Below are 41389 nucleotides of genomic sequence, written 5' to 3' on the forward strand. Positions count from 1 at the left end.
GAAGAAAAAAAAATATCGCCTCTTGCGGCATCTCCTACATCTTTTCTCCTACTCCTGTAGGACCCCCCCCAGGCTGCGATCTTTTTTGCGGATCAACCCTCTTCGAGCCACCAACGCAGCGGCTTGCCTTCGGCTGGCCAGAAGCGGATCTGCTCGATCGGGGAGACGTCCCAGCGCTGGACGTTTTCCAGGGCCTGCAGGAAGCGTTTTTCCTGCTCCATCAGCGCCGGCGCACACAGTTTGCGGGTGCTGCCGATTTTGCCGAAGGTCAGTTTGTCGCCATCGAGGGTGTACGGCGCGAACCAGTGGTTGCAGCCGCCATTGCCGTAGGCCCGGCCATCTTCACCGAGCGTGATGGTCAGGTGGCTGTAGTCCATCAGTGGCCGCTCGCCGATCCACTCCAGGATGTAGCTGCGATTGTGTTCAAGCTGCACCTGCTCGGTGGCGCAGCCCAGCAGGCTGGCACCGGCCATCGCGCTCAGAGCGAGGCGTTTCATCACGCAGGCTCCTGGCATTTCGGGCACAGGTGTTTCTCGCCGACGGTGGTCCAGCCCAGCTCGGCAATTCGCGCGGTGGCAGCAGGTTTTTCGGCCTTGTTGCCCAGCTTGGCGTCGACGGCGAACTCGAAGTTCAGCGCTTTGGCGCAGCTGTCGCAGTTCACTTGCCAGGTATGGATCGCCAGTTCGCCGAACACCGGGCCGCTGGCCACCGCGACCCATTGGCCGGGCGGATTGATCAGGTGGCGAACCGTTTCAACGGTCAGGCGCATGGACAAGTCCTTGGCGCCCTTGAGGGTCACGACCAGCACGTCGTTGTTGCGAATCGAGCCACCGTTGCCGGTGACCTGATAACGCCCCGGCACCAGGGCGCGGCATTCGGTGAGGGTGTGTTGCGGGTTCATCAGGCTGTAGCGGAAATCGTGTTCGACCATGGGTCCTCCAAATATGCGCGATATGCTAGCACGGGCTTGCATGCCGCATCGCGCGGGCCGATGACCTTCGATCCGTTTCAGTCGCCCGTGACCAGGTTTTCCGGTGTGCCCGCCACCCAGGCGGCGATGTTGCGCAATGTGGTGGCGGCAATCGCGTCCAGCGCTTCGTGGGTCAGAAAGGCCTGGTGCGCGGTGACGATCACGTTAGGAAAGGTCAGCAATCGAGCCAGCACATCGTCTTGCAACGGCAGGTCGGAACGGTCCTCGAAGAACAGTTGCGCCTCCTCCTCATACACGTCCAGCCCCAGATAGCCTAGGCGACCGTCTTTCAACGCGTCGATCAGCGCCGGGGTGTCCACCAGGCCGCCACGTCCGGTATTGATCAGCATCGCGCCCGGCTGCATGTGCGCAAGTGATTCACGGTTGATCAAGTGCTTGCTCTGTTCGTTGAGCGGGCAGTGCAGGCTGATGATCTGCGATTCGGTCAGCAGTTGCGGCAGGCTCAGGTAGCGCGCGCCCAAGGCTTCGACCTGCGGGTTGGGGAAGGGGTCATAGGCCAGTAACCGGCAGCCAAAACCGTTCATGATTTTGGCGAAGGTGGCGCCGATCTGCCCGGTGCCGACCACGCCGACCGTCTTGCCCACCAGGTCGAAACCGGTCAGCCCCTGCAGCCTGAAATCCCCTTCGCGGGTGCGGTTGTAGGCGCGGGTCAAGCGGCGGTTGAGTGCGAGGATCAGCGCTACTGCGTGTTCGGCCACGGCGTGGGGCGAATAGGCCGGGACGCGCACGATGGCCAGTCCCAGACGTTTTGCCGTTGGCAGGTCGACGTGGTTGTAACCCGCCGAGCGCAGGGCGATCAGGCGAGTGCCTCCAGCGGCCAGGCGCTCGAGCACTGCCGCGCCAAGGTCATCATTGATGAACGCGCAGACCGCTTCATACCCTTGGGCGAGCGCTACCGTGTCGAGGCTCAGGCGCGCAGGCTGAAATTGCAGCTCGATGCCGGCCGGTTGCCCGGCCGCGAGAAAGCTGTCGATGTCGTAGTTCTGGCTGCTGAAAAGAATCGTACGCATGATTTCCTCTTTGCCTCGTTCCTGTAGGCGCTGGCAAGCCAGCTCCCACAGAGTAGGTGGTGAGCTTACGCCGATATTTGATTCCCACGATTGCGCTGCATCAAGCGTTCATTCGCGCATGGGCTGCCAGGCGATTGATCGCCCGGTCGAGCTCGTCCAGTGCCACGCTGGCTTTCGGGTCCTGTTGCTTGAGCAGGGTTTCGCTGCGTTGGCAGGCCGCACGCAATTGCGGTACGCCGCAGTAGCGTGTCGCGCCATGCAGGCGATGGACCCGTTCGACCAGGGCGTTGTGGTCATTGCTCTGCTGAGCAAGACGAATGGCTTCGCGGTCTGCTTCCAGGGAGGCGAGCAGCATCGCCAGCATGTCTGCGGCCAGATCCGCCTTGCCGGCGGCCAGGCGCAGTCCTTCCTCGTGGTCGAGCACCAACAGGTCATGGGCGCCGCCGTGCCCGTCGCCGGAGCGCTCCGGGCTGTGATTGCGCAACGCCAGGCCGCTCCACTTCAGCACCACCTGGGCCAACTGTCGTTCGCTGATCGGTTTGGTCAGGTAGTCGTCCATGCCGCTTTGCAACAGTGCGCGTTTTTCGTTGGCCATGGCGTGGGCGGTGAGGGCCACGATCGGCAACGGCGTGCAATGCCGTTCGCTTTCCCACTGGCGAATCGCCTCGGTGCTCTGGCGGCCGTCCATGCCGGGCATCTGCACGTCCATCAACACCAGATCAAATGTCTCGTTCTGTACCGCCTTGACGGCGGCATAACCGCTTTCCACCGCGAGCACCTTGGCGCCCATGTCTTCGAGCAGGGTCTGCACCAGCATCAGGTTGGCCGGATTGTCATCGACGCACAGCACCTTCGGTGCACGGCTGGACACCGGTTCGCCCGGCTCGCTACGCATCGGGCGCGGGCTGACCAGGTCAGACAGGGAGCGTCGCAGCTTGCGGGTACAGGCCGGTTTCGCCTGGAGCTGGCTGTGGGGGTTGGGCACGGAAAGGTGGAACAGCGTCTGTTCCGTGGTCGGGCACAGCACCAGCACTTTGCAGCCAAGGTGTTCGAGGTCCCAGATGTGCTGATTGAGGCGTTCCGGCGGCATGTCGTTGCTGGTGATGCCGAGCACGGCGAGGTCGATCGCCTGATCGGTCTGGTGGGCGGCGGTGACGCCATTGGTCAGGCTTTCCAGGGTATTGAACGGCGTGGTGCTCAGGCCGCAGTCTTCCAGTTGATGCTGCAACGCCTGCCGGGCCAGTTCGTGGTTTTCCAGGACCGCCACCCGACGCCCGAGCAAGGGCGCGGCAGGCAGGTCTTCGGCATCGTCGCGGGCTTTCGGCAGGCTCAGGCTGATCCAGAATTCCGAGCCTTCCCCGGGTGTGCTGTCGACGCCGATCTCGCCGCCCATCTGTTCGATCAGGCGCTTGGAAATCACCAGGCCCAGGCCCGTGCCGCCAGGTTGCCGCGACAGCGAGTTGTCGGCCTGGCTGAAGGCCTGGAACAGGGCGCGCACGTCCTGGTTCGACAGGCCGATGCCGGTGTCCTGGATGCTGATGCGCAGTTGCACGGTGTCTTCGTGCTCTTCTTCGAGCATGGCGCGGGCGACGATGGTGCCTTCGCGGGTGAACTTGATGGCATTGCTCACCAGGTTCGTCAGGATCTGCTTGAGTCGCAGCGGGTCGCCGACCAGGGACAGCGGCGTGTCCCGGTACACCAGGCTCACCAGTTCCAGCTGCTTGGCGTGGGCGGCGGGGGCAAGAATGGTCAGGGTGTCCTGCAGCAGGTCGCGCAGGTTGAACGGAATATGGTCGAGCACCAGTTTGCCGGCCTCGATTTTCGAGAAGTCGAGAATCTCGTTGATGATGCCCAGGAGGCTGTCGGCGGATTTTTCGATGGTACCCAGGTAGTCGAGCTGGCGTGGGGTGAGCTCGCTTTTTTGCAACAGGTGGGTGAAACCGAGAATGCCGTTGAGCGGCGTGCGGATTTCATGGCTCATGTTGGCCAGGAATTCGGACTTGATCCGGCTCGCTTCCAGGGCTTCCTTGCGCGCCAGGTCCAGCTCGATGTTCTGGATCTCGATGGTTTCCAGGTTCTGGCGCACGTCTTCGGTGGCTTGGTCGATGCTGTGCTGCAATTCTTCCTGGGCGTTTTGCAGGGTGCCGGCCATGCGATTGATGCCGGAGGCCAGTTCGTCCAGCTCCTGGCTGCCGAGGGGCGGCAAGCGGGTTTCCAGATGGCCGTCCTTGAGTTGGGCCACGGCCTGCTTGATCTGGCTCAGTGGCCGGTTGATCGTGCGCCCCATGCGCAGGGCCAGCAGCGCCGCACCGATCAGCCCGGCTGCGATCAGCATCAGGCTGGCGAACAGGCTGCGGTAACCGCGCAACAGCATGCTGTTATGGGACAGCTCCAGTTCGACCCAGCCCAGCAGGCGGTCGGCTTCTTCGGGAATCACGTCTCCGGCCAGGTTGCGGTGTTTGCCGAACACCGGCAGCAGATAGCGGGTCGCATCGTTGCCACTGCGGCGCAGCAGCTGTGTGCCACTGCCGGAAGGCGTCTGGTTGAGCATGGTCGGTCCGGCGTGGGCCAGCAACGAGCGGTCGGGAGCCAGGAAGGTCACGGCCCGTACGTCGGTTTGTTCCAGGGCCTGGGTGGCGATGCGTTCGAGCAGTTCGTTGTCCTGATGGCCCATCGCTGGCGCCGCCAGGGGAGCCAACTGCTCGGCGATCATTTCGCCGCGCTGCATGAGTTGGGTTTGCAGGTCAGCCTGTTGCATCCAGGTAAAATACCCCCCCAGCACCAACGCCATCAGGCTGGTCGGCAACAGGGTCAGCAACAGCACGCGGCCTTTGATTCCCAGTTTCTTGAGCACGCATCTCTCCTGCATCCCGCTATTCATAGACCTGCACGAATATCCGCCATGCAGCACTTGCGCAGTGTAGCGATTTGCTCGCGGGCAATCTTCGTAAAAATGCTGCTGCCATTCGTCGGCCCGAGCAGCTCATTGGCGCTCCAGCCAAGCGGTGGGTTGCCCCTGGCGAGGCAATCTTGAATAATCACTCAACTGAGAATTGTTTGCAGATAGTCATGACTCCCATCAATGCCGGCCTCCCCCGAATCCTGTCCATCGAAGACGACCTTGTGCTCGGCGCCTACGTGCATGAGCATCTGGACCGCAGCGGCTTCCAGGTGACCTGGTGCCAGAACGGCCGGGAAGGCCTGGACATGGCCCGGCGGCAATCTTTCGACGTGGTGCTGATGGATATTCTGCTGCCGGGCATGGACGGTCTGGCGGTCCTGACCCAATTGCGCCAGAGCCATGCCACCCCGGTGTTACTGATGTCGGCCCTCGGTGCCGAATCCGACCGCATCAGCGGCTTTCGCCTGGGGGCCGACGATTACCTGCCAAAGCCCTTCAGCATGGTGGAATTGCGGGTGCGCATCGAAGCCATCCTGCGGCGGGTGGCCCTCGACCGCCGCCCCGTCCCCGCGGTGCCAGCCCCTTCGATGGACAGCCTGCGTTTCGACGATGAAGGCTTCGAAGTGTTTTATGGCGAACAGGCCGGCGGCCTGACCCGCAGCGAGTATCGATTGCTGGAGACACTGCACCGCAGCGCCGACGAAGTCTTGAGCAAAGCCTTCCTTTATCAGCAGGTGCTGCAGCGCGGTTACGCGGCCCATGACCGCAGCCTGGACATGCACATCAGCCAGATCCGCCGCAAGCTCAAGGCCATTGGCTACACCGAGCGCGAAGTGCGCACGGTATGGGGCAAGGGTTACATCCTGAGCGCCGCCGATGAAATGTAACTTGCCGGGCAGGCATTCGCTGTTCTGGAAACTGGCCTGTCTATTGGTCGCGTTCTGTCTGCTGATGATTTGGTTGAGTTGGTCCTGGGGCCGTTACATGGAGCAGCGCAACCAGTTCCTCTCCGATGAGGCCCGCGGCACCCTGACGCGCTACGCCGCCGAAGTCGAGCAGGCTTGGCAGCAGCGCCAGAGCGCCGGTGTTGATGACTGGCTGCAAGGCATGTATCAGCGGGAAAAAGGCTGGGTGGGTGTCATCGGCGCGGATTTGCAGTCCTTGAGCAACCAATCGCTGACGGATAAGGAAGTCGAACGCCTGACTTTTTTGCGCGGCCTGGACTGGCCCATCCACAAGAAGGGCCGGCCCTGGATGCGTGTGCCGTTTCCCGATGACCCTTCCGCCGGCAGCCTGGTGATCGAGTTGCCCGAGCGCTTCGTTCCCGGGCACTACCGGCTGTTCTGGCGGGTGATCACCAACGGCGTGATTCCGGGATTGTTCACCCTGTTGCTGTGCGTCGGGCTGTACCGCCTGCTGGTGCTGCCGCTCAATCACTTGCGCGCGCAGGCCAATGCCTGGCGCGCCGATCAACTGAACGTACGGCTCTCGAGCCGGACCACCAAGCGTTCGGATGAACTGGGCGAGCTGGGCAGGGCGTTCGATCACATGTCTGAACGCCTGCAAAGCACCGTGGCCTTGCAGCAGCAACTGCTGCGCGACCTGTCCCACGAATTGCGCACGCCCCTGAGCCGCTTGCGGGTGGCCAGTGAAAGTGAGCAGGGGCTGGAGCTATTGCGCGAACGCATCGGCCGGGAGGTCGATGGCATGCAGCGCCTGGTGGAAGACACGCTGCAGCTGGCCTGGCTGGACACCGAGCGCACCCGCTTGCCCGACGAAGCGATCCAGATCCAGGCACTGTGGGAGATGCTCACGGAGAATGCCTGCTATGAAAGCGGATGGCCTGATACTCGGCTGCAATGCACGGTGGATGCATCCTGCTGGGTGCGCGGTCATCTCAACACCCTGGCCCAGGCACTGGAAAACATTCTGCGCAATGCGATTCGGCATTCGCCCGAGGGCGGCATGGTCCACCTTGGCGGACAGAGCGAGGGCAAATACTGGCATCTGTGGCTGGAGGATCAGGGCGGCGGTGTGGCGGAAGCTGATCTGGAGCGGATCTTCCTGCCGTTTACCCGACTCGACGGTTCGAGGCCGGGGGATGGCGGCTTTGGGTTGGGGTTGAGCATTGCCCGGAACGCTGTGCAGCGGCAGGGCGGACAGCTTTGGGCGCAAAACACCGGGACCGGTTTGCGTTTGAATATGCGGCTGTTGGCGGATGTCAGTAGCGCCAGTGCCGACGCCTTCGCGGGCAAGCCCGCTCCCACACTGACCGTGTTTCAATCGCCAAACCTGTGATCACCCCAGCCCCCTGTGGGAGCGGGCTTGCCCGCGAAGAGGCCCTCACTCCCACCATAACAACCTCTGTTTTTCATGTTCCGAGTGGCACCGCCACTTGCCGCTTGCAGCTCAAAGCTTGCCGCTTATTCCCATAAACCATAAGCACCACACTTTGCGTGATATGGCCTTCCGAGGTTTGCCGGTATGATAGTCGCCCCCGCAGTCTGGATTGCGAATACGCCATGACCTTGCAGTACCCAACCATCGCCGATTGCGTCGGCAACACTCCGCTGGTCCGTTTGCAGCGCCTGCCCGGCGCCACCAGCAACACCCTTTTGCTCAAGCTCGAAGGGAACAACCCGGCGGGTTCGGTCAAGGACCGTCCGGCGCTGTCGATGATCACCCGCGCCGAACTGCGCGGGCAGATCCATGCCGGCGATACGCTGATCGAAGCGACCTCGGGCAACACCGGGATCGCCCTGGCCATGGCCGCGGCGATCAAGGGTTACAAGATGATCCTGATCATGCCGGACAACTCCAGCGCCGAACGCAAGGCGGCCATGACCGCCTATGGCGCCGAGCTGATCCTGGTCAGCCAGGAACAGGGCATGGAAGGCGCCCGTGACCTCGCGCAGAAGATGGAAGCCGAAGGTCGCGGCAAGGTGCTGGATCAGTTCGCCAACGGTGACAACCCCGAAGCGCACTACACCACCACCGGCCCGGAAATCTGGCGCCAGACCGAGGGCACCATCACCCATTTCGTCAGCTCCATGGGCACCACCGGGACCATCATGGGCGTGTCGCGCTACTTGAAAGAGCAGAACGACAACGTGCAGATCATCGGCCTGCAACCGATGGAAGGCTCGGCGATCCCGGGCATCCGCCGCTGGCCCCAGGAATACCTGCCGAAGATCTACCAGGCTGACCGCGTGGACCGGATCGTCGACATGGCCCAAAGCGAAGCCGAAGACGTGACCCGTCGGCTGGCCCGCGAAGAGGGTATTTTCTGTGGCGTGTCCTCGGGCGGTGCCGTGGCGGCAATGCTGCGCCTGTCCAAAGAAGTTGAAAACGCGGTGATCGTCGCGATCATCTGCGACCGTGGCGACCGTTACCTGTCGACCGGCATTTTCGACGCGCCCAACTGATGGCCAAACATGAAAGAGGCCTGCGCTTCCAGCCCACCGGTGGCAGCAAGGCCCCGCAAATCCCGACCGGCAAAAAGCAGCGCCTGACCATCGAGCGCCTGGCCAATGACGGTCGCGGCATCGCGTTTTTCGAAGGTCGCACCTGGTTCGTCATCGGCGCGTTGGCCGGTGAGGAGATTGAAGCGCGTGTGCTCGGCGCCCACGGCAAAGTGGTCGAGGCGCGCACCGAGCGGGTGTTCAAGGCCAGCGAATTGCGCCGCCCGGCACCGTGCGCCCATGCCGGCCGTTGCGGCGGTTGCAGCGTGCAGCATCTGCCTCATATCGAACAACTTGCCCTGAAACAGCGCATGCTCGCCGAGCAGTTGTCGAAGGTCGCGGGTGTCGAACCCGAAGAGTGGGCACCGCCTTTGAGCGGTGCGGAGTTCGCTTACCGACGCCGCGCCCGCGTGGCGGTGCGCTGGGACATGAAGGCGAAAAAGCTCGAAGTCGGTTTCCGTGCCGCCGGCAGCCAGGACATCGTTGGCATCGATGATTGCCCGGTGCTGGTACAGCCCTTGCAACCGATCATGACCCGTTTGCCGGAAATGCTGCGGCGCTTGAGCAAACCTCAGGCACTGGGGCACGTGGAGTTGTTCAGCGGCTCGACGCTGGCGGTTTTGCTGCGACACATGGCGCCGTTGTCTGAAAGTGACATGACCATCCTCAAGGATTTCTGCGCGTTCCATGAGGCCCAGTTGTGGCTGCATGGCGACGGTGAACCGCAACCGGTCGAGGCTGACCAGTCGTTGGGCTATCGTCTTGAACAGTGGGATCTGGAACTGGCTTACCGACCTGGGGATTTCATCCAGGTCAACGCTGGCGTCAACGAAGCGATGGTCGCCCAGGCGCTGGACTGGTTGAAGCCGACGGCGGATGAGCGCGTACTCGATCTGTTCTGCGGCCTGGGCAACTTTGCCTTGCCGCTGGCCAAGGCTGCTCGCGAAGTGGTGGCCGTGGAAGGTGTGCAGGTGATGGTCGACCGGGCGGCGGCGAATGCGGCTAGCAACAATCTGCATAACGCGAAGTTTTTTCAGGCCGATTTATCCCAGCCTTTGACGGACGCCGAATGGGCCGCCGAAGGCTTTTGTGCGGTACTCTTGGACCCACCGCGTGACGGCGCTTTCGAGGTTGTGCGCAAGCTCAAGACCCTGGGCGCCGAGCGGTTGGTGTATGTGTCATGCAACCCGGCAACGCTGGCGCGCGACACGGTCGAATTGATCAAGCAGGGCTACCGGTTAAAACGTGCCGGGATTCTCGATATGTTTCCTCAAACGGCACATGTCGAGGCCATGGCGTTATTTGAAGCGAGCTAGGATGCTCGTCTGGTCCGACTGGCCCGCCCGTGCAGCCGCGCACCGAGCCCGACGTGGGCGCACAGGCAACGAAGGTCAGCGATTTGACGCATTGAATCTGCGTCGTAGGGAAGGTAAGCAAGATGGTACAGGTGAGAGCACACCAGCCGATCAACACCGACGGCAGTATCAATCTCGAGGCTTGGCTCGATCACGCGGTGAGTGTCGATCTGGCACTGGATCGCGAAGCCTTGAAGGAAGCCTGCGAGTACGCTCGCGAGGCCGAACAACAAGCCAATGCGGCACAGAATCTGTGGTCGGAAGGTAACTCGACTTTCCGTACCGGACTTGAGATCGCCGAGATCCTCGCCGATCTCAAACTCGACCAGGACTCTTTGGTCGCCGCGATCCTGTATCGAGGCGTACGCGAAGGCCAGATCAAGTTGCCGGCGGTCAGCCAGCGCTTCGGTCCGGTGGTGGCCAAACTCATCGATGGCGTGCAGCGCATGGCCGCGATCAGCGACAGCCTGAGCCCGCGTAAATCCCTGGTGCTGGGCACCCAGGGCCAGGTGGAAAACCTGCGCAAGATGCTGGTGGCCATGGTCGATGACGTTCGCGTCGCCCTGATCAAGCTGGCCGAACGCACGTGCGCCATCCGTGCGGTGAAAACCGCCGATGACGAAAAGCGCAACCGCGTGGCCCGTGAAGTCTTCGACATTTATGCGCCACTGGCCCACCGCCTGGGTATCGGCCACATCAAGTGGGAACTGGAAGACTTGTCCTTCCGTTACCTGGAGCCGGACCAGTACAAGCAGATCGCCAAGTTGCTCCATGAGCGGCGACTGGATCGCGAGCGCTTCATCAGCGACGTGATGAGCCAGCTGAAAAACGAATTGCAGGCCACCGGCGTCGATGCCGATATCAGCGGCCGGGCCAAGCACATCTATTCGATCTGGCGCAAAATGCAGCGCAAGGGTCTGGAGTTCAGCCAGATCTACGACGTGCGCGCCGTTCGCGTGCTGGTGCCGGAAATGCGCGACTGCTACACCGCGCTCGGCATCGTCCATACCCTGTGGCGGCACATCCCGAAAGAGTTCGACGACTACATCGCCAACCCCAAGGAAAACGGCTATCGCTCGCTGCACACGGCGGTGATCGGGCCTGAGGGCAAGGTGCTGGAAGTGCAGATCCGCACCCATGCGATGCATGAGGAAGCCGAGCTCGGCGTGTGCGCGCACTGGCGCTACAAGGGCACCGACGTCAAGTCCGGTTCCAATCACTACGAAGAGAAAATCTCCTGGCTGCGTCAGGTGCTGGAGTGGCACGAAGAGCTGGGCGACATCGGTGGCCTGGCCGAGCAGCTGCGGGTCGATATCGAGCCCGACCGGGTCTATATCTTCACTCCGGACGGTCACGCCATCGACTTGCCGAAGGGCGCGACGCCGCTGGACTTCGCCTACCGCGTACACACTGAAATCGGTCATAACTGCCGTGGCGCCAAGATCAACGGGCGCATCGTGCCGCTCAACTACAGCCTGCAAACCGGTGAACAGGTCGAGATCATCACCAGCAAGCACGGCACCCCGAGCCGTGACTGGCTGAACCCGAACCTGGGTTACGTCACCACGTCGCGGGCACGGGCGAAGATCGTTCACTGGTTCAAGCTGCAGGCTCGCGACCAGAACGTCGCGGCCGGTAAAACCCTGCTTGAGCGCGAGCTCAATCGCCTCGGCTTGCCAGCGGTGGATTTCGACAAGCTGGCCGACAAGGCCAACATGAAAACCGCCGAAGACCTGTTCGCCGCCCTCGGTGCCGGCGACTTGCGTCTGGCGCAACTGGTCAACCTGGCGCAGCAACTGGTCGAGCCGGAGCGCGGCAATGAACAGCTGGAGTTGATTCCACGCAAGGCCACGGGCTACAAACCGGGCAAGCGCGGTGATATCCAGATCCAGGGTGTCGGCAACCTGATGACCCAGATGGCTGGTTGCTGCCAGCCATTGCCGGGCGATGCCATCGTCGGCTACATCACCCAGGGGCGTGGCGTGAGCATTCACCGCCAGGACTGCGCTTCGGTGCTGCAGCTGGCCGGGCGCGAGCCCGAGCGGATCATCCAGGTCAGTTGGGGCCCGGTACCGGTGCTCACCTATCCGGTGGACATCGTCATCCGCGCCTACGACCGTTCCGGTTTACTGCGTGATGTGTCGCAAGTGCTGCTCAACGAGCGGATCAACGTGCTGGCGGTCAACACCCGCTCGAACAAGGAGGACAACACCGCGCTGATGTCTCTGACCATCGAGATTCCGGGGCTGGATGCATTGGGGCGCTTGCTGGGGCGGATTTCCCAGTTGCCGAACATCATCGAAACGCGGCGTAACCGTACACCTTGATGCATGTTCGGCGCCGATCCACTGTGGGAGCGAGCTTGCTCGCGATGACGGCTTAACATTCAGCACATGTGTTGTCTGACAGACCGCTATCGCGAGCAAGCTCGCTCCCACAGGTTCTCGCAGAGTTTAATAAATGTATTCACTTGAAGACCTGCTGCACCTGATGAACCGCCTGCGCGACCCGCAGTACGGTTGCCCATGGGACATCAAGCAAACCTACGCCACCATCGTCCCGCACACCCTTGAGGAAGCCTACGAAGTCGCCGACGCCATCGAGCGCGGTGACTTCGATCACTTGCAGGGTGAGCTGGGCGATCTGCTGTTCCAGGTGGTGTATTACAGCCAGTTGGCTCGCGAAGAAGGGCGCTTCGAGTTCGCCGGCGTAGTCGACAGCATCACCCGCAAGCTGATCCGCCGTCATCCCCACGTGTTCCCCACCGGTGACTTGTATGCGCCTCTGGATGTCCCGCGCCTGAGTGAAGAGCAGGTCAAGCAGCGCTGGGAAGAGATCAAGGCCGAAGAGCGCGCGGAGAAATCTTCGGCACCCGAGCAGTTGTCGTTGCTCGATGACGTCCCCGCTGCATTGCCGGCGCTGTCGCGCTCGGCAAAATTGCAGAAGCGCGCGGGGCAGGTCGGTTTCGACTGGCCGGACGCCTTGCCGGTGCTCGATAAAGTGCGCGAGGAGCTCGATGAAGTGCTCGAAGCCATGTCGGAAAACGATCCAGAAGCCGTGGCCGACGAGATCGGCGACCTGCTGTTTTCCGTGGTCAATCTGGCGCGGCATCTCAAGGTTGATCCGGAAACCGCACTGCGTGGCGCCAACGGCAAGTTTGAAAGACGCTTTCGTTTTATCGAACAGGCATTGCGCGATACCCGTCGTCCCATAGAAGATTGCACCCTCGAAGAGTTGGACGCCTTGTGGGGCGAAGCCAAACGTCAGGAAAAGAATTTGCCCAGCTGCGGTTGAGCCGTGGCCCAAGTGAGAAATAAGCACCATGAGCATTTCCCTTCGCGACCAGTTGCTCAAAGCAGGGCTGGTCAACCAGAAGCAGGCCAAGCAGGTCAGCAAAGACAAGCAGAAACAACAGCGCCTGGCCCACAAAGGCCAGATCGAGCTGGATGACTCCCAGCAGCGCGCGGCGCAGGAAGCCATGGCCGAGAAGGTCAAGCGTGATCAGGAGCTCAACCGTCAGCAGCAGGAAAAAGCCGAGGCCAAGGCCCGTGCCGCGCAGGTCAAGCAACTGATCGAAGTTTCGCGCCTGCCAAAGCTGACGACCGAGGACTACTACAACTTCGTCGACGACAAGAAGGTCAAGCGCATCTGCGTCAACACCCTGATGCGCAACAAGCTCAGCAGCGGATCGTTGGCCATCGTGCATCACGCCGGCGGCTACGAAGTGATTCCGCGCGAGGCGGCGCTGAAGATTCAGGAGCGCGATCCGCAGCGCATCGTGCAGCTCAATGTGCAGACCGAAGAGGTCATTGCCGAGGACGATCCGTACGCGGCCTATAAGATTCCGGATGACCTGATGTGGTAACAGATTGAATGTTCTAGCGGGCTTACATGTTTGCTAGTACTTTGCATGATTTATACATTGAGCCCGAAAGATTGTATCGATACGATCTTTCGGGTTTTCTTTTGCCGGGAAATAATATCTTTTTATAAGGGTGTTTGGGGCGGGGGAAAATAAATCGAATGAACTTTAGTATCCAAGGATGGAATAAATGTTTGTCAGTATCGCTTCGTTACGCCAACCCACGTTCAAGTCGCAGCTTTCACAGCCGCGACCGCTCGGACAATCCATTCGCGATTATCTGGATGATGAACTTGTCGCTCGCGCCGAGCTTGTACGGCGAAAAATCAAGATCGCTGCAAAAGCCGCTCGCGAGGATCATGGCGCGACCGCTTGTGTTTTTTTTACCCTGCCTGAGTTCTTCTGGAACATTCCCTGGCGCGAGGTTCGCAATGAGGAGGAACTCCATGAGCTGAACTCTGCCTATCTGGAGAGAGTGCCGGCATGCATAGCTTTATTGATGACCGAACTACCGGTGGAACGCTATGGCAAGATCGTATTGCTGGCGGGAAGCTGTGCGACGCTCATCAAAGTTGGAGATGGTGAGTCGAGTTATTACGATGTTATTAATTACTTGCTGGCGATCACCAATAAAGAATATGAAGTCGATATTCCTTTGATATCGATGTGGCCAAAGCGCCATGTATCAGGCATCGATTTTGGCAAACACCTGGCGTCGGAGGGAGACTTTTGGCTGTTCAGGATTTCCAAGGACGTCGAGGTCAGGGTGAAGAAGCTCAGTAGTGTGCGGGCTGAGCACAGTTACTTCGGGGGTTATGAAGGGAGGTTCATCAACAGCCTCGTCAATGGCTGCCCTTTTGCAATCAACCTGTGCCTGGATTACTACAGTCTGAAAGAAGGCGAGCGCGACATTCAAGTTGAGCTGACCGAGGCAAAAATCGATTTCCTGATCGCCTGTGGCATGAGTTTCGATTATGCCAAGCGTCATCCGTCATCACTGCAGTTCTCGATCCGCAATGACGGAATGGGCGATGGCGAGGTCGAGGTGGTCAGGCTTCAAGCGGGCTGGATTGTTGAAAGTGTTCCTTCGGTGAAGATCGAAGATGACCTTCATTTGACGCTGATCGAAGTTGTCTGATGTAGATGCAGCCTGCCCGGCAGGAAAGGGCAGGCTGCACCGTGGTCGAGTCTGTTTTCAACCGGTTGCGAGCTCGCGTTTACGCTCGAGCATTTCCAGTTCGGCCCTGTAGTTTTGCGCGTCGGCCTCGGAATGGAACATACCGACCAGCAGGTCCTGTTGGTGCACGTCCCAGATCCGGATACCGGCGGCTACACCCTCGTGGGATTTATGTGAATCGTCGCGTTCAGTTACTTTTACAGTCATCTGCTAGCTCCAATCTCTGTTATCTGCAGCAAGGCGTGTGCAGGCCTCTGTTATAGAGTTTGGTAGCTTGCTAAGTAAATGGCTGAGTTTGGTAACGGTTTTTTGCAAAAACGGAAACAGTCCTGCAGCCCGCTAAATGCGCGACATTCGGTCGCAGGTCATTGAGTTTCATGACAAAGGTTTCATCTTGTAGGAGCTGCCGCAGGCTGCGATCTTTTGATCTTTACAAGCAAAGATCGCAGCCTGCGGCAGCTCCTACAAAAAGCGGCAGCAAAAAAACGCCCCGAACCAGTCGGGGCGTTTTCATGTGCGGCTCAGCAGCGGGAAATTACTTGCCTTCCCAGCGCTTCAGTACCAGCGTGGCGTTGGTGCCACCGAAACCGAAGCTGTTGCTCATCACGGTGTTGATGGTGGCGTTTTCGCGGGTCTTGGTCAGCACCGGCAGGTCGGCCACTTCAGGGTCCAGCTCGTCGATGTTGGCGGAGCCGGCAATGAAGTTGCCTTCCATCATCAGCATGCAGTAGATCGCTTCGTGAACGCCGGCGGCGCCCAGGGAGTGACCCGACAGGCTCTTGGTGGAGCTGATGGCCGGAGCCTTGTCGCCGAACACTTCACGCACGCCTTTCATTTCCGCGACGTCGCCGACCGGGGTCGAGGTGCCGTGGGTGTTCAGGTAGTCGATCGGGGTGTCAACGGTGGACAGCGCCTGCTGCATGCAGCGGATCGCGCCTTCGCCGCTCGGGGCGACCATGTCGTAGCCGTCGGAAGTCGCGCCGTAGCCGACGATTTCCGCGTAGATCTTCGCACCGCGGGCCAGAGCGTGTTCCAGCTCTTCGACCACGACCATGCCGCCACCGCCGGCGATGACGAAGCCGTCACGGTCAGCGTCGTAGGCACGGGAGGCTTGTTCCGGAGTGTCGTTGCGCTTGCTGGACAGGGCGCCCATGGCGTCGAACAGGAACGACTGGCTCCAGTGCTCTTCTTCACCGCCACCGGCGAAGACGATGTCCTGCTTGCCCATCTGGATCTGTTCCATGGCGGTACCGATGCAGTGAGCACTGGTGGCGCAGGCAGAAGCGATGGAGTAGTTCAGGCCCTTGATCTTGAACGGAGTGGCCAGGCAAGCGGAAACGGTGCTGCTCATGGTCCGCGTGACGCGGTATGGGCCGACGCGCTTGACGCCTTTCTCGCGCAGGATGTCCAGCGCTTCCATCTGGTTCAGGGTCGATGCGCCACCGGAGCCGGCGATCAGGCCGGTACGCGGGTTGGAAACCTGCTCTTCGGTCAGGCCGGAGTCGGTGATGGCGTCTTTCATGGCCAGGTAGGCATAAGCTGCCGCGTGGCCGACGAAGCGATAGATCTTGCGATCGATCAGTTCTTCAAGGTTGAGGTCGATGGAGCCGGAAACCTGGCTACGCAGACCCATTTCGGCATATTCCGGGTTGAACCGGATGCCAGGGCGGCTTGCACGCAGGTTAGCGGAGACGGTCTCTTTGTCATTGCCCAGGCAAGAAACGATGCCCAGACCAGTGATAACGACGCGGCGCATGCGGATAACCCTTAGAAGTTGTCAGTGGAGGTGAACACGCCGACCCGGAGGCCTTCGGCGGTGTAGATTTCGCGACCGTCGACAGTGACCGAACCGTCGGCGATGGCCAGGTTCAGCTTGCCCTTGAGGACGCGCTTGATATGAATGTTATAGGTGACTTTCTTGGCGGTCGGCAGGACCTGGCCGAAGAATTTCACTTCGCCCGAACCCAGCGCACGGCCACGGCCCGGCAGACCTTGCCAGCCCAGGAAGAAGCCGACCAGCTGCCACATGGCGTCGAGGCCCAGGCAGCCCGGCATCACCGGATCGCCTTCGAAGTGGCAGGCGAAGAACCACAGGTCCGGATTGATATCCAGCTCGGCGACCAATTCACCTTTGCCGTACTTGCCACCTTCTTCGCTGATCAGGGTGATGCGATCAACCATCAGCATGTTCGGGGCGGGCAGTTGCGCGTTACCTGGGCCGAACAGCTCACCGCGACTGCAGCGCAGCAGGTCTTCCCGGGTAAAGGCGTTTTGTTTGGTCATGCGAGCTCCTCAATAGTCCCATGCGGCAGGTGGGGCAAATCTTCCCGGCCGATCGAAGCGTTCATGCCTCGAACCGGCAGCCTACTCATAGACTATTGCGTTGTGGTGAAAGTCACAGCACCAAGGACATGAATGTACACTTGTGCACTGAAATTATTATTCAAGCCCCTTTTCGGGCCTGTCGAGGTGCCTAAGACTGCCGCACTTTCGCCTTTCACGCCAGTCGCAGATGGTCGAAAGGCCTGTACTACTGCACCCACCGTTGCAGAATTTGTTGCAGATCAGTCCGTTTGAATGGCTTGGCCAGGTAATCGTTCATCCCGGCCGACAGACAGGCCTCGCGATCGCCCTGCAAGGCATTGGCGGTCAGGGCGATGATCGGCAGGTCGGTGCACCCGGGTAACTGGCGGATTTGCCGGGTGGCTTCGTAGCCATCGATGATTGGCAAGCGGCAGTCCATCAGGATCGCTTCGAAAATCAGGCTCTCGGCACTGCGTACCGCCTGCGCGCCATCGGCGGCGACACTGACCTTGAAACCCAGGCTGCGCAACATGGCCTCGATGACCGTCTGGTTGACCGGGTTGTCTTCGACCAGCAGCACATTGCGCCCCTCGCCGTCGCTGTCGCCGGTTTGCGCGCGGGGCGGCAGCAGCGGCTGCGTCTGCTGGTGCAGGGCCAGGGGAATTTCCAGGGTGAACACCGAACCGCGGCCTTCCTCACTTTGCGCGCGCAAGGTGCCCCCCATGCGTTCGGCGAGGGTACGGGCAATCGGCAGGCCCAGTCCGGTGCCGCCGTAGCGTCTTGAAATGGAGCTGTCGGCCTGCTGAAAAGCGTTGAACATCAATTCCAGGCTTTCGGCCGGGATGCCGATGCCGCTGTCGCGTACCGTGCAGGTGAACCACAGCAGTTCGTGATCCAGCGACTGCCATTGCGCCTCGAGGGTGACGCGGCCCCGCTCGGTGAACTTCAGCGCGTTGCCCACCAGGTTGACCAGTATCTGCCGGATACGCGTCGGGTCGCCCTTGACCTGCAAGCCACGCATGTCGTCGGGGATCATCAATTGCAGGTCGAGACCGCGTTGCGCGGCACTGTGCTGGAACGACTGGGCGCAACTGCCGATCAGGTCGGCGAGGTTGAAGGGAATGTGCTCCAGTTCCAGCTCCGAACGTTCGATGCGCGAGAAATCGAGGATGTCGTTGATCACCTTGAGCAAGTGCTCGGTGGACTCCGAGGCCAGCGCCGCGTACTCCACCTGTTCCTCGGTCATGTCGGTGGTTTCCAGCAATTGCAACATGCCCAGTACGCCATTCATCGGCGTGCGCAGTTCATGGCTCATCATGGCGAGGAAGTCGGATTTGGCGTTGTTGGCCTTTTCCGCCTCTTCGCGGGTCTGGATCAACTGCGCCATGGCCTGGTGCTGTTCGCGGCTGGCCTGCTCGAGACCGCTGGCGAGGTTGTTGATGTGTTGTGACAGCGCCCCCAGCTCGGTGTCATCGACAATCGGCAGCGGTGTTTTGTAATCGCCGGCCTGGATCGCCTTGACGGCATTGCCGATATCACGGATCGGTTGCGACAGGCTGCCCGCCAGGCGTCGGGCCACGAGGAAGGTAAACAGCAGGGCAAACAGCGCCAGAATGGCTGCCTTGAGCACGATTTCCTGCTGGCGCCGGCTGAAGGCATCGTTGGACAGCCCGACGATCACCCGGCCGAGGTAGTCCTCGGTGGGGGCGGCGGTGGCGGTTTTGCTGCTCTGGAAAAAGTCATTGTGCAAAGCGATTCGCTGGAGCCGTATGGGCGCCTGGAACACTTCGAGCTGTTGCGCGCGATTGTGGTGTTCGCTCGGTTGTTCGACGTACACCAGAACCCGGTTGGCGCTGTCCTGGATTTCCAGAAAGCTCACGTTGGGCGTGGCCAGCGTCGCCTTGAGCAAGGTTTCAAGCACTTCGCTGTTGCCCGAAATCACCCCGTACTCGGTGGCGGGGGCCAGCTGGTTGGCGATCAACTGGCCGGTGTGGGAGATTTCCTGACGCAGATCCTGGATACGCACGAAGGTGAAGAAGCTGATCAGCAACAAGGTCAGCAGCAAGGCAGGGCCGAGGCTGATGAGTTGGGTGCGGGTGTTGATGTCCCAGCGACGGCGCAGGTTCATGGACGGCGTTCTCCTTCAGCCAGCAAGGTGGCGACAGACGCTTCGTTTATCGCTTCGATACCCAGGGAGCGCGCCACCTGGGGATTGCTCGCGACCTTGAATCGATGGGGGTAGTGCGAGCGCGGCCAGGTGGCTGGTGGCCGGTCGAGCAATTCGTCGAGGACCGCCAGCCAGTCGCTCTGGTCGCTGTAGGTGCTGGCCAGGCTCCCGGCCTTGACGAAACCCGCGTTGGGGCCGATCAGTGCCATTTGCCGTGAGTAGCTGCTCAGCAGCAGGTTCTTTGCGGTTTGCGGGTTATACAGGTCGGCGTCGTCCAGTCCCAGCAACACGTCGCTGTTCTTCAGCAAGGTCTGTAACGGGCGGCTGTCGTGAATGTTGTTCCAGCGTTGGGTGACCACCTCAAGGCCCAGGGGGAGGGCGGCCTGACGCAGCTCATCCAAGAGGAATTCACTGTGGTTGTCATAGAGCACGCCGATGCGTCTGGCTTGGGGCAACAGGGTGCGGGTCAGGCGTAATTGGCGGTCCGGCGGTGGATCGCTCCAGAGCAGGCAAAGGCGCGCCGGCAGCGAGCTGTTCAAGCGTTGCCGGGCTTGCAGGCGGCTGATGCGCAGCACCAGTGTCGCCGGGCCCTGGGCGTCCTGCAGGCGCCAGTCGAGGCTGGGCAGGTCGAGGAGAATCAAACGGATGTTTTCCGGCAGTTTTTCCGGTATCGGCAAACTGGCCAGCGCCTGGAATCGCACGTTGTCGTTCGGTCGCAACTCGCTCAGAGCCTGGGTAAACGCCCGCACACCGGGGCTGTCTTCGGCACCCGTGAGCAAAATGTCGGCCGCGTTGCTCGCCAGGCTGCCCAGCATGCTGGTGAACAGCAGGCAAAGCACCGCCAGCAACCGGCCCAAGGTCGGTGTTCTCCAGGCCGGACGATACGGCATCTTAAAGTTCAAGCTCTGCGCTGAAATACATCACGTGGCGCTGGTCATAATGGTTATCGATGAAGGTGGTCGGCTGATTGTCCAGGCGTTGCTGGAGTACCCCGGCCAGCTCCAGGCTAGCCTTGCCCAAGGCGATACGTTTGGCGATGCGCACATCGGCCCGTTCGAAGCGGTAGCCGTTGAGGGCGTTGTCGCCATAATAGAAAAGCGCACTGTTCCAGCCCTGGCCCCAATCGCGCAGCCATCCGGCCGAACCACTGTTGTTTGCCGTCTGCCTGGCATCCAGCGGATTGCTGGCGTCGGCATCGACGTAGGCATAGGTCAGTCGCAGGCGATCGAAGCTGCCGACACGCCAGTCGAGCTGGGTTTCGACTCCCGAAAAGCGCTCCTTGTTGGCGTTGCTGGCGATGTACTGATTGTTGCGCAGCGGTTCACTGATCATGCCGGTGATTTCGTCGTGGAACAGCTTCACGTCGAGTGCCAGCCCCGCTACGGGGAAGTAGCCGTTGTAGCCCAGCTCCCGGGAGCGCATGTGCTCCTGATCGAGGTCGCCGGGGCCACGGGTCTTGACGAAGTAACGGGCGCTGGACTGGCCAAAGGCACCGGGCCTGAGGTTGGTGACCTGATAACTCCAGTTGACGTTGTTCTCGAACATGTCAGGCGAACGGATGGCCTCGGAGTACACCGCACGCAAGCCGTGGCGCGGGTTGATCAGGTAGTTGACCGCCACGCGGGGTGTCAGTGAGCTGCCGATCAACCGGGCATCTTCGAACATGGCGCCGCCTTGCAGCAACCAGTGTTCGCTGGCACGCCACTCGACCTGGCCGAATACCCGCCAGGTCCTGTCATCGAGAGTGCCATTGAAGTAAGTCTCGGAATCCGCCCGGTCGTAACGAAAGTTCATCCCGCTGACCAGCCGCAGGTTATCGGCAAGGCTGAGGGTGTCCTGCAGTTCAAGGTCGTAGCGCGTTTCCCGGGTGCTCTGGTCGATGTCGCCGCAAACGGTCTGGTTCGCACCGTTGCGCCATTGATCGAGTACCTGGTTGGCCAGCGCCTGCTCGGCGGGTGTGCCAGCCGGGGCTCCACGGCCGGTGAAGCGTGTGATGTTGCGGGCCAGGCGTTCGGTGTAGTTCGGGTTCAGTTGCCAGAGCTCGGTCAATTGCGGGCTGAACGAAATTTCCGCGTCGCAGGCGCGCCAGGTTTGCTGGCGATCCCAGTGTTGGGCCGAACCCTGGATATAAAGGCTGTGATCGGGATTGATGTCCAGGTTCCAGCGCAATGACCCGGCGTAGTCCTTGGCGGTGACGTCGGAGTCGTTGCCGGCGCGGGTAATGCCCGGGAACACCGGCCGGTAGGTATAGGGCCGCTGGTTGGTGCCGTCCTTGGCATTCACTTGCCAATCGAGGCTTTGCCGTTCGTCGAGACTCTGGCTGACGGCGAGGTTGAAGCGCTCGAGGCGACGACTGTCATGGTAGTCAGCGCCGGTTCGGTCGGTGTCGAAGCCGTCGTCTTGCTGGCCGGACAGGGACAGGCGCATGTCACCATCCTCCCAGCCCAAGCCCTGGCTGGCATAAAAGTCGTTGATGCCGCGCTGGCCCCGGGTGACCTTCATGCGGATACCGTGGCTGTCGGCCGGCCGCCGGGTAATGATGTTGACCACCGCCATCAGGGCGTTGGCGCCGTAGCTGACGGTATTGGGCCCGCGAAAGACTTCGATGCGCTCGATGTCTTCCATGGCCACCGGAATGTCGCTCCAGTCGACGGTGGCCAGGCCGGCGCGATACACCGAGCGCCCGTCGATCAGCACCTGCATGCGTCGCGCTTCAGTCGCATTGGTGCCGTGGTAGTTCACCGCGGCCTGGTTGCCGTTGATGTTGCCGACCATCATCCCCGGCACCAGGCGCAACAGTTCGCTGATGTCACGGGCACCGGTGGCGTGGATCAGGGCGCTGTCGATCACCGTCATGCTGCCCGGCACGGCCGCCGGCGACTGCTTCAGGCGCGTGGCGGTGAGCACTTGCGGCAGCGGTTCGCTGTCCAGGAACAGGTCGTCGGCCAGCGCCGGCGAGCTGAAAATCAGCGCCAGTACCAGAGGCGAACGCGGTGAAGGAGCACCCGGAGACACAACACATCCCTGTCAGTGATTGATGGCGCGCATGTTAACCGAGCCGAATGACTTTTCCATTCACGATGTCTGCATTTTCCTCGGTTTTATTGGTCTTCTTCCTGCGGGTGCAGGTATTTGATGTCGGGGCTGGCCGCCGATGGGCTGCCCCGTATAATGCCGACATCGCCACTGGTATGGATTAACGGATTGCATATGACTGAACAGCGCCCGATTGCGGTCCTGGGAGGCGGAAGTTTTGGAACCGCCGTGGCTAATCTGCTGGCCGAGAACGGGCATCAGGTCCTTCAGTGGATGCGTGACCCCGAACAGGCCGAGGCCATTCGGGTCAATCGCGAAAACCCGCGTTACCTCAAAGGCATCAAGATTCTGCCCGGCGTCACCCCGGTCACCGACCTGCAAGCCACCCTGGATGCCTGCGACCTGTGTTTCGTCGCGTTGCCCTCCAGCGCGCTGCGCTCGGTACTGGTGCCGCACGCCGAACGCTTGACCGGCAAAATGCTGGTGAGCCTGACCAAAGGCATCGAAGCCCACACGTTCAAGTTGATGAGCGAGATCCTTGAAGAGATCGCCCCGCAGGCACGCATTGGCGTCCTGTCCGGCCCCAACCTGGCCCGTGAAATTGCAGAACATGCGCTGACGGCCACGGTGGTCGCCAGTGAAGACGAAGAACTGTGCCAGCAGGTTCAGGCCGCGCTGCACGGCCGCACCTTTCGCGTTTATGCCAGCGCCGACCGTTTCGGCGTGGAACTGGGCGGGGCGTTGAAAAACGTCTACGCGATCATCGCCGGCATGGCGGTGGCGCTGGGCATGGGGGAAAACACCAAAAGCATGCTGATCACCCGGGCACTGGCGGAAATGACCCGCTTCGCGGTGAATCAGGGCGCCAACCCGATGACCTTCCTGGGCCTGGCCGGCGTGGGCGACTTGATCGTGACCTGTTCTTCGCCAAAGAGTCGCAACTATCAGGTCGGCTTCGCCCTCGGCCAGGGCCTGAGCCTGGACGAGGCCGTCACGCGCCTGGGTGAAGTCGCCGAAGGGGTCAACACCCTTAAAGTACTCAAGGCCAAGTCCCAGGAGGTTGGCGTGTATATGCCGCTGGTCGCCGGGCTGCACGCGATCCTGTTCGAAGGCCGCACGCTGGAGCAGGTTATCGGTCTGTTAATGCGTGGCGAGCCGAAAACCGACGTCGACTTTATTTCCACCAGTGGTTTCAATTAATCACGCTTGCCATAAAAGCAGGGAGTTGCGCATGAACGATCCAAAAGTAGAAGCCAAGTATGAATCCATCCTGCTGCGCGTGTTGTGGATGATCGTCTTCGTGCTGGTGTGGCAAGTCGCGCAGTTCATCCTCGGCACCGTCGTGCTGGTGCAGTTGATCTATCGTTTGTTCTATGGCGCCCCGAGCGCCAGCCTGATGAACTTTGGCGACAGTCTGAGCCAGTTTCTGGCGCAGATCGGTCGTTTCGGCAGCTTTCACAGCGACCAGAAGCCTTGGCCGTTCGCCGATTGGCCGACGCCGCGTACACCGGAAGGTGAAGCGCCGCATGTTGTGGCACCGGCACCGCATCCGGCTCGAGATGAGGAACCCAAGCTATGAAACTCTGGGTATTGCGTCATGGTGAAGCTGTACCGCACGGCTCCCGGCCCCACGATTCGGAGCGGGAGTTGACGGACCACGGTCGTGAGGAGGTGCTGCGCAGCGCCGCGCTATTGATCGGGCAACCGCTGACGGCGATTTACGCAAGTCCCTACCTGCGAGCGCAGCAGACGGCACAACTGGTGCGCGAAACACTGGGATTCGAGCCGGAAATCCGCACTGTCGAGTGGCTGACACCGGACACTGAGCCGGACAAGGTCGCCGAGCAAATGGTGGCGGTGAGCGATGTCCTTTTGGTCAGTCACAATCCGCTGGTGGGGAATTTTTTGAGCTACCTGCAACATGGCGCGGGACATCCACCGGAGCGGGTCAGCACCGCCGGCCTGGCCGAACTCGAGAGCAATGAGTTGTTGGTCGGGTCGATGAGGCTCAACGGCATCAAGCACCCTTAATACCGCTTTTCTGTGGGAGCGTGGCTTGCCCGCGAAGGCATCGACTCGGTCATACCTGATAAACCGCGGAGCCTGCATCGCGGGCAAGCCACGCTCCCACAGGTACGTCATAACTCGAAAAATTTTGTATGAAATAGTCAACCAAGCACTTGCTTGGTTGACTACGCTTGCTCCAGAACAAAAACACAGGAGCGAGTCATGTCTGCTGCTTTTCGTTTGCCGCTGGACGTTTTCTACGAGCGTGAGGCCCGTCACCCCCGCCAGCGCTTCCTGGTCCAGCCTGTCGGAGGCGGCCGGGTCGAGACCTTGACCTGGGCGGACGTCGGTCATCAGGCCCGTTGCGCGGCCCATTGGTTGCGAGCGCGGGAGTTGCCGCAGGGCAGCCACATAGCCCTGATCTCGAAGAACTGTGCGCACTGGATCATCGCCGACCTGGCGATCTGGATGGCCGGGCATGTGTCGGTGCCGTTGTACCCCAACCTCACCGCCGAGTCGGTTGCCCAGGTGCTCGAACACTCGGAAGCGGCGCTGGCGTTCATCGGCAAGCTCGATGATTGGCCAGGCATGTCCCGTGGCGTCAGCCCCGACCTGCCGACCATCAGCCTGCCCCTGCATCCGCCGGGTACGTTCGATTTCAGCTGGGCCGACCTGCAAGGCAGCTCGCCGATCCAGGACGATCCGAAACCTGCCGCCGATCAACTGGCGACCATCATTTACACCTCCGGCACCACGGGCATGCCCAAAGGCGTGATGCACAGCTTCGGCAATCTGGGCTTTGCCACCACACGCGGCACTGCGTTGTTTGGCCTCAACGAGTCGGACCGGTTGTTGTCCTACCTGCCGCTGTGCCACGTTGCCGAGCGGATGTTCGTCGAACTGGCGTCGATCTATACCGGCCAGACGGTATTTTTCGCCGAAAGCCTGGACACTTTTCTCACCGACCTGCAGCGTGCGCGCCCGACCGCACTGTTTGGCGTGCCGCGCATCTGGACCAAATTCCAGATGGGCGTGTACAGCAAGATCCCGGCAAAACGCCTCGACTTCCTGCTCGGCCTGCCGATCATCGGCAAACGGGTCGGGCATAAAGTCCTCGCCGGGCTGGGTCTGGATGCGTTGCGCATCGCGTTGTCCGGTGCGGCTCCGGTGCCGCAAACCTTGTTGCAGTGGTACCGCAAACTGGGACTGGACGTGCTGGAGGTCTACGGCATGACCGAGAGTTGCGGTTACTCCCACATCGGCATGCCGGGCCAGAACAAACCAGGCTGGATCGGCAAGCCCTGCCCGGAAGTTGAAGTGCGGATCGCCGAGACGGGGGAGGTCATGGTGCGCAGTGGCGCGACCATGCTCGGCTATTTCAAGGAACCGGAAAAAACCGCTGACACCATTACCGAGGACGGCTTCCTGCGCACCGGCGACAAGGGCGAGCAGGACGCCGAAGGCAATCTGCGCCTGACCGGGCGCCTGAAGGAAATCTTCAAGACCAGCAAAGGCAAATACGTGGCGCCGGCACCGATTGAAAATCGCCTGGCCGTGCATTCGCGCATCGAGCAGGTCTGCGTGGTGGGTGATGGCTTGAGTGCACCGCTGGGTTTGTGCGTGTTGTCGGCGGTTGGCCAACAGGATGCCGGCGGAGCTGCACGCGCCGGTTTGCATTCGAGCTTGGAAAAGCTGCTGGAAGAGGTCAACGGCGACCTCGACAAACATGAGCGGCTGCGGCGCCTGGTGGTGGTCAAGGACAGTTGGGCCGTTGAAAACGGCTTTCTCACCCCGACGCTGAAGATCAAGCGCAACGTGATCGAAGCGGCGTACGGTGAGCGTTTTGAAGAATGGAGCGAGCGCAGCGAAGCGGTGCTGTGGCAGGATTGATCCACCAACAAAACCGACAAGGAAACCCTGCGATGAGTCTGTGGCGCACCACTCCCAACATCGAACAGTTGAACGCAATCCAGAAAAATACGATCGGCGAACTGCTGGACATCCGTTTTGAGTCCTTCGACGATGAGTCCCTGACCGCCAGCATGGTCATCGATCACCGTACCCATCAGCCTTACGGCTTGCTGCATGGCGGTGCCTCGGTGGTGCTGGCCGAATCGGTCGGCTCGATGGCCAGCTACCTGTGCATCGATGCCAGCAAGTTCTATTGCGTGGGTCTGGAAATCAACGCCAACCATTTGCGCGGCCTGCGCAGCGGGCGGGTGACGGCGGTGGCCAAGCCGATCCATATCGGCCGCACGACCCATGTCTGGGACATTCGGTTGACCAGCGATGAGGGCAAGGCCAGTTGTGTGTCGCGGTTGACCATGGCGGTGGTGCCGTTGGGTGAGAAACCTCCGTTACGTTGACGGTTTGAAATCAAAAGATCGCAGTCTGCGGCAGCTCCTGCCACCCTTCCTGGTAGTTATGGTCATTGCTGTAGGAAGCGGTCTTACGGACAATCAACGTCTGTTCTCGCTCATGGATTTGCAGGTATGTCGCAACAGATCTTTTTCGCCCACGCCAATGGTTTTCCTTCGGGGACCTACGGCAAGTTGTTTGCGGCGCTGGCACCCGAGTTTCAGGTGACGCATCTGGAGCAGCACGCCCACGACCAGCGTTATCCGGCGGACGATAACTGGTACAACCTGGTGGATGAGCTGATCCATCACCTGCAACAACAGGCCGAGCCCGTGTGGGGCGTCGGTCACTCCTTCGGCGGGGTGTTGCACCTGCATGCGGCCTTGCGCTGCCCCGAGTTGTATCGAGGGGTGGTGATGCTCGACTCGCCAGTGCTGACCCGAGCCGATCAATGGGTCATACGTGCGGCCAAACGCTTCGGCTTCATCGACCGCCTGACGCCGGCCGGCCGTACCCTGGGCCGCCGTGAAGAGTTCGCCGACCTGGAAAGCGCCCGGAAATACTTTGCCGGTAAAACCCTGTTTCGCGGTTTCGACCCCGAATGCTTCGATGCCTACCTGCAACATGGCTTGCACCAGGTCGGCGACAAACTGCGCCTGCGGTTCGATCCGGCCACGGAAATCAGCATCTATCGCGGCGTGCCGCACACCAGCCCGGGCAGCACCCGCAAGTTGCAAGTGCCGCTGGCGGTGGTTCGCGGGCACAACAGCCGCGTGGTGATGCGCCATCACGCCAGTTCGGTCGACCGCCTGCCGTTGGGCGAGTCGTTGACCATGCCCGGCGGCCACATGTTTCCGCTCGAGCGTCCCCTTGATACCGCGCAAATGCTCAAAGGCCTGTTCCATCGCTGGGACGGCCGTCGACAACAGGATTGCGCATGAGCCACGCCGTCGAAGAAGTTCGCCTGAGCCTGCCGCACATTGAGCTGGCGGCACACCTGTTCGGTCCTGAGGGCGGTTTGCCGGTCATTGCCCTGCATGGCTGGCTGGACAACGCCAACAGCTTTGCCCGACTGGCCCCCAAACTCAAAGGTCTGCGCATCATCGCGCTGGACATGGCCGGTCACGGTCATTCCGGGCATCGCCCGCCGGGAGCCGGTTACGCCATGTGGGACTATGCCCACGATGTGCTGCAAGTCGCCGAACAGCTTGGACTGAAGAAATTTGCGCTGATGGGGCATTCGATGGGCGCCATCGCTTCGCTGATCATCGCCGGGTCGATGCCCGAGCGGGTCACCCATCTGGCGTTGATCGACGGCATCATTCCTCCTACAGACAAGGGTGAAAACGCTGCCGAGCGCATGGGCATGGCCCTGCAGGCACAACTGGATCTGCGGGAGAAGCGCAAACCGGTCTACGACACCCTCGACCGAGCCATCGAAGCGCGCATGAAGGGCCTGGTGGCGGTCAGCCGCGAGGCTGCGGAACTGTTGGCGCAGCGTGGTCTGATGCCGGTATCGGGTGGGTATACCTGGCGCACCGACAATCGCCTCACGCTGCCATCGCCACTGCGCCTGACCACCGAGCAGGCCATGGCGTTCGTCCAGCGGATCAAGTGTCCTGCAACGCTGGTGGTCGCTGCCGACGGCATGCTCGCCAAACACCCCGAGTTGCTGGAGCGTCTACCCTTTAGCCGGGAACAGCTGCCAGGCGGACACCATTTGCACCTGAATGACGAGTCCGGTGCCGATCTTGTCGCAGACTGTTTCAATCGGTTTTTCGCCATTCCTTGACTTGCGCCGGGCAACTGTCGAGGCTTGGCGGGTTGAAAAGGGAGACAACCATGATAGATCTCTACACCGCTGCGACCCCGAATGGCCACAAGGTCTCTATCGTGCTCGAGGAACTCGGCCTGCCCTACAGGGTGCATGCCTTGAGTTTCGACAAGAAGGAGCAGAAGTCCGCGGACTTCCTCAAGATCAACCCCAATGGCCGGATTCCGGCGATTGTCGACCGCGCCAACGGCGATTTCGCCGTGTTCGAGTCCGGCGCCATCCTGATTTACCTCGCTGAACAGACCGGCAAACTGATGCCGAGCGACCCGAAGGGGCGTTCGCTGGTGTTGCAGTGGCTGATGTTCCAGATGGGGGGCATCGGCCCGATGCAGGGCCAGGCCAATGTGTTCTTCCGCTACTTTCCGGAAAAACTCCAGGGCGCCATCGACCGCTATCAGCACGAGACCCGTCGCCTCTATGAAGTGCTCGACACGCGTTTGCAAAGCGTGGAGTTCCTCGCCGGCGAATACAGCATTGCCGATATCGCCACTTTTCCATGGGTGCGCGGTTACGAGTGGTCGGGCGTCCCGGTGGAGGGCTTGACGGCGTTGCAACGCTGGATGGCAACCCTGGAGGCCCGGCCGGCGGTGCAGCGTGGTCTGCAGGTACCGCAACGCGCCGATGAAGCCAGTGTCATCAAGGGCGCCCAGGCCATGCTGATCCGATGAGTCTATCCATGCGTTCATTCAGTTTGCTGGTGCTGTGCAGTTTCAGTCCCTTGTTGTTTGCCGCCGATCTTCCGGGCAGTCAGGACCTGCCTATAGTGCCGCGCATGGTCGACGCCCAGATTGTCGACTATCGCCCCGTTGCCGAACTGGAGCGGATCTACCCCTTGGGCTCGATCCGCAAGATCAGTGGCCAGTTACGTTTCGACGGTCAGGTCAGTGCCCGTGGCAACGTCACTTCGGTGACCTACGAGTTGCCACCGGAGCATTCATCCATCGAGGCGTTCACCGCCGCCCGCGAGGCTTTGCAAAAGCAGGACGCCGGGTTGCTCTTTTGGTGCCAGGCACGCGATTGCGGCGAAAGCAGCCTCTGGGCCAATGAAGTCTTCGGCAACGCCAAGCTGTACGGTGCCGACGATCAACAAGCCTATCTGCTGCTGCGACTTGCCGCGCCACGGGATAACACGCTCGTCGCGCTGTACAGCATCACCCGCGGAAATCGCAAGGCTTACCTGCATGTCGAGCAGTTCGACGCTACGGCACCGCTGGGCGAGTTGTTGCCGACCTCCGCGACCTTGCTGCGTGAACTCAAGAGCACCGGCGAACTTGATTTTTCCGCGTTGAACAGCGCACCAGACGAGACCTGGCTGCGCCTGATTTCCCGCGGACTGAATCTGGACACCACCTTGCGGGTCAGCATTTCCGGAGCGAACGCCGAAGCCTGGCGTCAGGCACTGATTGCCCAGGGCGTGCGTGCCGCGCGGATGGAAACCGGCAGTGCCGAAGGCTCTGGCCTGCATATCGAGCTATTGCGGTAGGCTGTACCGGGCGAGCGTGCACGCTGCGTTCGTCTACTCTTTTGCTGACTGATATTTTCGGGATTTTCAATGATCAATAACGATCGCCTGTTGGTGCAGATCCTGCTCGTCGTGCTGTTCGGCGCGAGCTTCTGGGTGATGGCACCGTTCTGGTCGGCGATGTTCTGGGGCGCAGTCCTGGCATTCGCCAGTTGGCCGCTGATGCGCCTGCTGACCCGTTGGCTCAATGGCCGCGAGTCTCTGGCGGCGGCATTGCTGACGCTGGGCTGGATGGTGCTGGTTGCGGCACCGCTGGTGTGGCTGGGTTTCAACCTCGCCGATCATGTGCGTGATGCCACCGCATTCATCAAGGATGCGCAGGTCGAGGGGCTGCCCGAAGCACCGGTCTGGCTGGGTTCGATTCCCCTGGTAGGCGAGCGGCTGGTCGGACTCTGGAACAGCATCGATGAGCAGGGCGCGGCGATGATGGTGTCGCTCAAGCCTTATCTGGGACAGATGGGTAACTGGTTGCTGGCGCGCAGCGCGCAGATCGGCGGCGGTATTCTCGAACTGACCCTGAGCATCGTCTTCGTGTTCTTTTTCTATCGGGACGGACCGCGCCTGGCGGCGTTTGTGCACACATTGCTGGAACGGCTGATCGGTCAACGGGCCGGCTACTACATTGAACTGGTGGCAGGCACGGTACAGCGGGTGGTGAACGGTGTGATCGGCACAGCCGCGGCCCAGGCGATCCTGGCGCTGATCGGGTTCCTGGTTGCCGGCGTACCGGGTGCGCTGGTGCTCGGCATCGTGACCTTCATGCTCAGCCTGATCCCGATGGGGCCGCCGCTGGTGTGGATTCCGGCGACCGCGTGGCTGGCCTGGAAAGGCGAGTACGGAATGGCCATATTCCTCGGAGTCTGGGGCACATTCGTCATCAGCGGTGTCGACAACGTGCTCAAGCCCTACCTGATCAGCCGTGGCGGTAACCTGCCGCTGGTCATTGTGCTGCTTGGGGTGTTTGGCGGGTTGATTGCCTTTGGCTTCATCGGCCTGTTCATCGGCCCGACATTGCTGGCGGTGGCCTATAGCCTGTTGATTGACTGGAGCAAGACTCAGGCACGGGCTGAGGATCGCCTGCCCTGAAGTTCCAGGGGCCGTAGTCCATTGAACCGCTGAGGGGTAGTGGGCTTTTTTTGGGTTCTTCACGGAATCCCGGGGGAACACAGATAACGAAATATCTGTAGGAGCTGCCGGAGGCTGCGATCTTTTGATTTTGATTTTGCGATCTGGAGATTGCTGAAGATCAAGATCAAAAGATCGCAGCCTCCGGCAGCTCCTACAGGGGAGCACGTTGCTCCGGGCGGCGTTCCGACGAAAAACCTGAGAGCACCGCGGGGTGTCAGGCTCCCCGCATCATCGTTGACCTCTATCGCGAGCAAGCTCGCTCCTTCAGAAGGGCCGGTGGGGGTATCAGGTACGCGGCAGGCGAATCACGGCCGTCAGCCCGCCACCTGGCGTCTCTTCCAACGTTAATTGCCCGCCCATTCGTTGCGCGGCCTCGCGGGCAATGGTCATGCCCAGGCCAACGCCGCCGGAGTTGCGATTACGCGAGCCTTCAAGGCGAAAGAAGGGTTCGAACACGGCTTCACGTTGTTCGGCGGCGATACCCGGTCCATGGTCGATGACCCGGATCACCAGTTGTTCGCGATGGTCTTCCAAGATGATCCGCGCCTGCCCGGCATAGCGCAGGGCATTGTCCATCAGGTTGTTGATGCAGGAGCGCAGGGCCATCGGCTGCACTTGCAGCGGGGCACAGTGACCGCTGGCCTGGACGTCTGCTCCCTGGTCCTGGGCATTTTCACTCAGGGACTCCACCAGCGCCTGCACGTCCATCCACTGTTGAGCTTCGCTGGTACGCTGTTCATGCAGGTAGGTGAGGGTGGCGTCGAGCATGTTGATCATGTCGTCGAGGTCCTGGCGCATCTGGCCTTGCAGCTTGTCGTCGTCGATTTTCTCCAGCCGCAGCTTGAGGCGCGACAGCGGTGTGCGCAGATCGTGGGACACGGCGCCGAGCATGCGCGAGCGCTGCTGGACCTGTTCAAGGATGCGCCGCTGCATTTTGTTGAAGGTGTGCGCCGCTTGCCGCGCTTCCCGTGGCCCCGACTCTTCCAGCGGCGGGCTGTCGAGGTTCTCGCTCAAGCGCTCGGCTGCGTCGCTCAGGCGCTGGATTGGCCGGCTCAGCAGTTTGGCGCCGTACCAGGCGGCAATGATCAGCGAGACCAATTGAAAGGTCAGCGGCACCAGGGGGCCGCCGAACCACGGTCGTGGCGGCCGTTTCTCGAAGCGTGGGTCCAGTGGTGGGCGTGGTCCTTCCAGGCCTTCGGAAAACTCCGGTGGACGTGGCGGCGGTGGCGGACCGTAATGATGAAACCAGGCAAAGGCCAGCAGGTGCGCGAGGATAATCGCCAGCAGCAACACACCAAACAGGCGGCCGAACAGCGTATCGAAGCGCCCGCGCATCAGCCGATGTCTCGGGCATCGAACAGGTAACCCTCGCCACGAACGGTCTTGATCAACTGCGGAGCCTTGGGATCGTCGCCGAGTTTCTGGCGCAGACGCGACACCAGCAGGTCGATGCTGCGGTCAAAGGCTTCAATCGAACGACCACGGGCGGCGTCCAGCAGTTGTTCACGGCTGAGCACCCGGCGCGGACGTTCGATAAACACCCAGAGCAGGCGGAATTCGGCATTGGACAGCGGTACCACCAGGCCATCGTCGGCAATCAGTTGCCGCAGCACGCTGTTCAGGCGCCAATTGTCGAAGCGAATGTTCGCCCGCTGTTCGCTGCGGTCATCGCGTACCCGACGCAGGATGGTCTGGATCCGCGCCACCAGCTCGCGGGGCTCGAACGGCTTGGCCATGTAGTCGTCGGCGCCCAGCTCGAGGCCGATGATCCGGTCGGTGGGTTCGCAGCGGGCGGTGAGCATCAGGATCGGGATGTCCGACTCGGCGCGCAGCCAGCGGCACAGTGACAGACCGTCCTCGCCTGGCAGCATCAGGTCGAGTACCACCACGTCGAAATGCTCCGTCTGCATTGCCTGGCGCATCGCGGCGCCATCGGTGACGCCGCTGGCGTGGATGTTGAACCGGGCCAGGTAGTCGATCATCAATTCGCGGATCGGCACGTCATCGTCGACGATCAGGGCACGAATGCTCCAGCGTCTGTCGTCACCGGGCGTCTTTTGGTCGTCGTTCACGGGTGCTTGGGTGTTGTGCATGCGTGCGTTCATCTGCCAGGTAGGCTGCCAACCACAAAGATAGGCGGCGAGGTTGTGGTTCCAGCATAGGCGTCCGGCCCTGAGGCGGGAAGTGCTGTTGCAGGGACCTGTTGCGGTTGCCGAGGGTAGCCGGCCCGGGTGTTGCGGGCGTGTCGTGTGTGTATCGAACTCGACACAATAGCCTCGGGGCTAGTCTTGCCTGAGCCGTTTCGACGATTTACCGATCATCGGGTCCCGCAGCGGCGCTGGTTCCGCTACAATGCGCGCCGATTTCGACTTGCCTGAGAGCCCACTCATGTCCGCCTGCCAGACTCCTATCATCGTCGCCCTGGATTTCCCTACCCGTGACGCCGCACTGAAGCTGGCCGATCAGTTGGACCCGAAGCTGTGCCGGGTCAAAGTCGGTAAGGAACTCTTCACCAGCTGCGCTTCCGAAATCGTCGGCACCCTGCGCGACAAGGGTTTCGAAGTGTTCCTGGACCTCAAGTTCCACGACATCCCGAACACCACCGCGATGGCCGTCAAGGCCGCTGCGGAAATGGGCGTGTGGATGGTCAACGTGCATTGCTCCGGTGGCCTGCGCATGATGGCCGCGTGCCGTGAAGTGCTGGATCAGCGCAGCGGTCCCAAACCACTGCTGATCGGCGTGACCGTGTTGACCAGCATGGAGCGTGAAGATCTGGCCGGTATCGGTCTGGACATCGAGCCGCAAGAGCAGGTCCTGCGCCTGGCCGCCCTGGCGGAAAAAGCCGGTATGGACGGACTGGTGTGCTCGGCCCTGGAAGCCCAGGCGCTGAAATCGGCACATCCGTCGCTGCAACTGGTGACTCCGGGGATTCGTCCGGCGGGCAGTGCCCAAGACGATCAGCGCCGTATCCTCACCCCGCGTCAGGCACTGGATGCCGGTTCCGACTATCTGGTGATCGGCCGTCCGATCAGCCAGGCGGCGGATCCGGCGAAGGCGTTGGCCGACGTAGTGGCCGAACTCGCTTAAAAGATCGCAGCCTTCGGCAGCTCCTACATGGGATCGCGTTTTCCTGTAGGAGCTGGCGCAGCCTGCGATCTTTTGATCTATCGCTTTTAAACCTTCAGCACCAGCTTCCCGAAATTCTCGCCGTTGAACAATTTCATCAGCGTCTCCGGGAACGTCTCCAGACCTTCGACGATGTCTTCCTTGCTCTTGAGCTGCCCCTTGGCCATCCAGCCGGCCATTTCCTGGGCGGCGCTGGCATATTGGGCGGCGTAGTCCATCACCACAAAACCTTCCATGCGTGCGCGGTTGACCAGCAGCGACAGGTAATTGGCCGGCCCCTTGACCGCTTCCTTGTTGTTGTACTGGCTGATGGCACCGCAAATCACCACCCGCGCCTTCATGTTCAGGCGGCTCAACACCGCGTCGAGAATGTCACCACCCACATTATCGAAATACACGTCGACACCTTTCGGGCACTCGCGCTTGAGGCCGGCGAGGACGTCTTCGCTCTTGTAGTCGATAGCACCGTCGAAACCCAGTTCATCGATCAGGAACTTGCACTTGTCCGCGCCGCCGGCGATGCCAACCACCCGGCAGCCTTTGATCTTGGCGATCTGCCCGGCAATGCTGCCCACGGCGCCCGCCGCACCCGAGAGCACCACGGTGTCACCGGCCTTCGGCGCGCCAACGTCGAGCAGGGCGAAGTAGGCCGTCATCCCGGTCATGCCCAGCGCTGACAGGTAACGTGGCAGCGGTGCCAGTTTCGGATCGACCTTGTAGAAACCTCGCGGCTCGCCGAGGAAAAAATCCTGCACCCCGAGGGCGCCGTTAACGTAGTCCCCGACCGCGAAGCCCGGATTGTTCGACGCGATGACTTTGCCCACGCCCAAGGCGCGCATGACTTCGCCGAGTCCGACCGGCGGGATGTAGGACTTGCCCTCGTTCATCCAGCCGCGCATGGCCGGATCCAGGGACAGGTATTGGTTTTCGACCAGGATCTGGCCCACCGCCGGCTCGCCGACCGGTACTTCCTGGTAGGTGAATGTCTCGCGGGTCGCCGCGCCAACCGGACGTTTGGCGAGCAGGAATTGGCGATTGGTCTGGGAGGTCATGACAGGCACTCAAGATGAATGAAGCTTTGTTGATAGCCGGTCAGCGCCGATGCCGCAAGTTCGGCTGATGCGGCGAATGCAGGTTGATCCAGTGCAGTGATAGTTGGTACGGCAGTTCCATCACTGCAACTCATGGGCGCCCAACCGGAGTCCTGATAGTGCTGCCGCGTTCAGCAGCTCCATGGATAGACTGGTCCTGCGCGATTCCCCGCTTACTTCTCTTCGAGGACATAACAATGAGCATGACGTTTTCCGGCCAGGTGGTTGTGGTAACAGGCGGGGCGGCCGGTATTGGCCGCGCGACCGCCCAGGCATTTGCCGCCGAGGGCCTTAAGGTCGTAGTGGCCGATATGGACACGGCGGGCGGCGAGGGCACGGTGGCGCTGATTCGTGCGGCCGGTGGCGAGGCGACCTTCATGCGCTGCAACGTTACCCTGGAAAGCGATGTTAAAAATCTGATGGAGGAGGTGATCAATACTTACGGTCGTCTCGACTATGCCTTCAACAATGCCGGCATCGAAATCGAGAAAGGCAAGCTGGCCGACGGTTCGCTCGACGAGTTCGACGCGATCATGGGCGTCAACGTCAAAGGCGTCTGGCTGTGCATGAAGTACCAGTTGCCGCTGCTGCTGGCCCAAGGGGGCGGCGCGATTGTCAATACGGCATCGGTGGCGGGCCTCGGGGCAGCGCCGAAAATGAGCATCTACGCAGCCTCCAAGCATGCGGTGATCGGCCTGACCAAGTCGGCGGCCATTGAGTACGCCAAGAAAAAGATCCGGGTCAACGCCGTGTGCCCGGCGGTGATCGACACCGACATGTTCCGTCGCGCTTATGAAGCCGACCCGAAAAAAGCCGAGTTCGCCAACGCCATGCATCCGGTCGGTCGCATCGGCAAGGTCGAAGAGATCGCCAGCGCGGTGCTGTATCTGTGCAGCGATGGCGCGGCGTTCACCACAGGGCACTCATTGGCCGTGGATGGTGGCGTTACCGCGTTTTAAAACGAGGCACCGATACTGAATACATGCGGAACCTGTGGGAGCGAGCCTGCTCGCGAAGAGGGCGTATCAGTCGAAATTAATATCGGCTGACACACCGCTTTCGCGAGCAGGCTCGCTCCCACAGTTTTTTGGTTCCGGGGTGGGCAATGTGTTTCAAATAATTAGATCGAATGGTTTTGGCGGCGTTGTCGCACATGCCTTCGAACCCTCCTGTGATTAACTGCTTCTCGCAAAATCAACAGGAGTTTGCTTGCTCATGGAGTTGAGAATCGACCGACAGGCGCTGGTGCCCGTCGTACAGCAAATTGTTGACGCACTGACCGGCTGGCTGCATTCCAGCGGGGTATCGCCCGGTACGCGCCTGCCTTCGGTGCGACAGATTGCACGAATCAATTTGCTCAGTCAGTCAAACGTCACCCAGGCCTGTGAACGCCTGGTGACGCAGGGGATGCTGGTGTCAGGTCATGGGGCCGGCTATACAGTTGCCGACCCGGCATCGGTCACGAACGCAAGGCACGAGCCTGTGTGGTTTGAGGGGACCGGACCCGAGTATGGGCCGTGGTCGGGTGAGCTGAGGCTGGGCTGTGGCGGGCTGCCTGAAAGCTGGCGCGAGACCGACGATCTGATCTACGCGATCCGGCAAGTCAGTCGTACCGATACGGCCAGTCTGTTCAACTACAGCACACCGCTGGGTTTGCCAGCCTTGCGGCAACAGATACTCAAGCGCCTCAGGCAGCTGGACATCCCGGTACAGGACAACCGGATCATGACCACGGTGGGTGCCAGTCAAGGGCTCGACCTGATAGTGCGGACACTGTTCAAGGCCGGTGATTGTGTGGTCGTGGAGAGTCCCGGTTATCCAGTGCTGTTCGATCTGCTCAGGCTGCAAGGCATCCACATGGTCGAGGTGCCACGAACCCCGCGCGGGCCGGACGTGGACGTGCTCGAATCGATGCTGGCCAAGCACCGGCCTCAAGGGCTGCTCATCAATAGCTTCTTTCACAACCCGACCGGCAGCAACCTTTCACCCGGGGTGGCGCGTCGCGTGCTGCAACTGGCCAGGGCCTTTGGCGTGCAGGTGATCGAGGACGACGTCTATGCGGATTTGCGCAGCGGTTGCGGTACACGACTGGCTGCGCTGGACGACAACGTGATCTACGTGGGCAGCTATTCCAAGACCCTCAGCAGTTCCTTGCGGGTCGGTTTCGTGGTGGCCGATTGCGCAGTCATTACGCGTCTGGCCGAGGTCAAGATGATCTCTGGCATGGGCGCCTCACGATTTTGCGAGTCGGTGCTGGCGTGCCTGTTGGCTAATGGAGCCTACGGCAAACTGGTGCAACGTCAGCGCCAACGCTTGAACAACGACCGGCTGGCGGTGTTGCAAATGCTCGAGGATGCCGAATGGGAAGTCTTCGGCAAACCGGCGGGAGGCCTGTTTATCTGGGCGCGATCACGAATGTCCGACTACGATCAGGTGCTGGCCCGGGCACGGCGTCTGGGTGTGGTGTTGTCATCGAAGGGCGCCTTCAACGCCTCGGGTGGGGCCAGTGACTGGCAGCGTATCAATGTGGCCTATGCCTGCGACCCGCGTGCCCGTGCGTTCTTTCAGGCCACTGCTCGGGATCGACCTCAAGCGTTCTGAAAACGACGTTGGCGTAGCTTTTTGCCATTATTCCGGCGCCAGAGCCTTGTGTTGCCACTGGCCCGTTGCGAATCTGCGTCTACAGACTTTGGCAGGGGACTAAGTGCAATGAATTCGGCCGTGCAAGGACGTTTTGCCAACCTCGGTATGGCGAAAAAACTGGGTGTCGGGTTTGTCCTGGTGCTGTTGTTGACTGCGCTGGTGGCGGGCATTGGCGTGTGGTCCCTGCAAACCATCAGCCAGCGCTTCGACGGGCTCAAGCAAATGTCATCGCTCAACAGCGGTTTGCTCAAGGTCCGGCTGCTGGAGCAGGAATACGCCTTGCACGGCAATCCGAAAACCGTCGATGCCCTGCACGAGGGCGTCGATGGCTTGATTGCTCTGGCCGGACAGCTCAAGGCCGCGTCGGCGGCCAACGTGCCGGTGATGAATGATGTCGAACAGTCCCTGGGTGCCTATCGCAAGGCCTTCGACGAGTTTGTCTCGCTCACCCAGGCCAAGGACCTGGCGCTGGAAATGGCCAGTTGGTCGGTGTCCAGCGTGGCCAATAATCTTGATGTATTGCAATCCGGGCTCGCCGATGACGGCGCTTATACGCTGAAAGATTCCGAAGGCAAGGACGGCGCGCAATTCATAGAGCAGGCCGGTCAGGTCAGCCAGGTTTCACGCTTGATGCTGCAAGCCATGAATGAAGCGCGCGTGCGCCTGGATCAAAGTCGCAAAGGTGACGACAGCGCCGGGCAGGGCAAGATCGAACAGGCCAGCCAGGCATTGGCCCAGGCCGAGCAGCTCAAGACCACGGTCAAGGACGAGGGTTACCAGACCGTCCTCAATGAGGTCACGGGTCATATCGCCGGTTTCAGTGACAAGCTCGCCGAGTACACCGGCCTGCTTGAACAGGAAAAAACCGTTTATCAACAGTTGCACCAACGCGCAGCCCAAGTGGTTGAACGGGTGGATCTGGCTTATGTCGCTGAAGATCAGGCGATGCAGGCCGAACTGAAAAAGAACTCGATGCTGATTCTTGGCTCTTCCGCTCTGGCGTTGCTGGTCGGGCTGGTTGCTGCGTGGTTCATCACCCGGTTGATCGTGGCGCCGCTGCGCAGTGTGATCCAGGTGGCGCAGCAGATTGCTTCAGGGGATTTGAGTGCGACCATCGACGTGACCCGTCGTGACGAAATTGGCCAGTTGATGCAGGCCATGCAACAAATGGGCGCGGGGCTCAGCCATATCGTCAGCGGCTTGCAGTCGGGTATCGAACAGCTGGCCACTTCCGCCCAATCGCTGTCGGCAGTGACGGAACAGACCAATCTCGAAGTCAGCACGCAGAAAGAGGAAACCGAACAGGTCGCCACCGCGATGAATCAGATGACGGCCACGGTGCATGATGTCGCGCGCAACGCAGAGGAAGCAGCCCTGGCGGCGCAAACGGCTGACGGCAAGGTTGAAAGTGGTCAGCAGGTGGTGCGCCAGAGCATGGCGCGGATCGAGCAGTTGGCGGACTCGGCCAACTCGGCCAGTTCGAGCATTGAAAGCCTGAGTGCGGAAATCCAGAACATCGGCACGGTCTTGAGTGTGATCAAAAGCGTGGCAGAGCAGACCAACCTGCTGGCATTGAATGCGGCGATCGAGGCGGCTCGTGCGGGTGAGCAGGGCAGGGGCTTTGCGGTGGTGGCCGATGAAGTGCGGGCACTGGCCAGGCGAACCCAACAATCGACCGAGGAAATCGAACGCCTGGTCAGCGCTTTGCGCTCGGCGGCGCAGTCGTCGGTGCAGCAGATCCAGAGCAGTGGCGAGTTGGTGAAGCTGGCGGTCAGCGATGCCTTGCAGACCGAGAGCGCACTGGGAAGTATTGCGGCGGCGGTATCGTTGATCCAGCAGATGAACCAGCAGATCGCCGCGGCAGCCGAGGAACAGAGCTCGGTTGCCGAAGAGATCAACCGCAGTGTCACCAGTATTCGCGCCAGTGCCGATCAATCATCGCTGGCGATGCAGGGCAATGCCGCCTCCAGCATCGAGTTGGCGCAACTGGGGGTTGAGCTGAAGGGGATGGTGGGGCATTTCAGGCTGTAGGAGCAGCCGGTCGACGCTCGATTGCTCGCGATGGCCGCAAAGACAACGCGCGTTGACTGGGTGAGCGCGGTGTTCTGGAGTCCATCGCGAGCAATCGAGCGTCGACCGGCTGCTCCTACAGAAGAACAAAAAAAAGCCACCTTGCGGTGGCTTTTCTGTTTTCGCTGATCAGTCGTAGATCACTTTCTTTTTCCAGTCCGCGTCAGCTTCGACGTCCTTGAGGCCTTCGGTCAATTGGTTGACCTCGCCTTCGACCGGCGCAATGCGATCCATGACCTGGTCATTGGCGCGGGCCAGGAGTTTTTCCAGGTATTCCAGTTGCTCGGCGTAGACCTGTGGCTCCTGTTGCTTGCGCAGGTATTGCACGCCGCGCTCGAATGCCAGGCGAGCCTGCCCTGGCTGGTTCTGTTGCAGGGAGTGCTGGCCGAGGTTGTTGAAGAACTCGATGTGCAGCAGCACCAGGATGTGGCGCACTTCACGAATCCAGCGCTTGGCTTCGTTGGGGGGAAGGAAGCCGTCCTGTGCCGCGCGGGTGATTTGCCCGTGCAGGGCTTCGAGCAGGAAACGTACATCCTTGGCCTTGGCTTCGGTCTGGATCGGTGCCGGCGGATTGTTGATCGGGATCGATTCACCCTGGCCGACAAGGGCCTCCAGTTCGGCGATCCGTGCCTTGAGGTTGGCACTGGATTTTTCCAGGTTGAGCAGGCGCTGGCAGACGTTCAGTTCCAGGCGGGTTACCAACAGCTTGAGTGCCGGGGTCATCAACTGGCCGGGGAAAGTCTCGGTGATTTCGCCGCAGCGACGCAGGCGATCATTGAGTTCAATCTTGGTACGGGCCTTTTCCAGCTTGTTGTTTTCCACCACATGGTTCATGTAGCCAATGGCGATCAACAGTGCGATCCCGGCTACAACTAGCAGGGTGATCATGAGTGGCGTCACCGGTAAGACCTCTTTTTAGGGTACGCATGCGAGTCTAGTGGCTTGGCATTTGAGCGCCTAGGCCCGTATGACGGGTTGGATCGGACATGCCTGCGCCTATATCGGCCGCAGCCTCGCTTCTATAAATGGTGGCACGCAATATACAGATTGCCATCACTGGAGGACTATAACGTCTTGGCGGGTGCCAGAATATAGGCGTCAAACACCGGGCAGCGGAAAAACCACAAAGGCGTCCAAAAGCAGGGCGAAGTCATTGATTTAAATAAATTTATATCAGGGGGTTGACGACCTCTCAATCCATCCATAGAATGCGCGCCACTTGCAGCGTAAAGCACACAGCGAAACGAAGCAGGGAGTGAATGTTGTAGTGTGTCCCCTTCGTCTAGTGGCCTAGGACACCGCCCTTTCACGGCGGTAACAGGGGTTCGAGTCCCCTAGGGGACGC

General features: G+C 60.9%; 36 protein-coding genes, 1 tRNA gene and 1 pseudogene. 24 read left to right on the forward strand and 14 right to left on the reverse strand.

The window, feature by feature from the left end; genetic code table 11:
- Window positions 1–92: 92 nt before the first annotated feature.
- From AC3WJW_RS19860 to AC3WJW_RS19875, 4 genes are all read right to left on the reverse strand, one after another.
- Entirely contained in the window at window positions 93–497 is a 405-nt protein-coding gene (locus tag AC3WJW_RS19860; RefSeq protein WP_493727072.1) for an META domain-containing protein, read from the reverse strand.
- Entirely contained in the window at window positions 497–931 is a 435-nt protein-coding gene (locus AC3WJW_RS19865) for a hypothetical protein (protein WP_007974528.1), read from the reverse strand. Before AC3WJW_RS19865 ends, AC3WJW_RS19860 begins: the two co-directional genes overlap by 1 nt.
- Before the next feature lie 77 nt (window positions 932–1008).
- Window positions 1009–2001 carry a 2-hydroxyacid dehydrogenase gene (locus AC3WJW_RS19870; RefSeq protein ID WP_493727073.1) on the reverse strand — a complete coding sequence of 331 codons (993 nt, stop codon included), beginning with the start codon at window positions 1999–2001 and terminating at the stop codon, window positions 1009–1011.
- A 100-nt stretch (window positions 2002–2101) separates the two neighbouring features.
- Window positions 2102–4855: a response regulator gene (locus AC3WJW_RS19875; protein ID WP_493727074.1), complete on the reverse strand. Its 2754-nt coding sequence runs from the start codon at window positions 4853–4855 to the stop codon at window positions 2102–2104.
- Window positions 4856–5070: 215 nt separating this feature from the next.
- On the opposite strand from AC3WJW_RS19875, the gene AC3WJW_RS19880 reads away from it, so the two are divergent.
- The 8 genes from AC3WJW_RS19880 to AC3WJW_RS19915 all read left to right on the forward strand — a co-directional run bounded on the left by AC3WJW_RS19880 (window position 5071) and on the right by AC3WJW_RS19915 (window position 14719).
- Complete coding sequence (locus AC3WJW_RS19880) at window positions 5071–5790, forward strand: response regulator transcription factor (RefSeq protein ID WP_493727075.1); 720 nt, start codon at window positions 5071–5073, stop codon at window positions 5788–5790.
- Window positions 5780–7201 carry a sensor histidine kinase gene (locus AC3WJW_RS19885; RefSeq protein WP_493727076.1) on the forward strand — a complete coding sequence of 474 codons (1422 nt, stop codon included), beginning with the start codon at window positions 5780–5782 and terminating at the stop codon, window positions 7199–7201. The genes AC3WJW_RS19880 and AC3WJW_RS19885 overlap by 11 nt, the downstream gene beginning before the upstream one ends.
- Window positions 7202–7425: 224 nt before the next feature.
- Window positions 7426–8328, forward strand: coding sequence for a cysteine synthase CysM (cysM, locus tag AC3WJW_RS19890; RefSeq protein WP_015096444.1), 903 nt, complete (start codon window positions 7426–7428; stop codon window positions 8326–8328).
- Window positions 8328–9680, forward strand: a complete 1353-nt coding sequence (gene rlmD / locus AC3WJW_RS19895; protein ID WP_493727077.1) for a 23S rRNA (uracil(1939)-C(5))-methyltransferase RlmD — start codon at window positions 8328–8330, stop codon at window positions 9678–9680. Before cysM ends, rlmD begins: the two co-directional genes overlap by 1 nt.
- A 122-nt stretch (window positions 9681–9802) precedes the next feature.
- Window positions 9803–12046, forward strand: coding sequence for a GTP diphosphokinase (gene relA / locus AC3WJW_RS19900; RefSeq protein ID WP_007974540.1), 2244 nt, complete (start codon window positions 9803–9805; stop codon window positions 12044–12046).
- Window positions 12047–12179: 133 nt separating this feature from the next.
- Entirely contained in the window at window positions 12180–13013 is an 834-nt protein-coding gene (gene mazG / locus AC3WJW_RS19905; protein ID WP_007974542.1) for a nucleoside triphosphate pyrophosphohydrolase, read from the forward strand.
- A gap of 28 nt (window positions 13014–13041) precedes the next feature.
- Complete coding sequence (locus AC3WJW_RS19910; RefSeq protein WP_015096441.1) at window positions 13042–13584, forward strand: DUF2058 domain-containing protein; 543 nt, start codon at window positions 13042–13044, stop codon at window positions 13582–13584.
- 187 nt (window positions 13585–13771) lie between these two features.
- Window positions 13772–14719, forward strand: a complete 948-nt coding sequence (locus AC3WJW_RS19915) for a hypothetical protein (RefSeq protein WP_493727078.1) — start codon at window positions 13772–13774, stop codon at window positions 14717–14719.
- Between the two features lie 57 nt (window positions 14720–14776).
- Here the strand turns inward: AC3WJW_RS19915 and AC3WJW_RS19920 are convergent, their stop codons facing one another.
- The 6 genes from AC3WJW_RS19920 to AC3WJW_RS19945 all read right to left on the reverse strand — a co-directional run bounded on the left by AC3WJW_RS19920 (window position 14777) and on the right by AC3WJW_RS19945 (window position 22244).
- Window positions 14777–14965 (reverse strand): hypothetical protein, encoded by a 189-nt coding sequence (locus AC3WJW_RS19920; protein ID WP_007974549.1) that lies wholly within the window; start codon window positions 14963–14965, stop codon window positions 14777–14779.
- A gap of 328 nt (window positions 14966–15293) precedes the next feature.
- A complete protein-coding gene (gene fabB / locus AC3WJW_RS19925; protein WP_015096439.1) occupies window positions 15294–16514 on the reverse strand; it encodes a beta-ketoacyl-ACP synthase I in 1221 nt (406 codons plus the stop codon).
- Between the two features lie 11 nt (window positions 16515–16525).
- Window positions 16526–17041 carry a 3-hydroxyacyl-[acyl-carrier-protein] dehydratase FabA gene (fabA, locus tag AC3WJW_RS19930; RefSeq protein ID WP_003227150.1) on the reverse strand — a complete coding sequence of 172 codons (516 nt, stop codon included), beginning with the start codon at window positions 17039–17041 and terminating at the stop codon, window positions 16526–16528.
- Between the two features lie 247 nt (window positions 17042–17288).
- Window positions 17289–19190 (reverse strand): ATP-binding protein, encoded by a 1902-nt coding sequence (locus AC3WJW_RS19935; protein ID WP_493727079.1) that lies wholly within the window; start codon window positions 19188–19190, stop codon window positions 17289–17291.
- Window positions 19187–20119, reverse strand: coding sequence for an ABC transporter substrate-binding protein (locus tag AC3WJW_RS19940; protein WP_493727080.1), 933 nt, complete (start codon window positions 20117–20119; stop codon window positions 19187–19189). Before AC3WJW_RS19940 ends, AC3WJW_RS19935 begins: the two co-directional genes overlap by 4 nt.
- Window position 20120: 1 nt before the next feature.
- The gene (locus AC3WJW_RS19945; protein WP_493727081.1) at window positions 20121–22244 is read right to left on the reverse strand and encodes a TonB-dependent receptor plug domain-containing protein; all 2124 of its coding nucleotides are present in this window, start codon (window positions 22242–22244) and stop codon (window positions 20121–20123) included.
- Window positions 22245–22439: 195 nt separating this feature from the next.
- Between AC3WJW_RS19945 and AC3WJW_RS19950 the strand changes: the two genes are divergently transcribed.
- From AC3WJW_RS19950 to AC3WJW_RS19995, 10 genes are all read left to right on the forward strand, one after another.
- On the forward strand, window positions 22440–23465 hold the full coding sequence (locus AC3WJW_RS19950; protein ID WP_407799330.1) for an NAD(P)H-dependent glycerol-3-phosphate dehydrogenase: 1026 nt from the start codon (window positions 22440–22442) through the stop codon (window positions 23463–23465).
- A 31-nt stretch (window positions 23466–23496) separates the two neighbouring features.
- Window positions 23497–23844, forward strand: coding sequence for a DUF4389 domain-containing protein (locus tag AC3WJW_RS19955; protein ID WP_493727082.1), 348 nt, complete (start codon window positions 23497–23499; stop codon window positions 23842–23844).
- The gene (sixA, locus tag AC3WJW_RS19960; RefSeq protein WP_493727083.1) at window positions 23841–24296 is read left to right on the forward strand and encodes a phosphohistidine phosphatase SixA; all 456 of its coding nucleotides are present in this window, start codon (window positions 23841–23843) and stop codon (window positions 24294–24296) included. The genes AC3WJW_RS19955 and sixA overlap by 4 nt, the downstream gene beginning before the upstream one ends.
- Window positions 24297–24494: 198 nt before the next feature.
- Entirely contained in the window at window positions 24495–26162 is a 1668-nt protein-coding gene (locus AC3WJW_RS19965) for an AMP-binding protein (protein WP_493727084.1), read from the forward strand.
- Window positions 26163–26194: 32 nt separating this feature from the next.
- Window positions 26195–26638, forward strand: a complete 444-nt coding sequence (locus AC3WJW_RS19970; protein WP_493727085.1) for a hotdog fold thioesterase — start codon at window positions 26195–26197, stop codon at window positions 26636–26638.
- A gap of 126 nt (window positions 26639–26764) precedes the next feature.
- A complete protein-coding gene (locus AC3WJW_RS19975; protein ID WP_493727086.1) occupies window positions 26765–27571 on the forward strand; it encodes an alpha/beta fold hydrolase in 807 nt (268 codons plus the stop codon).
- Entirely contained in the window at window positions 27568–28422 is an 855-nt protein-coding gene (locus AC3WJW_RS19980) for an alpha/beta hydrolase (RefSeq protein ID WP_493727087.1), read from the forward strand. The genes AC3WJW_RS19975 and AC3WJW_RS19980 overlap by 4 nt, the downstream gene beginning before the upstream one ends.
- A 50-nt stretch (window positions 28423–28472) precedes the next feature.
- Window positions 28473–29132: a glutathione S-transferase family protein gene (locus tag AC3WJW_RS19985; RefSeq protein ID WP_493727088.1), complete on the forward strand. Its 660-nt coding sequence runs from the start codon at window positions 28473–28475 to the stop codon at window positions 29130–29132.
- An 8-nt stretch (window positions 29133–29140) separates the two neighbouring features.
- The gene (locus tag AC3WJW_RS19990) at window positions 29141–29947 is read left to right on the forward strand and encodes a DUF4892 domain-containing protein (RefSeq protein ID WP_493727089.1); all 807 of its coding nucleotides are present in this window, start codon (window positions 29141–29143) and stop codon (window positions 29945–29947) included.
- A 69-nt stretch (window positions 29948–30016) separates the two neighbouring features.
- The gene (locus AC3WJW_RS19995) at window positions 30017–31072 is read left to right on the forward strand and encodes an AI-2E family transporter (protein ID WP_493727090.1); all 1056 of its coding nucleotides are present in this window, start codon (window positions 30017–30019) and stop codon (window positions 31070–31072) included.
- A 327-nt stretch (window positions 31073–31399) separates the two neighbouring features.
- Here the strand turns inward: AC3WJW_RS19995 and AC3WJW_RS20000 are convergent, their stop codons facing one another.
- Complete coding sequence (locus AC3WJW_RS20000; protein ID WP_493727091.1) at window positions 31400–32449, reverse strand: sensor histidine kinase; 1050 nt, start codon at window positions 32447–32449, stop codon at window positions 31400–31402.
- Window positions 32449–33207 (reverse strand): response regulator, encoded by a 759-nt coding sequence (locus AC3WJW_RS20005; RefSeq protein ID WP_493727092.1) that lies wholly within the window; start codon window positions 33205–33207, stop codon window positions 32449–32451. The genes AC3WJW_RS20000 and AC3WJW_RS20005 overlap by 1 nt, the downstream gene beginning before the upstream one ends.
- A gap of 295 nt (window positions 33208–33502) precedes the next feature.
- Here AC3WJW_RS20005 and pyrF point away from each other — a divergent pair, with 295 nt between their 5' ends.
- Entirely contained in the window at window positions 33503–34201 is a 699-nt protein-coding gene (gene pyrF, locus AC3WJW_RS20010; RefSeq protein WP_165824752.1) for an orotidine-5'-phosphate decarboxylase, read from the forward strand.
- Window positions 34202–34287: 86 nt separating this feature from the next.
- On the opposite strand, the gene AC3WJW_RS20015 is transcribed toward pyrF, so the two are convergent.
- Window positions 34288–35292: an NADP-dependent oxidoreductase gene (locus tag AC3WJW_RS20015; protein WP_493727093.1), complete on the reverse strand. Its 1005-nt coding sequence runs from the start codon at window positions 35290–35292 to the stop codon at window positions 34288–34290.
- A gap of 236 nt (window positions 35293–35528) precedes the next feature.
- Between AC3WJW_RS20015 and AC3WJW_RS20020 the strand changes: the two genes are divergently transcribed.
- From AC3WJW_RS20020 to AC3WJW_RS20035, 4 genes and pseudogenes are all read left to right on the forward strand, one after another.
- A complete protein-coding gene (locus AC3WJW_RS20020) occupies window positions 35529–36290 on the forward strand; it encodes an SDR family oxidoreductase (RefSeq protein WP_493727094.1) in 762 nt (253 codons plus the stop codon).
- Window positions 36291–36546: 256 nt separating this feature from the next.
- Complete coding sequence (locus AC3WJW_RS20025; protein ID WP_493727095.1) at window positions 36547–37932, forward strand: aminotransferase-like domain-containing protein; 1386 nt, start codon at window positions 36547–36549, stop codon at window positions 37930–37932.
- Window positions 37933–38079: 147 nt separating this feature from the next.
- Window positions 38080–39144, forward strand: a pseudogene (locus AC3WJW_RS20030) (HAMP domain-containing protein); the annotation flags it as partial.
- Window positions 39142–40005, forward strand: coding sequence for a methyl-accepting chemotaxis protein (locus AC3WJW_RS20035; protein ID WP_371321749.1), 864 nt, complete (start codon window positions 39142–39144; stop codon window positions 40003–40005). The pseudogene AC3WJW_RS20030 and the gene AC3WJW_RS20035, both read left to right, overlap by 3 nt.
- 168 nt (window positions 40006–40173) lie before the next feature.
- Here AC3WJW_RS20035 and AC3WJW_RS20040 read toward each other — a convergent pair whose 3' ends face one another.
- Window positions 40174–40932, reverse strand: a complete 759-nt coding sequence (locus AC3WJW_RS20040; protein ID WP_173900808.1) for a hypothetical protein — start codon at window positions 40930–40932, stop codon at window positions 40174–40176.
- A 383-nt stretch (window positions 40933–41315) separates the two neighbouring features.
- On the opposite strand from AC3WJW_RS20040, the gene AC3WJW_RS20045 reads away from it, so the two are divergent.
- A tRNA-Glu gene (locus tag AC3WJW_RS20045) sits at window positions 41316–41388 on the forward strand.
- Window position 41389 lies beyond the last annotated feature (1 nt).

Source organism: Pseudomonas sp. GW821-FHT07G06 (genome assembly GCF_058986625.1).

Bases quoted from the DNA above. Each gene is read 5' to 3' on its own strand.
- mazG (WP_007974542.1), top strand. From the start codon at position 12,180: ATGTATTCACTTGAAGACCTGCTGCACCTGATGAACCGCCTGCGCGAC.
- AC3WJW_RS20040 (WP_173900808.1), bottom strand. From the start codon at position 40,932: ATGATCACCCTGCTAGTTGTAGCCGGGATCGCACTGTTGATCGCCATT.
- AC3WJW_RS19975 (WP_493727086.1), top strand. From the start codon at position 26,765: ATGTCGCAACAGATCTTTTTCGCCCACGCCAATGGTTTTCCTTCGGGG.
- relA (WP_007974540.1), top strand. From the start codon at position 9,803: ATGGTACAGGTGAGAGCACACCAGCCGATCAACACCGACGGCAGTATC.
- AC3WJW_RS19995 (WP_493727090.1), top strand. From the start codon at position 30,017: ATGATCAATAACGATCGCCTGTTGGTGCAGATCCTGCTCGTCGTGCTG.
- AC3WJW_RS19880 (WP_493727075.1), top strand. From the start codon at position 5,071: ATGACTCCCATCAATGCCGGCCTCCCCCGAATCCTGTCCATCGAAGAC.
- AC3WJW_RS19970 (WP_493727085.1), top strand. From the start codon at position 26,195: ATGAGTCTGTGGCGCACCACTCCCAACATCGAACAGTTGAACGCAATC.
- sixA (WP_493727083.1), top strand. From the start codon at position 23,841: ATGAAACTCTGGGTATTGCGTCATGGTGAAGCTGTACCGCACGGCTCC.
- AC3WJW_RS20025 (WP_493727095.1), top strand. From the start codon at position 36,547: ATGGAGTTGAGAATCGACCGACAGGCGCTGGTGCCCGTCGTACAGCAA.
- AC3WJW_RS20005 (WP_493727092.1), bottom strand. From the start codon at position 33,207: ATGCACAACACCCAAGCACCCGTGAACGACGACCAAAAGACGCCCGGT.
- fabB (WP_015096439.1), bottom strand. From the start codon at position 16,514: ATGCGCCGCGTCGTTATCACTGGTCTGGGCATCGTTTCTTGCCTGGGC.
- cysM (WP_015096444.1), top strand. From the start codon at position 7,426: ATGACCTTGCAGTACCCAACCATCGCCGATTGCGTCGGCAACACTCCG.
- AC3WJW_RS19910 (WP_015096441.1), top strand. From the start codon at position 13,042: ATGAGCATTTCCCTTCGCGACCAGTTGCTCAAAGCAGGGCTGGTCAAC.
- AC3WJW_RS19965 (WP_493727084.1), top strand. From the start codon at position 24,495: ATGTCTGCTGCTTTTCGTTTGCCGCTGGACGTTTTCTACGAGCGTGAG.
- fabA (WP_003227150.1), bottom strand. From the start codon at position 17,041: ATGACCAAACAAAACGCCTTTACCCGGGAAGACCTGCTGCGCTGCAGT.
- AC3WJW_RS19920 (WP_007974549.1), bottom strand. From the start codon at position 14,965: ATGACTGTAAAAGTAACTGAACGCGACGATTCACATAAATCCCACGAG.
- AC3WJW_RS19935 (WP_493727079.1), bottom strand. From the start codon at position 19,190: ATGAACCTGCGCCGTCGCTGGGACATCAACACCCGCACCCAACTCATC.
- AC3WJW_RS19985 (WP_493727088.1), top strand. From the start codon at position 28,473: ATGATAGATCTCTACACCGCTGCGACCCCGAATGGCCACAAGGTCTCT.
- AC3WJW_RS19885 (WP_493727076.1), top strand. From the start codon at position 5,780: ATGAAATGTAACTTGCCGGGCAGGCATTCGCTGTTCTGGAAACTGGCC.
- AC3WJW_RS19980 (WP_493727087.1), top strand. From the start codon at position 27,568: ATGAGCCACGCCGTCGAAGAAGTTCGCCTGAGCCTGCCGCACATTGAG.
- AC3WJW_RS20035 (WP_371321749.1), top strand. From the start codon at position 39,142: ATGGGCGCGGGGCTCAGCCATATCGTCAGCGGCTTGCAGTCGGGTATC.
- AC3WJW_RS19915 (WP_493727078.1), top strand. From the start codon at position 13,772: ATGTTTGTCAGTATCGCTTCGTTACGCCAACCCACGTTCAAGTCGCAG.
- AC3WJW_RS19950 (WP_407799330.1), top strand. From the start codon at position 22,440: ATGACTGAACAGCGCCCGATTGCGGTCCTGGGAGGCGGAAGTTTTGGA.
- AC3WJW_RS19955 (WP_493727082.1), top strand. From the start codon at position 23,497: ATGAACGATCCAAAAGTAGAAGCCAAGTATGAATCCATCCTGCTGCGC.
- rlmD (WP_493727077.1), top strand. From the start codon at position 8,328: ATGGCCAAACATGAAAGAGGCCTGCGCTTCCAGCCCACCGGTGGCAGC.
- pyrF (WP_165824752.1), top strand. From the start codon at position 33,503: ATGTCCGCCTGCCAGACTCCTATCATCGTCGCCCTGGATTTCCCTACC.
- AC3WJW_RS19860 (WP_493727072.1), bottom strand. From the start codon at position 497: ATGAAACGCCTCGCTCTGAGCGCGATGGCCGGTGCCAGCCTGCTGGGC.
- AC3WJW_RS19865 (WP_007974528.1), bottom strand. From the start codon at position 931: ATGGTCGAACACGATTTCCGCTACAGCCTGATGAACCCGCAACACACC.
- AC3WJW_RS19990 (WP_493727089.1), top strand. From the start codon at position 29,141: ATGCGTTCATTCAGTTTGCTGGTGCTGTGCAGTTTCAGTCCCTTGTTG.
- AC3WJW_RS20020 (WP_493727094.1), top strand. From the start codon at position 35,529: ATGAGCATGACGTTTTCCGGCCAGGTGGTTGTGGTAACAGGCGGGGCG.
- AC3WJW_RS20000 (WP_493727091.1), bottom strand. From the start codon at position 32,449: ATGCGCGGGCGCTTCGATACGCTGTTCGGCCGCCTGTTTGGTGTGTTG.
- AC3WJW_RS19940 (WP_493727080.1), bottom strand. From the start codon at position 20,119: ATGCCGTATCGTCCGGCCTGGAGAACACCGACCTTGGGCCGGTTGCTG.
- AC3WJW_RS20015 (WP_493727093.1), bottom strand. From the start codon at position 35,292: ATGACCTCCCAGACCAATCGCCAATTCCTGCTCGCCAAACGTCCGGTT.
- AC3WJW_RS19870 (WP_493727073.1), bottom strand. From the start codon at position 2,001: ATGCGTACGATTCTTTTCAGCAGCCAGAACTACGACATCGACAGCTTT.